This window comes from Blattabacterium cuenoti (assembly GCF_014251555.1).
In the GTDB taxonomy this organism is placed as follows: domain Bacteria; phylum Bacteroidota; class Bacteroidia; order Flavobacteriales; family Blattabacteriaceae; genus Blattabacterium; species Blattabacterium cuenoti_P.
Genome location: NZ_CP059190.1, coordinates 571,308 through 628,978, shown reverse-complemented (window position 1 = coordinate 628,978; position 57,671 = coordinate 571,308). Strand labels below are relative to the sequence as shown.

Sequence of the window (57,671 nt, the reverse complement as noted above, 5' to 3'; positions counted from 1 at the left end):
TACCAAAAAATTAAAAAATTAATCTTTTTAAAAAGAGAAAAATCTTTTCTTTTGATTTTTATAGATGGAAAATATAATTCTTCTCTTTCTCGACTCTGTGGAGTGAAAAATCATGTTATATTATCAAATATAGCTTCACAAAAAGAAAATCAAATTAAAAATTATTATGGAAAATTTTCTTATCAATATAATGTTTTCTATACTTTAAATACTCTTTTTTCAAAAGATGGAGCCTATATTTATATACCTGATAATATAGTTTTAGAAAAACCAGTAGAAATATTACATATTTCTACTGGTTTAGAATCCGGAAAAATTTTTTTGAACACTAGAAATTTAATTATAGTAGGAGAACATTCTTATGTTAAAGTGATTGAACATCATAAATGTTTAAAAAAACATTTAGTTTTTATAAATTCAATCAGTGAAGTTTATGCTTCAAATCATAGTCAAATCGATTATTATAAGATACAAGACAATTTTGGTGAAACATCCATAATAGATAATACATTTTTAAAACAAAAAAAGTATAGCAAATGTTCCGTTTACACTTTTTCTTTTCAAGGAAATTTTATTAGAAACAATTTGAAATTTTATTCCAATGGAGAAAAAACTTATTCTTATTTATATGGAATTTCTCTTTTATCAGAAAAACAACTTGTAGATCATCATACTTTGATAAATCATTTATATTCCAATGCTTCTAGTTATCAATTATACAAGAATATTTTATTTGATAAATCTAAGGGAATTTTTAATGGAAAAATAATTGTTAATGAACGGATTAAAGGAATAAACGCTTTTCAAAAAAATAGCAATATTCTTTTTTCTGATGAAGCGTGTATGTATACTAAACCTCAATTAGAAATTTATTCTGAAGATGTGAAATGTTCACATGGTTGCACGATAGGAAATCTTCAAGAAAAAGAGTTATTTTATCTTCAATCAAGAGGAATTTCTGAAAAAAATGGAAAAATGTTATTATTGTTTTCTTTTCTGGAAGAGATATTAAACCTTATTCATATTTTTGAATTGAAAAAATTTGTCTGTCAAAAAATGAAGAAAAAATTAAATCAACACTTATAATCTAATATGTTTTCAGAAGAAGAAATACAGAAGATAAGAAATCAATTTCCAATTTTAAAAGAAAAAATTTATTCAAATCCTTTGATTTATATAGATAATGCGGCTACTACTCAAAAACCTTTACAGGTTATTCAAGCCTCTCAAAATTATTATTCTATAATGAATGCTAATGTTCATCGTGGATTGCATTATATGAGTCAAAAAGCTACAATAGAAGTAGAAAATACAAGAAAAAAAATTCAGAAATTTATTCATGCAAAATATTCTTCAGAAATTGTTTTTACAAAAGGGGCTACCGAATCCATTAATTTAGTCGCTTCTAGTATCAGTTCTTTGATAGGAAAAGGAGACGAAATTATTATTTCGTGTTCTGAACATCACTCAAATATTGTTCCATGGCAAATTATTTGTGAAAAAAGAGGCGCTGTTTTAAAAATAATCCCCATTTACGAAAATGGTTTTTTAAAATTAAAAGATTTTGAATTTCTAATTTCAAGAAAAACAAAAATAGTATCTGTTAGTCATATATCTAATGTTTTAGGAATAATTAATCCTATTAAATATATTATTGATAAATCTCATGAATATGGTGCATTAGTTTTGATCGATGGAGCTCAAGTTCCTTCTAATTTAGATTTGGATATGCAAGATTTAAATGCGGATTTTTATGTTTTTTCTGCACATAAAATGTATGGACCTACTGGAATTGGAGTATTATATGGTAAAAAAGAAATATTGGAAACTATTTCTCCTTATCAATTTGGAGGAGAGATGATTAAAAATGTTAGTTTTGAAAAAACAACTTATTCAGATTTACCTTTTAAATTCGAAGCAGGAACTCCAAATATAGAAGGAATTATAGTATGGGGTTCCGCTATAGATTTTGTGGAAAAGATTGGAATACAAAATATACAATCTTATAAAGAAAAACTTTTGTCATATGCCATTCAACGTTTAAGTTCCATAGATGGAATTCTATTATATGGAAAAGTCAAAGATTTTTCTCAAAAATCCAGTATTATTTCTTTTAATTTGAATAAATTACATTGTTTTGATGTAGGAAGTGTTTTAGATCGTTTAGGTATTTCTGTTCGTACAGGACATTTGTGTGCACAACCATTAATGAACTTTTTTAAAGTTTCAGGGATGATTCGTGCTAGTTTTTCTGTGTATAATACTTTTAAAGAAATAGATTGTTTATTTGAAGGTCTTTTAAAAGCAAAAAAATTATTATTAAAGTATTAAAAATTTTATGACTTACGCTATTGTAAATATACAAGGAAAGCAATTCAAACTTTTTGAAAATAAATATGTTTATGTTCCTCATATTTCTATGAATTTAGGGGATAGAATATTTTTAAACCAAGTTTTTTTGTTTTCTAAAAAAGGAATTCCTCTTTTAGGAGATCCTTTTTTAGAAAATATAAGTGTTCAAGTAGAAATATTACAACATATAAAAGGCAACAAAATCATTATTTTCAAAAAAAAGAGAAGAAAAGGATATAAAGTAAAAAATGGATTTAGACCTATTTTTTCAAAAATTAAAGTAATTTCTTTTTTAGAAAAAAACAACAATTAAAAATGGCTCATAAAAAAGGTTCAGGAAGTTCTAAAAATGGAAGAGATTCAATCGGAAGAAGATTAGGTGTTAAAATATATGGAAATCAATATGCTAATTCCGGAAACATAATCGTTCGCCAGCGTGGAACTAAACATCATCCTGGAAGAAATGTAGGAATAGGAAAAGATCACACTTTATATGCTATAAAAAGTGGATATGTTTATTTTAAAAAAATGAAAAAAAATAGATCAGTTGTTTCTATTATATCAAGTAAAAAAAATAAGACTGGGTAGTTCAAATAGGATAGAACAACAGTTTCCTAAACTGTAAGTTGTGGGTTCGAATCCCTCCCCGGTTACAAATTACGAAATGGTCCCAGCTGGATTTGAACCAGCGACGCCCTGATTATGAGTCAGGTGCTCTAACCAACTGAGCTATGGGACCTGTGAAAGAAAAGAATGGAATAGTTGCAATTTTACAACATTATTTTTCCTGTTACAAATTTTTTGTAATTTTTTTTCATCTCATCTATAATTTTCATCAAAACTTTTAAGAAATTATGAAAGAAATGAGTTTCATTAGAAATGAAAAATTGTCTTCAATATTTTCTATAGAAATAGCAGAAATTCTTAATGAAGAAATTAGAAATAAAAATAACGAAAATTTTTTAGTCACTTTGATTAAAGTATGTCTAACCCCCGATATGAATTTGATAAAAGTTTATATCAGTATTTATCCTTCTTTGAATAAGAAAATTTTAGAATTTATACGTTCTAAATCTAGATTTTATAGAAAATTACTTTCTAAAAGACTTAGATATCGTGTGAAAAAAATACCGAAATTAGATTTTCGTGTTTCAATAAAAGATTAAGTTTTTGAAAACAGAATTTTATATAGCTGTACGCTATTTTTTTTCTAAAAAAAAAATGAACATTGTAAATGTTATTGTTTTTTTATCTGTTTTATCTCTTAATGTTTCCACTCTTTCTCTATCTATAATTTTATTTGTTTTTTCTGGATTAGAAAACTTGAATGAAAAATACTATCAGATTCATTATCCGGACATCATCCTTTCTTCTAACAAAGGAGATTTATTTGTTGATGACGGAACCATAAAAAAAAAAATAAAATCTATAAAAGGGATCATCGCTTTTTCTAAAACTATGGAAAAAAAAGTTTTTTTGCATTATAACAATCAAAAATATTTTATTTCTTTAAAAGGAGTGGATACAGAATATGAAAAAGTTATGAAAAAATTTAAAAAAATAGATTTAAAAAATACTTTATCTCCTGGTTATTTAAATGTATATCTAGGATGGTCATCTATGGGATTTTATTTTCCAATAATATTTAGAAATCAGATTAAAAATCCTTCTAAAATCCTATTTTTTTCTTACAAAAAGAATCATAATACTTTTATTCCATTTTTTATACAAAGAAAAATTTTTATAAAAGGGATTTTTCAATTCAGTCAAAAAATGGATATAGAATATTTGTTTTGTAATTTATCTGAACTTCAGAATATAATAAAAGAAAAGGGGATTCAAACATTAGAGATAAAAATTCATAAAGAAGCTGACATTCAAAAAATAAAAAAAAATTTGATAGAAAAATTTGGATCCAAATTTAATATAATAACACGAATAGAAAAAGAAAAAGCTTTTTACAAAGTTCTGAACACAGAAAAAATATTTGTCTATTTTTTATTTAGTTTAATGACATTGATCACTGGATTCAATTTATTTAATGCCATTTTTATTTTGCAATTAGATAAAATAAAAGAACTTTTTACATTATGGAACATTGGTTTTTCTTTATGCAAAATCAAAACTATTTTTTTATATATAGGTTTTTTAATTACTATTTTTGGATGTTTGAGTGGATTATTTATGGCATATATAACGTACTTCATCCAAAATCAATATCAAATTATTAAAGTGATAGGAAAAATACCTTTGCCTGTAAAAGTAACAATGGTAGATTCTTGTATAGTTATAAGTATTATTCTTACAATAGGGGCAATTATATCTTTTTTTTCTTCAAGAAGAATAAATGGAATAATTTCAGATTATAAATGATACGTTTTTAAGGGTTCTGATGCTTCTACATTAAAGAAAATTTCTTTTGCTTCTTTTTCAAATGCTTTTATATTAGGAAATCGATTTGAATAGTGTCCTAATAACAATTTTTTGACTTTAGCTTTTTTCGCTATATAAGCAGCCTGATTAGCTGTGGAATGTCCTGTATTGATAGCTCTATTTTCTTCTGTTTTTAAAAAAGTAGATTCGTGGTATAATAAATCTACATATTTTATGTGTTCAATTATAGGAAGATAAAAAGAAGTATCTGAACAAAAAGCGTAAGACAATCTTTTGGGAGGATCAAACGTTAATTTTTCATTTGGGATTATTCTTCCATCATTTGTTTTAAAATCTTTTCCTAGTTTTAGATTTTTGTAATCTACGATTTTGATATCCGGAATTTTATTAATTTCTTCCATGTTTAATTTTCTATTACTAGGTTTTTCTTTAAAGAGAAATCCATTAGCATAAATTCTGTGTTTTAATGGAATAGAAAAAACTTCTATTTTTTCATTCTCCATAATTTTTTCTAATTTTTTAGATGATAATTCTATGTGATCTATACAGTATTTTAGTCTAGTGTAAGACCATTTAAAATGAACATCTATAATTTCTTTTAATCCTTTTGGAGCATAAATGCTGACAGATTTTTCTCTTCCTAATAAATGAAATGTAGATAACAATCCAATTAATCCAAAAAAGTGGTCTCCATGTAAATGAGATATAAATATATGTATTATTCTGTTAAACTTTATTTTTGCTTTTCTTAATTGAAGTTGTGTTCCTTCACCACAATCAATAAGAAAGGAAAAACCTTTCATTTCCAATATTTGAGCGGTGGGATGAAATTGATTTGTTGGTATGGAAGAGTGGCACCCCAAAATAGTTAATGAAGGCTTTTTCATTATTAAAAATTTCTATTATTTATAAATTGAATTAATTTCTTAAAAGCTTTGATTCTATGACTGATTTGATTTTTCTGATCAATATTCATTTCAGATAAAGTATGTTTGTGATCATTTGGAATGAATATAGGATCATACCCAAAACCTTGGGTTTTAATAATTTTTTTTGAAATTGTTCCAGATAATTTTCCTTTAAAAAAATAAATTTCTTTTTCATTGATTTTTAAACAAAAAACACAAAAAAACTCTGCTTTTCTGGAAGAGTCTTTTATCATATTTGATAATAATTTTTTCATATTGTCCATGTTTTTTCTTGTTTTAGAATATCTTGATGAGTAAATACCAGGTTCTCCATTTAAATATTCTACTTTCAATCCAGAATCTTCAGAAAAACAGGGAAAGTTTGTTTTTTCAAAAAAAAATTCTGCTTTTAATAAAGCATTTTCTTCAAAAGAATTTCCCAATTCAGGAATTGAATCCCGAAAATCAATATCTTTCAAAGATAAAAGATTAAATTTTTGAGATTGATTAGATAGAAAAAAATTTCTGATTTCTTGTTCTTTAAAAATGTTGTTCGTGACAAAAAAAATTTTTTTCATATTTTTCTTCTTTTTTTTAAGAGAAAAATACAACCTGTAACTATTATAGTGAAGGCCACCGTCAAAATTAACCAAAAATTTGGGTCTATTTTTTGTGAAAAAAACTCTTCATTTTTCATGAAAAAAAACACGCTAAATATAGCAAAAGAATTATTAAAGATATGTAATAATATACAGTTTATAAGAGAAGATGTGACAAAATAAATGAATCCTATAAAACTTCCAATAATAAGACCACCTACAAATTGCCATGGGTTCATATGAGTTAAGCCAAATAAAAATGAAGAAAATAAAATGGCTTTGATTGGATGAATTTTATTTTTTAACATTCCATTTAAAATGATTCCTCTAAAAAGAACTTCTTCACATATAGGAGCCAATAAGATTGTAGTGGAAAAAAAAGGAATTGGATTTTTAATTTCTTCTTTTAAAAATTCTTCAATTTCTTTATACATATTGCCTAATATAGGACCTTCTTTCGGTACGAATGAAGAAATATATTCGTTGATAATCATCATACAAAACATCATACAAAAAATAATAAAATAAATATACCATGGTGAAAATTTCATAGATAAGTCTATGATAAGATTTTTTTTTTGAGCTTGATGAGAAATGAAAATAAATAAAAATATGAAAGGAAGAGTATATGATATTGAAAATATCATACTTTCAGGTAAATTGATAGAAATTAATAACTTTCTAAAAAGTACATTGAAAAAATTTAAAGCAGTAAATGCAACTATTAATAAAATAGACTCTATGTAATTTATTTTAAAATAATTCTTCATAATCAAAAAGTTCATCTTGTCCTGTTTTCAAAAAAAAATATGTATTTACTGATGAAATATGATCTCTCTTAGATTGAAAATACAATTTTTCATCAATAATTCACAAAATCGTTTAATTTAGTAGTAAAAGTTTATTGATAATTTTCATCATCTTTCCATTTTTTTTGTGCTATTGAAAGATAAAACAATTAAAATAAATATAGAACTCTTTTAATATAAAAATTAGAAAATTATTATGTCATTATTTGATATTAAATCTATATTTCATAGTTATGAATCCTTTAAAGATAGAAGCATTAGCCCTTCAAAAATTTTTAGACATTATAATTTATTGGAAATTATAAAAAAACATAATGATACATGCTCTATTACTCCTATAGGATTTTCTGTAGAAAGAAGAAAAATTTTTAAAATAAAATGGGGAATTGGAAAAATTAAAGTATTTATTTGGTCTCAAATGCATGGAAATGAAACGACGGGAACAAAATCTATGTTTGATATTTTTCATTTTTTTTCAAAACAAGAAAATCATGATTTAGTTCAATTTTTAAAAAAAAATTTAACCATTTTATATATTCCCATGTTGAATCCTGATGGATCTGAAAAATTTCAAAGAAGAAATGCTATAAACATTGATTTAAACCGAGATGCGGTTCGTTTACAATCTCCAGAAATACAAGCTCTTTTTCAGGAAATTTACAAAGAAAAACCTCATATTTTATTTAATTTACATGATCAAAGAAGTATTTATAATGTTGGAAATAAATATTTTAATCCTGCCATTTTATCTTTTTTATCCCCTTCTGTAGATTCTAAAGATATTCATTCTATTCATACTATTCATAAAAAAAGATCTATGGGAATTATACATTTTATTGCGAAAGAGATTCAAAAGATATTACCTGATGTTGGATCAGTGGGTAGATTTTCTGATGAATTTTATCCTACAGCAACTGGAGATAATCTGCAAAAATTAGGTTATCCTTGTGTCCTGTTTGAAGCAGGAAATTATCCTAAAGATAATCATAAGGATAGGATTAGAAAATATAATACTTTATCCATTCTTGCAGGATTCTATTTTATTTCTTCTCACAAAGAAAATCTTGAAAAAGATTATAAATGTTATCTTTCCATTCCAGAAAACAAAAATGTTTTATTAGACAAAATATATCGAAAAGTTAAAATACAAAAAGGCGATAATCAATTTATAATTGATATAGGATTAATGAAATTTGAAAAATTTGATTTTGAAAGAAAAAATCTTTCTTTTGTTTCTAAAATCGTTGACATAGGAGATTTATCCAATTTTTTTGCTTATGAAGAATTTATTATTCCAGGTCAACTTTTTCATGGAAAAAGGTATCCAGAAATTGGAGATGTAGAATCTTTTAAAATTTTTTAATTTTATTTTTTGAAATTAGAAACTGCTAATTTTGTTCTTCCTTTTTTTCTTCTTCTAGATATAATTATACGACCTGCTTTTGTATTCATTCGTTTTATAAATCCATGAACATTTACTTTTTTTCTGTTAGAAGGCTGATAAGTTCTTTTCATATTTTCTAAGATTAGATTTCTTTTTTATATTCAATCTTTTTCGAAAAGTGTGAGAAAAAAACAAAAGAATCAAAAGGCCAATAACAAAACCTACAAAAAAAAAAGTAACACGTTTTGGAAAACTCATATACAAACATAGACAATCAACAATAAATTACATAAAGTTTTTTATTTTCTAATATTTTTTTTATGAAAAATTCATATCCTAGAGATGATATTGTTTTCAATAAAAATCTAATATATATATTATATGCTTGAAAAGCAAAAAACTATTGCAAAAAAAATTTCTTTACAAGGATTCGGTTTATATACTGAAAAAAAAGTGACTATTACTTTTAAACCAGCTCCAGAACATACAGGGTTTATTTTTATTAGAACAGATATCAAAGAAAAGCCTTGCATAAAGGCACATTTTTCTTTCTTGTTAAAAGAAAGAATAGATCAAGGTATTATTTTGGAAAAAAATGGATTAAAAATTTATACGATTGAACATATTCTAGCGGCTCTTACAGGAATGGATTTAGATAATGTTATTATAGAATTAGATAACATAGAAATTCCTATTATGGACGGTTCTTCAAAATTTTTTGTAGACGCAATTGAAAAAGTTGGAGTAATAGAACAAGATGCAAGCAGAAGATATTATTCGATAACAGAAATTATTTCTTATGAAAATACAAAAACAGGAGCAGAGATTATAGCTTTCCCTGCTAAAAAATTTGAAATCATGACCATGATAGATTTTGATTCAAAATTTGGACAAAATGCAGTATTGAAAAATTTGAATCAATTTAAACAAAAAATAGCTAGTTCAAAAAATTTTTGTATTCTTCGTGAAAAAAGAACCAAAAAATCAGAGAATAACTTATTTTCAATCAATCAACTTAAAAAAAAGAAAAAAAAACCTATATCTTATTTTTTCCCTTTTTCCTATCAAGAATCTAATGAAATAGCTAAACATATTCTTTTAGATATTATAGGTTTTTTGACTTTAACAGGAGCTAAATTAAAAGTAAAATTGATTTTTTATAAGCCTGATAATTATATTATTATGCAATTTCTAAAAGAGTTAATTAAAAAAGTTAAAATCTTTAAAAAAAATGATATTCCTCAATTTGATTTAGCAAAGAAACCCATCTTAGATATAAAAAAAATCATGAAAATTTTGCCTCATAAACCTCCATTTCTTATGGTAGATAAAATTATAGATTTAACGGAAGACAGTGTCACAGGAGTTAAAAATGTAACTATAAATGAATCTTTTTTCATAGGTCATTTTCCAAAAGAACCGATCATGCCTGGTGTATTGCAAATAGAAGCTATAGCACAAGTAGGAGGAATACTTGTGTTAAATAAATTGAACAATCCTGAATTGTATTCTACTTATTTTCTAAAAATAGATAAAGTTAAATTTAAACATAAAATAGTACCTGGAGACATAATTATCTTTAAAGTTGATTTATTGGAATCCATGAAAAGAGGAATAGTTCATATGCAAGGAAAAGGTTACGTAAATAATAAACTCGTGGTAGAGGCAGAAGTTATGGCAAAAGTAGTTAAAAGTTATAACGAATCTTGACAAAAATTTTAATTTAAAAAAAATGAATATTAGAAAAGGATTACATATACAATGGAATAAAGAAGTATATAAAATAATTGATTTTCTTCATGTAAAACCAGGAAAAGGATATGCTTTTGTCAGAACTAAATTAAAAAATCTGGTTACAGGTCATATTCTAGAAAATAACTTTTCAGCGAAACATAAACTTAAAGAGGTTAAAGTAAAATCTAATTTTTATTGGTATTTATACAAGGAAAAGGATTTTTTTTATTTCATGAATGAAATAAATTATGATCAAATACAAATAGAAGAAAAACTGATAAAAAATATAGAGTTTTTAAAAGAAGGAATGAGAATTACGATTTTTTTTCATATTAAAAATGAAAAAGAAAAGACTTTTCTCTTTTTAAAGATGCCTTCTACAGTTATTTTAAAAGTGAAACACACAGAAATTGTTAAAAAAGGAGATACCATTAATAACACCAATAAAATTGCTGTTTTAGAAACAGGAACTAGATTATTGGTCCCTTCTTTTATAGATATAGGAGAACTTGTTAAGATCAATACAGAACATAGATCTTATATAGAAAGAATTAAGAAGTAAAAATTTTGCATAAATTAGAAAAGATTATGAGTATTTTGATAGATAAAAACATTAAAGTTCTTGTACAAGGATTAACTGGAAAAGAGGGTTTATTTCATACTGAACAAATGATGAATTATGGTACCCCTATAGTAGGGGGGATTACTCCAGGAAAAGGAGGAAAGGTTTATTTAGGAGTCCCTATTTTTAATACTGTTGAAGAAGCGGTGAAAAATACAGGAGGAAATGTAAGTGTTATTTTTGTCCCTTCTGCTTTTGCTTCAGATGCTATCTTTGAATCAATTTATGCGAATGTTGAAGTGATTGTATGTATTACAGAAGGAATTCCTGTTTTAGATATGATTAAAGTCAAACATTTATTAAAACAAAAAAGGTCTTGTTTAATCGGTCCAAATTGTCCTGGAATTATTTCTCCAGAAGAATCTAAAGTGGGGATTATGCCTAATTCAGTTTTTAGAAAAAAAGGTAAAATAGGAATAATTTCTAGATCCGGAACTCTTACTTATGAAGCGGCAGATCAAATTGTAAAATTTGGTTATGGAATTTCAACAGCTATTGGAATAGGAGGAGATTCTGTTATTGGAATGAGTATCAAAGAAATTATGAAACTATTTTTAGAGGATCAAGAAACTGAATGTATTGTTATGATTGGAGAAATAGGGGGAAGATTGGAAATTGAAGCTGCAGAATGGATAAAAAAATTGAAAAATAAAAAGCCAATAATAGGTTTTATAGCAGGACAAACAGCTCCGAAAGGAAGAACGATGGGACACGCTGGTGCTATTATAGAAAAAAAAATAGAAACAGCACAAGCAAAAATGAATATAATGGAAAAAAATGGAATACATATAGTTAAATCTCCAGCAAATATAGGCATGACTGTATACGAAGTTCTTCATTAATTTTTTAGTTAATGGGGTTGTGTTCATCAGTAAAATTTTCTGAAAAAATTTGAAATGGATAAATTTTTGATAACTGGATTAGGGAATCCTGGATCTTTGTATGAAAAAACAAGACACAATCTTGGATTTTTAATTTTAGATCAAATTGCTAAGAAACATTTTCTTTCTTTTTCAAAGAAAAAATTCGGATTCATTTCAGAATTCAGTTATCAAAAAAAATTACTTTTTCTTTTAAAACCTTCTACTTACGTTAATCATAGTGGTCTAGCTGTTAAATATTGGATGATAAAAGAAAAAATTCTTTTAAGAAATGTTCTTATAATATCTGATGATATTTATCTTAATTTCGGTAGTTTTCGTTTAAGAGAAAAGGGTGGAAGTGGAGGACATAATGGATTAAAAAGCATAGAAAAAGAAATAGGGACATCACATTATTCACGTCTTCGTTTTGGGATTAAAAATCATTTGAAAAAAAAAGTAGATGATTATGTATTAGAAAATTGGAAAAATGAAGAAATAAATTGTTTATTTTCTAAGTTAGATATAGGAAGGAAAATAGTATTTTCATTTGTAACAAATGGACTGCAAAAAACGATGAATTTATTCAATAATAATTCTTAGTTAACCTTGTAGTTTAATAGGATAGAATATAGGACTCCGATTCCTACGGTATGGGTTCGAATCCCTTCAAGGTTATTTGATTTTTTAACCTAATTGTCATTATGCATCATATTCGCAATTTCTGTATTATTGCACATATAGATCACGGGAAAAGTACATTAGCCGATCGTTTATTAGAGTTTACAAAAACTGTTTCGGAAAGAAAACAAAATCAGTTATTAGATGATATGGATTTGGAGAGAGAGCGTGGAATAACTATTAAAAGTCACGCTGTTCAAATGGAATATAAATATAATGATCAAGTATACATTCTGAATCTAATAGATACACCTGGTCATGTAGACTTTTCTTATGAAGTATCACGTTCTATTGCTGCATGTGAAGGAGCTTTACTTGTAGTGGATTGTACTAAAAGCGTACAAGCTCAAACTATATCTAATCTTTCTTTAGCCTTGAAAAAAAATCTTGTCATTATTCCAATTTTGAATAAAATTGATTTGTCTGATTCTATTTCTGAAGAAGTGATGGAAGAAATTATGGAGTTAGTTCAATGTAAAATGGAAGATATTATTCCTGTTAGTGCTAAAAATGGACTAGGAATTAATAATATCTTGGAAAGAATAGTGACATCCATTCCTGCTCCAAAAGGAGATCCTAAAGCTCCTTTACAAGCTAGGATTTTTGATTCTTTATATAATCCATTTACAGGAGTTGAAGCTTTTTTTAGAGTCAAAAATGGTTCTATTCGAAAAGGACAGAAATTACGGTTTGTTTCCACAGGAAAAGTTTATTATGCTTATGAAATAGGGACGCTTAAATTGAAACGTGTTTCTAAAAATAGAATTAATACAGGAGATGTTGGATATGTCGTTTCTGGAATAAAAAATACTTGTGAAGTCAAAGTAGGGGATACAATAACAGATGCTAATAATCCATCTATTAAAGATATAGAAAAATTTGAAGAGGTTAAACCTATGGTTTTCGCAAGTATTTATCCAGTTGATTCCGATAAGTATGAAGAATTACATTCTTCTATAGAAAAATTACATTTAAATGATGCGGCTCTTTCTTTTAGTAGTGAATCATCTCCTGCTTTAGGATTCGGTTTTCACTGCGGTTTTTTAGGATTACTTCATATGGAAGTGGTTAAAGATCGTTTAGAACGAGAATATGGTATTTCTGTAATTCTTACCATTCCTAATGTTTCTTATAAAGTTTATATGAAAAATAATCAAGTTATTTTAGTTAATAATCCTTCAGATTTTCCAGAAATGGAAAACTTTAAAAAAGTAGAAGAACCTTACGTTTTAGTTTCTATCTTTACTAAAGATGTTTATATAGGAAGTATAATATCTTTATGTATTGGAAAACGAGGAATCATGATTGAAAATCAAAATTATTTGACATCTGAAAGAATAAAAATTACATTTGAAATGCCTTTATCTGAAATTGTATTTGATTTTTATGATAAATTGAAAACAGTTTCAAGAGGATATGCTTCTTTTGATTATAATTTTATTGGTTATAGAAATTCAGATTTAAAAAAAATTACTGTATTGATTAATCATAAAAAAATAGAGCCCTTATCTCTTTTGGTTCATAAAAATAAAGCTTTCTCTTTGGCAAAAAAAATATGTCAAGAATTAGCTGTATTAATTCCAAAACATCAATTTTGTATTCCTATTCAAGTTTCTGTATCTGGAAAAATTATAGCAAGAGAAACTATTAAAGCTTTGAGAAAAAATGTAACTGATAAATGTTATGGAGGAGATGTTTCTCGTAAGAGAAAACTCATAGAAAAACAAAAAAAAGGAAAGAAAAAAATGCGACAAATAGGAAAAGTTGAAATTCCATCATCTGCTTTTATGACTTTTTTGAAAGTGAAAAATTAATTTTACAAAAAAAATCAAAAAATTATTTAATATGTCTATTAAAATAGGAATCAATGGTATTGGAAGAATAGGAAAATTAGTTTTATTATCTGCTTTAAATAGAAAAAACATTGAAGTAGTATCTGTAAATGATTTAGTTACTATAGAGTATTTAGCTTATATATTAAAATATGATTCGGTTCATGGTTCTTTTAAAGGGAATCTTCGGATAGAGGATGAAAATTATTTAGTGCTAAATGAAAAACGAATAAAAGTAACTAATCAAAGTGATCCTAATCAACTCAATTGGAGAAATTTAAATGTAGAATATGTTGTTGAATCCACTGGCCTTTTTTTAACAAGAGATTTAGCTAATGCTCATTTGAAATCAGGAGCTAAAAAAGTTATTTTATCAGCTCCTCCTAAAGATGATATTCCTATGTTTGTAATGGGGGTTAATCATACAAAAATGAAACCAAATGAAAACATTGTATCAAATGCTTCCTGCACAACGAATTGTTTATCCCCAATTGTCAAAGTGTTAAATGATAATTTTGGAGTGTTAGAGGGATTAATGACCACTATACATGCTTCCACTGCTACTCAAAAAGTTGTTGATTCTGTTTCTGCTAGAGATTGGAGAGGAGGAAGATCTTCATTAACTAATATTATTCCTGCATCTACGGGGGCCGCTAATGCAGTCGGAAAAATTATACCAAATTTAAATGGAAAATTAACTGGAATGGCTTTTAGGGTTCCTGTTACAGACGTATCTGTCCTGGATTTTACAGTTTGTCTAAAGAATAGAACCAATTATAATCAAGTTAAACACTGTATGAAGAAAGCTTCTGAAACAACATTAAGAGGAATATTAGGATATACAGAAGAAGCTGTTGTTTCATCAGATTTTATAGGAGATGATAGAATTTCTATTTTTGATGCTAATTCTAGCATGATGTTGAGTCCAAATTTTTTAAAAATAGTTTCTTGGTATGATAATGAGGTTGGTTATTCCACAAAATTAGTGGATCTTATTCATTACATGTCTTCCATCTGATCTTATCATTTATGGAATGTGTTTTAAAAATGAAAACTTTTTTTCATATTTATCAACTTGAAAAATAAAATTTTTTATTCCATTACTTATCATCAAAAAAGGAGCTTGTACTACACTGTTATATATGGAAATTTGGTCGAAAACCTTTTGTGTTATAGGAATTTTAGGAGCTTTACATTCAATAAGTATGTGTGGTCTTTCATTCAATTGAACTAGAATATCTATTCTTTTATTTAGTCGATTTATTTGTAAAGGAAATTCGATCCATATATTCGAGTTTTTGTAATTTTTTACTTGTTTTAACAAAAAAATTATATATTGACGTGTAACTTCTTCCTGAGTAAATGAATAAAATTTTTTTCTAATCGAACAAAATATATAGATTTTGTTTTTGATTCGATTTAAATGTAAATGTTTTTTAATAAACAAATTGAAAAAACGCATAACAATTATATTGAACAAAAAAATTAAAATTAGTTCAAAAAATAAATTTCAAGAAAAAAAATGCTAAAAAAAATACAAGACTGTGTTATTATTGGATCTGGACCTGCTGGTTATTCTGCTGCTATTTATGCGTCAAGAGCTGATCTCCATCCGATTTTATTTGTAGGATTTCAGCCAGGTGGACAATTAACTACTACAACTAGCATTGATAATTATCTTGGATTTCCTGCAGGAATAAGTGGAATAGATTTTATGGAAAATTGCAAAAAACAAGCAGAACGTTTTAATACTCTAATCATAGATCAATCCGTAACAAATGTCTTTTTATCCAATCAGAAGGGAGGAATACATCGTATTTTTTTTGAAAAAGAAAAAGAATGTCTCAAGAGCAGAGGGGTCATTATAGCTACAGGTTCTAGTCCTAAATTTTTAGGAATAGATAGGGAAAAGGAATTAATCGGATTAGGAGTTTCTTTTTGTGCTACTTGTGATGGGTTTTTTCACAAAGGAAAAGAAGTTGCTGTGATAGGAGGAGGAGATACTGCTTTAGAAGAAGCAAATTATTTATCAAAAATTTGTAAAAAAGTATATTTGATAGTTAGAAAAAATTATTTGAGAGCATCCAAAATATTACAATCTCATATTTCAAAAAGAAATAATGTAAATGTCTTATTTTGTTCTAATATCACAAAAATTATTGGAAATGATTTTTTGGAAGGAATTAAGATATTTAATCATGAAAATAAAACGATCACTACTCTTTTAATTAGCGGATTGTTCATTGCAATAGGTCATATTCCTAATACAGAAATTTTTAAAAACAAATTAGATTTAGATGATAGAGGATATGTTATTGTTAAAAAAGGAAGCACCATGACTAATAAACCAGGAGTATTTGCTGCAGGAGATGTACAAGATCCAAATTATAGGCAAGCTATTACTTCTGCTGGGACTGGATGCATGGCGGCATTGGATTTGGAAAGATATTTATATCATGAAAAAATGGAATAGTCATTTCTTTGATTTTTTAGTTTCTCACGCAAAAATTTATGGTTTTATTTTTCCTTCTAGTGAAATTTACGGTGGATTAAATGCTGTTTATGATTATGGACCGTATGGAATTGAATTAAAAAATAATATAAAGGAATTTTGGTGGAAATCAATGACTCTTCTTCATGAAAATATAGTGGGAATAGATTCCTCTATATTAATGAGTTCTGATATTTGGAATGCATCAGGACACGTAAATGAGTTTAATGAGTTATTAATTGATAATAAGGATTCCAAAAAAAGATATCGTCCTGATATTTTGATTAAAGAACATGTAGAAAAGAATTTTTCAAATCATCCTAAAAAAAAAGAAGATATATTATTTCGTTTATCTCAATCTTTAAAAAAAAAGGATTTATTAGATCTCAGGATTTTAGTTGACGAATTAAACATTTGTGATCCTATTTCTAAAACAAAAAATTGGACAGAAATTCGTCATTTTAATATGATGTTTAAAATGAAAAATGAAGATAAAAAAGATTTATTTCTTCGTCCAGAAACAGCTCAGGGAATATTTTGCAATTTTCATAATGTAAAAAAATCTAGTCGGATGAAAATTCCATTTGGAATAGCTCAAATAGGAAAATCATTTAGAAATGAAGTCTTTGCAAGAAAATTTTTGTTTAGAATGCGAGAATTCGAGCAAATGGAAATGCAATTTTTTATTCTTCCTGAAGAAGAAAAAAGATGGTACGAATATTGGAAAGATCTCCGTTTAAAATGGCACTTAACTTTGGGAGATCAAAAGAGCTATAAATTACGGAATCATGATCATTTAGCACATTATGCTAGTGCAGGTGCAGATATTGAATATCATTTTCCTTTTGGATTTAAAGAAATAGAAGGGATACATTCTCGAAGAGATTTTGATTTGAAAAAACATGAATTTTTTTCAAAAAAAAAATTAAGAGTCTTCGAATCAAAAAAAAACTATATTCCTTATGTGATAGAAACGTCTCTAGGGTTAGATCGTCTTTTTTTAGCTATATTTTCTTCTTCTCTTAAGAAAGAAGAATTAGAAAATGGAAATAAACGTATAGTCCTTAAATTTCCTTCTTATTTATCACCTGTGAAAGGTGCCATTCTTCCATTAGTTAGAAAAGATGGATTACCAGAGATTGCAAAAAAAATATTTGATAATTTGAAAATGAATCATAAATTGATTTACGATCAAAAAGAATCTATTGGTAAATTATATCGAAGACAAGATGCAATAGGTACCCCTCTATGTTTTACTGTGGATTATAAAACCATAGAAACAGATACAGTTACTATGAGATATAGAGACAGCATGTTACAAAAAAGAATTCATATCAAAAATATATCCAGAATAATCGAAAAAGAAACTGGATTAGAAAAAATTTTCAAAAAACTATCTGATTTTATATAATTCTATTTTTTTTCTCTAATTTCAGCTTTCAATTCTTTTTTTAAGAAAAATTCAATTTCTTTCATGGAATTCTTAATAATTTTGTCAGTCAATGTTTCTTTTTGACTTTCAAAAAAGAAACTAACAGTATAGGATTTTTTTGATTTTGGCAAATTTTCTCCTTCATAAAAATCATATATTTGAATTTTCTTGATCACATGATTTTCTTTTTTTCTTATTAACTGATTGATCTTTTCAAAAGAAATAGTATTATCAATTAATAAAGATAAATCTCTTCTTGAAGTAGGATATTTAGAAAACGGAACATAAGTTATTTTTTTTTCTTGAATAATAGAAATCAAATATTCCCAATCAATTTCTGCATAGACAATCTCTTTTTTTTTCAAAATATTGTTTTTTAATTTTCCTAGTTCAACTAGATTTTTATTGTTATACAACATAGAAATACTATTTTCTAATAAAGGATGTTTAGAAAATATTTGAGTATAATTGTTAATTCCGCTTTTTTGAAAAATTTGTTCAACAATTCCTTTTAAATAAAAAAAAGGTTGAAATTCAACATGTTTTTTTTCTATTTGTTGTAAAATAACAATTCCGAGATATGTTTTTTCTAAAAATTTATCATTCTGCTTATAATATATTTTTCCTATTTCAAAAAATTTGATATTGGAATTATTATAATAATTGATTCTGTTACAATTATATTCTATACAATCTATCATACCGAATAATAAACTGGAACGCATCAATTTATAATTTTGATTAATTGGATTAATAATCCTAATTTCTTCTCTATTAAAAAAAGAATTGAGTAAAGTAGAATATTTATTTTCATTTCTCATAGTGGAAGAAATAATTTCTTGAAATCCATAACAAATTAATTGTTCTAAAAGTATTTTTTGTATTTGATGTTCTGTTTTGTAAAAGAAGTTAGGAAGTGGGGATATTTTGACTCGATCAGATATTTTAATTTTATTGATGCCATAAATACGCAATATTTCTTCGATCAAATCGATTTCTCTTTTAACATCTATTCTGTAAAGTGGAACACACACAAATAAATATTTGTTATTTTCAGAATGAATTACGATTTCTAATAATGATAAAATCTTTTTAATTTTATTTTTGGATATTTCTTTTCCTAGAACATTTCTAATTTTATTATATCTGAGTTTGATTATTGAAGGATAGATCGGACTAGGATAAACATCAGTAATATGAAAATATGTTTTTCTTTTTGTTATGCTTTTTATAAGAAAAGCAGTTCTTTGCAAAGCGTATGCAGTTTGATTAGGATCTATTCCTCTTTCAAAAAGATATTGTGATTCTGTTTTTATTAAGTGTTTTTTTCCAATTATACGGATAACAACAGGACTAAAACAAGCACTTCCAAGAAAAATTCTTTTAGTATCTACATGTAGATTAGACTGAATACTATTAATAATTCCAGCTATAGATAATGGTTTTTTTGCATCACAGATGATTAAATCTTCTTCATCAAGTTTTCGTGTAATGCGATCTGAAGATTGAAAATACGTATTTTTTTCTGCATTTTTTATTATAATTTTTTTTTCTTCTATTTGATCTATGTCAAAAACATGGATTGGTTGCCCTAATTCATACATCACAAAACTTATAACATCCATTATATTGTTGATCGATTTTATACCTATAGATTTTAGTCTAGAAACTAACCAATGGGGTGAAGGTTCTATTCTTATTTCAGAAATTGACATTCCGGAATATCTGATACATTTTATATTTTCTTGTATAAAAACTTGAACATGATTATGATGATTTGTTTCTTCATTTATAATTACAGGTTTGGATAAATGAACCGTGTCTCCCCGAAATTTTAAAAAAGCATACAAATCACGTGCTATTCCATAATGGCTCATAGCATCCGTACGATTGGGAGTTACTTCCACATCCAAAATAGAGTCCTCTACCTCATCCAATATTATTTTTTTTATACTCTTTACTGGTAATCCAATATCAGTCAAAATCACAGATACTTTTTCCGCATTAATATCAATAGATATATATTTTTTCAACCAATTGTATGATATTTTCATATTGTGGACATAATCAATATAGAAATAGATTCTTCTTTTTTTTTCTTTTCATTAGAAAAGGGTCTCAAAATACCTATTTTATTTGAATGATACAGTTCGAAACAAATAAAATTTTCATTTAAAGAAGACAAAATCTCAATTAAAAATTTGGAGTTGAACCCCATTTTTATACTTTCTGTTTTTTTCAAATCATCAAAAATGGGTTTACATTTAATTTTAGACTCAAAATTATCATTGTTAATAGTGTTTTGTTCACAGATTTTCAATTTATTATGATTTAAGTGTAAGTGGATAAAATTCTTTCTATTTTTAGAAAAAAAAGAAATTCTTCTGATGGTATTTAATAATAAAAGTCTATTGATAACAAATGAAACATCACAATTATTATTAGGAATAACAGAATTGTAATCTGGATATTTTTCATTGATTAATCTACATGAAAAAATATGATTTTGAAAATGAAATACTATATTAATCTTATTGTTATATTCAATAACAACATTGGTATTTTTTTCCTTTTTTAAAATTTTTCTAATTATATCAAGAGATTTTTTTGGAATAGTAAATTCAATAGATCTATCAAGTTTCAAATTTTTGATAGTATACTTCACAAGACGAAAAGTATCTGTAGCTATAAAATTTGCTTCATTAGGAGAAAATTGAAAAAAAACTCCATTCAGTATTGTTTGAAATTTTTTATCTCCAACAGCGAATAACGTTTGATTTAATATTTTTGAAAGAATATTTGAAAATAAAGTTATTTTCATAGTAGATGATCTCAATATGGATTTTTTTTTCTTAAAAAAATCAATTGAATCTTTATGAAAAAAGATAGGTATTTTATAAGATCCTTGTTCAGAAAAAATATTAAGTACATTTTTTTTTTTTTATTAAAAAAATAAATTGAATCTTTATGAAAAAAGATAGGTATTTTATAAGATCCTTGTTCAGAAAAAATATTAAGTACATTTTTTTTTTTCTTAAAAAAAAGTGTTTCATTCGGAAATGTGGTCAAAATATCTATCATGAACTTGGTGGATACAACTACTTTTTCTTTTGTATATTTTTTTACATTAACCTTGATAGATGTGTTCACTACATTTTCAGAATCACATAAAGCAATAATTTTTAATTGATTTTCTATGATTTCAAAAATAAAATATCTTGAACTTGAGTTATGAGAATTTACAATTTGATATAAAGTATGTAATTTTTGTAATAGAGAATGACTAGAAACAAAGAAATACATATTTTTTGTGTTTTTACTAAATATATATAATAGCGTGAGGGGGATTTGAACCCCCGACCTCTGGGTTATGAATCCAACGCTCTAACCAACTGAGCTATCACGCCTGATATTATTTTTTAAAATAAAACACATAACACCATAATAAAGTTAATATATTTTTGTTTTATACATTTTTAAAAATAAAAAAATTATGACTTTTGATTTAAGTAATTATAGAAAAAATTATCATCAAAATTCTTTACTAGAATCTGAAGTTCCAAAAGAACCTTTTCAATTGTTTCATGATTGGTTTCAACAAGAGAAACTTTTCCATAAAGAAGAAAATAATGAGGAAATTAATGCCATGTCTATTTCCACTATAGGAGAAGACGGAGGGCCAGAAACCAGAGTTGTTTTGCTTAAAGAATATTCTGAAAAAGGATTTATTTTTTATACAAATTATTATAGTTCTAAAGGAAGATCCATTCAAAATATTCCTAAAGTATGTATTTCTTTTTATTGGAAAAATACAGAAAGACAAATTCTCATTAAAGGAATAACATCTAAGATAAAAAAAGAAAAATCGGATGAATATTTTCACAAAAGACCTAAAGAAAATCAAATAGGATGTTGGGCTTCTAAACAAAGTTCCACTATTTCATCTAAAGAATATTTGTTAAAACAATATAAAAAATGGAATTATTTTTTTAATGATAAAACGATAAACCGTCCTTTTGATTGGGGAGGATATATTATAAAACCTTACAAGATGGAATTTTGGCAGGGACAACCCAATAGACTTCATGACAGATTAGTTTACAGTCTAGAAAAAGAAAAAAAATGGATTTTGTATAGACTATCTCCGTAAATAAACAAGATAAAGTTTGTATGTAGAAAACAAACTTTATCTTCTAAGAAATTTACTTACAATTTTGTTAATTCTGCTCCTATTTTGAATTTAGCCACTTTTTTTCCTGGAATATGTATTTTTTTTCCTGTTCTAGGATTCACTCCGTTTCTAGGATGTCTTTCTACAACAGAAAAGGTTCCGAATCCAACGAGGGTTACCTTATCTCCTTTTTTTAAAGATTCAATTACTGTTTCAATAAATGCATCTGTGACATTTTTAGCTTTTATTTTTGTTATTCCAGTTTTTTCAGCTATTGAATTAACCAATTCTGTTTTATTCATGAATTTATATATAATTAATTTAATTTTAATTAACTATGAAACAATCTTATAATTAATGATAGCAAATATAAAATATTTATGAAGGAAAAATAGCTACAAACTAATAAAAATCTTGTTTTACCGAACAAAAAGATTTTTCCTTATTTTTATTCCATTAATTAAGTTTTTGATATTCATTTTTTTTTTCCCTTCTATTTGTCCTTCTACAATAGATAGAAAACCTTCTTTGACGGATATTTGCATTTCATATGATGATATAATGAATATTAATCCAATAGGAAAAGAATGTTTTTTTAGTATTTTCTTAACGAGAAAAATTTTGAATCTCACAAATTTTTTTTTATTAAAAAATAATAAAGTCCATGCTGCAGGATGAGGGCTTAATCCTCTTATTTTATTATAAATGGATTCAATAGAAGGATCATTCCATTGAATTCTACAATCTTTAGTAGATATTTTTGGGGCATACTTGAAAGAAGTAATATTTTTTTTTTGATCAGTAGGTTTTATTTTATTTTTCATAATTCCTTCTAAAGTTTTTATGATCATAGATCCACTCATTTTTTTTAGTTTATTTTCTAACTCTCCTGCAGTTTCCTCTTTTCCTATTTCTATTTCTTTTTGGAAAAGAATTTTTCCAGAATCTATTTTTTCTTCTATGAAAAAAGTAGTTAATCCAGTTTTATTTTCTCCATTGATAATGACCCAATTGATAGGAGCTGGTCCTCTATATTGTGGAAGAAGAGATGCATGTAAATTAAAAGATCCCATTTTAGGTAAATTCCATACTTTTTTAGGTAAAATTTTGAAAGAAACAACAATTTGTATATCTGCATTCCATGCTTTTATATTTTTTAAAAAGGAATCATCAAGAAGATTTACAGGTTGTAAAAAAGGAATATTATTCTCCAACGCATATTTTTTTACAGGAGAAAATTTCCCTTTCCCTTTTTTGGGAAAGGGATTGTCAGGGCTTGTAATTATACCTACAATATTATATTGTTTCATATCTAATTCTTTTAGAGAGAAGAGTGAAAAATGTGTTGAACCTATGAATACAATTTTGGGAAACTTTTTCATGTAATTTATTTGTAATTTAAATTCACTAATTTTATCTTGTAATTTTATGAAAAAGTTCATTGATTTTTGAAAATCAAATATATAAAAATATCATTTTTTTGATTTTTTTAATATTAAATATAGAAAATATCAATATATGTATTGGACTTTAGAATTAGCTTCTCATTTAGAAGATGCACCATGGCCTGCAACAAAGGAAGAATTGATTGATTTTGCTATTCGTACTGGAGCCCCTTTGGAAGTAGTTGAAAATCTTCAACAATTAGAAAATGGAGAAGGGGAGGTTTTTGAATCTATAGAAGATATCTGGGCAGATTATCCACGTGACGATGAAGATTTTTATTGGAACAGAGATGAATATGAACTTTAAATTATTTTTGATTTGAATGAGTTTTATCAGAAGGATATTAAATAAATTATTAGTTAATAAAAATGAAAGGGATCTTAAAGAAGTGAGAAATTTTTTGATTCGAATCAAAGAAGAGGAGAAGAAGATCTCTTTATTATCTAATGATGAATTGAGAAATAAAACTCATAACTTTAAAAAAGTTATAAAAGAGTCTACAAAAAAATTTGACGAAGAGGAAAAAAAGTTGTTAAAAACAATACAAGAAAAATTTTGTTCTATTAATGTTTTGCAAAAAATATACTTTAGTGTAGAAGAAATTAAAGAAAAACGTTATAGGACAGAACAAAAAGAATTGATAAATCTTTTACCTCAAGCTTTTGCTTTAATTAGGGAAACGGCTAAACGTTTAAAAGAAAAAGAGAATCTTGTAGTAGAATCTACCTCTTTTGACCAAGAATTATCAAAAACAAAGTCTTATGTTTTTTTGGATGAAAATAAAGCAATTTGGAAAAATAAGTGGGATGCATATGGGAAATCAATAGTTTGGGATATGGTCCATTATGATGTTCAATTGATGGGAGGAGTCGTATTACATCAAGGTAAAATAGCTGAAATGGCAACAGGAGAGGGAAAAACTTTTGTAGCTACTTTATCTGCTTATTTAAATGCTTTATCTGGAAGAGGTGTGCATATTGTTACAGTCAATAATTATTTATCTAGAAGAGATATGGGGTGGATGGCTCCTTTAATGGAATTTCATGGGTTAAAAGTTGATTGCATTGATAATTATTCATCTTCTGATGTACAAAAACGTAAAATAGCATATCAGGCAGATATTACTTATGGAACAAATAATGAATTTGGTTTTGATTATTTGAGAGATAATATGGCTTCTTCTCAAGAAGAATTAGTTCAAAGAGAATTAAATTATGCCATTATTGATGAAATTGATTCTGTATTGATAGATGAAGCACGTACTCCTTTGATTATATCTGGACCTGTAGATCCTAAAAAAGACAATAAAGAGGAGTTTGAATTATTTAAAGGAAAAGTAGAAGATCTTGTTAATAAACAAAATAGAATAGTTAATAATTTTTTGCAGGAAGCAAAAAATTTGATAAAAAATGGAGATAAAAAATTAGGCGGATTTAAATTATTTCAGGCTCATCGTGGATTACCAAAGAAAAAGTCATTAATTAAATTTTTAAGTGAAGAAAATATCCGTTTGATTTTACAAAGAACTGAAAGTCAGTATTTACAAGACTATGGAAGAGAAATGTATAAAGTAGACAAAGATCTTTATTTTGTGATTGATGAAAAAAATAACACAGTCGAATTAACAGATAAAGGAATTGAATTTTTGTCTAGAAATGTGGAAGATATAGGTTTTTTTGTATTACCAGATGTGAATGTAGAACTTACTGATTTAGAGAAAAAGAAACTTTCTAAAGAAAATGAAATCAAAGAAAAAGAAAAACTTTTGAAAAATTTTTCTATTAAATCACAAAGAATACATACTATCAATCAACTTCTTAAAGCTTTTACTTTATTTGAAAGAGATGTGGATTATGTTGTTTTAGGAGGGAAAGTCAAAATAGTAGATGAACAAACTGGTCGTATTATGGAAGGAAGACGTTATTCTGATGGTTTGCATCAAGCTATAGAAGCGAAAGAGAATGTACAAGTAGAATCTTCCAGTCAAACTTTTGCAACAATTACTTTGCAAAATTATTTTAGAATGTATAGAAAAATATCTGGTATGACGGGAACAGCAGAAACGGAATCCGGAGAATTTTGGCATATTTACAAACTGGATGTGGTCGTAATTCCTACACACAAAATTGTACAAAGAAAAGATTTGCAGGATCTTGTTTTCAAAACGAAACGAGAAAAATATAATGCGATCATAGAAAAAATTATTCATTTATCTAGACAGAAGAAACGTCCAGTTCTTGTTGGAACAACCTCTGTTGAAATTTCAGAATTTTTAAGTAGAGCTTTAAAATTCAGAAAAATACAGCATAATGTTTTAAATGCAAAATTGCATGAAAAAGAAGCAGAAATTATAGCAAAAGCAGGATTTCCTGGATCTGTTACTATAGCGACTAATATGGCTGGTCGTGGAACAGATATTAAACTATCAAAAGAGGTCATTAAAAATGGAGGATTAGCAGTTTTAGGTACAGAAAGGCATGATTCTAGAAGAGTAGACAATCAGTTAAGAGGTAGATCTGGACGTCAGGGAGATCCAGGAAGTTCTCAATTTTATGTTTCATTAGAAGATAATTTAATTCGTTTATTTATTGATTCAGAAAGACTTTCAAAACTTATGGATAGGTTTGGTCATAAAGAAGGTGATATTATCCAACATCCTTTGTTAACAAAATCTATTGAAAAAGCACAAAAAAAAATAGAAGATAATAATTTTAGTATGCGAAAGCGTTTGTTGGACTATGATGATGTGATTAATAAACAAAGAGAATTTATTTATAAAAAGCGCAAAAATGCATTATGTGGGAACGAATTGAGTTTAGATATTTCTAATATGGTTTATGTTTTACTAGATGTGATGATCTCAGTCAATAAATCTCTAAACGATTTTAAAAATTTAGAATATGAATTTATTCAAATTTTTAATTTGAAATTTCCGTTTCAGGAGAGAGAATTTTTATCTTATAAAGAACGTGATTGTGTGAATCAACTTCATGATATCATTCTCAACTTTTATGAGAAAAAAAAGAAAAAAATGATTGATCTAGATATCATGCCAATTATATCTAATATCGTTGTCAAAAATCAGGAATTTTATCAAATACAAGTTATTTTCACTGATGGCCTGCAAAATATAGTTTCTGTATCAGATTTGAAGGAATTTTATAATTTCCAAGGAAGATCTTTATTATCAATATTTGAAAAAAAGACTATATTATGTTTTATGGATGAAAAATGGAAGGAACATTTGCGTGAGATGGATAGTTTGCGACATTCTGTGCAAAATGCAGTTTTTGAACAAAAAGATCCTCTGATTGTTTATAAACAAAATGCTTTTAATTTATTTCAAGAAAGAGTTTATGATATTAACAAAAAAATTGTTTCTTTTTTGCTTAAATCTACCATAATGATTGGTGACATTTTATGTATTCCAAAAAATAATATAAAAATGGATTTTTTAATGAAAGGAAAAAGTGGAAAAAAATTGGGAAGAAATAATAGAATTAATATTCGTCATTTAATTACAGGAGAAACGAAGAATATTAAATTTAAACAAGCAGAGTTTTTTTTAGAACAGGGAGAATGGATAATAGAAGATGATTCTTTTTAGAACAATACGATTGTATTAATCAAAAATAAAACATATATTTTTTATCATAATTTCATTTATTTTTTCTTGTTATCTTGGAATGAGTTTATGGTCAACAAGGAAAAGTTATGATTGTATAGATTATGTCCCATATAATACATTTGGTGTAGTTTTAGGAACTTCTAAATATTTGCATGGAGGAGGAGTCAATGCTTATTTCAAGTATAGAATTGATGCGGCTTTTTCTCTTTTTCATCATAAAAAAATACGTTATATCATTGTAAGTGGAGATAATAGAGAAAAAAATTACAATGAGCCCAAAATGATGAAAAAGGAATTAATAAGAAAAGGTATTCCTTCTCATTTTATATATGAAGATTTTCATGGAATTAATACTTTTCATTCTGTTTTAAGGGTTTATAAAATTTTTAATCAAAAAAGGTTTACAATTATATCTCAAAAATTTCACAATGAAAGAGCTATTTTTATTGGAAATTGTTTAGGATTAGATGTTGTTGGTTTTAATGCTCAAAGTCTTTCATTTGACAGTAAAATACAAATTAGAGAAATTTTTGCTAGAATTAAAGTTTTATGGGATATTTTTTTGATCTTTAAAAAATCAGGATATAAAAAATCAGGATAGATAAGATAAGTACTTTTTCAAAATTTCTGCATTTTTATATTTATGAGTATCTATCTCTAGCAAACAAGGACTATCTGATTTTTTCCAAAAAGAAGACAAACTATTTTTAAAAGTGTGTTGATTAGACACCTTTTCGTATTTCCAATTATACATTTCACATATTTTTTCTGCAGAAAAAATATGTTTTGTTTCAAAAAAATTTTCAATTTTTTTAGGGAATTTAATTTTTGAAATAAATCTAAAAATATTTCCACCTCTATTGTTAATGAGTATAATACGAAAACTTTTTGGAACATAATTATTCCATAATGCATTACTATCATAAAAAAAACTTATGTCTCCAATGATTAATGTGACAACTTTTTTGCTGCTTACTGCAGAACCTATAGCGGTTGAAACACATCCGTCTATTCCTGAGGTTCCACGATTACAATAAGATTGAACAGAACATTTTTTTTGATTTAAAAGTTCATAATATCTAATAATCATACTATTTCCTAATTGTAGAATTGAATTATTAGGAATAGCTTTAAATACAAAAAAAAGAACTTTTAAATCAGAAAAACTTTTTTCTTTTTTTAAAAAGAATTTATGTTTTTTGATTCTTTTTTTTCTTAATTTTTCCCACTTATATCTGTAATCTGAAGTAGATAGATTAGAATTTTTAAAAATTTTAAAAAATAATTCTGAAGTTATAGGCCAATAAGTAGTTAATTTATAATAAGTATCTGGGTAATTATCATAATTTTCTCCTATATGCCAATGATATATTGGAGGATATTTTCTCAAAAAAAACTTTATTTTTTTGGATATTATATTTATTCCAGTAGTTAATAGAATATGAGGTTTTAAACTTATCCACTCTTTAACATTCATATTAAAAATAAGTTGATCTATATTTGAGAAGAATAATTTACCGTATACATGAGATGTTGTTTCTGTCAAAATAACAATAGATGGATCTAAGCTTAATTCTCTCAAAATCTTTTCCATATTTTTTTCTGGATAATGTAGTCCTAATAAAATCATTTTTCTTTTATATTTTTTCCATATATATTGTTCTTTTTTATAAGATTTAGATGTTTCAATACAACAATTCCTTACAGGAATAGTTTTTATAATTTTAGGTTTGACCTGTAATTGATTTGTTGTTTTATAAAGTGGTTCTGAAAAAGGAATGTTAATATGTATAGGTTTATTTTTTAAAATGCATTTGTTTATAGATTCATTCATTAATTTTTCATTGTACCATATGCCTGATTGAGATTCATCTTCTGTTAGTTGAACAGATGTTTCTACATGTTTTTGAAAAATATTTTCCTGGTGAATTGATTGGCCTTCAAAAATATCTATAATTTCTTTCGGACGATCTGCAGTAACCAAAATTAGTGGAATTTTCTGATAAAAAGCTTCTGTGACTGCAGGATAATAGTTGACAACAGCAGATCCAGAAGTACAACTAATAACTACAGGTTTTCTGATTTGTTGTGCTATTCCTAAAGCAAAAAAACCTGCACAACGTTCATCTACAATGCTGTAAGTTTGAAAATCTTTATATTGTGTAAAATGGATGATAATAGGAGCATTTCGAGATCCTGGAGATATGATGATATTGAATATGGATTTTTTTTTTAAGATCTCACCTAAACTTTGCACAACTTTTTTATTTGAATACATTAAGATGATTTAAATTAATCCTCCATTTACATTGAATACAGAACCAGTAATATAATTAGATAAATCTGAAGCAAGAAATAAAGTGCAATTAGCTATATCTTGAGGAGTTCCTGGTCTTTTTAATGGGATATTCTTTATCCAATTTTCTTTTATTTTAGATCGAAAATGAGAATTCATTTTTGTAGTAATATATCCAGGAGCTATAGCATTACAACGAATATTTTTTTTTCCTAATTCTCTAGCTATCGATTTAGTGAATCCAATAATTCCTGCTTTAGATGCTGCATAATTGGATTGTCCAATATTTCCTGTTAATCCTATAACAGAACTCATATTAATAATACTTCCTTTTTTTTGTTTCATCATAGGATAAATGGCATATTTAGTTAAATTAAAAACAGAATAAAGATTGGTTTTTATCACATAATCCCAATCTTCTTTCGATATTTTAAGTAAAAAATTATCTTTGATGACTCCTGCATTATTTACTAATATATCTATGTTTCCGTATTTTTTTATTACTTTTTTTACTAAATCTTCTGAAGAATTCAAATCTGAAAGATCAATTTGATATGCTTCTACCGAATTTTTGAGTTCTAAAACCAATTTATTTGCTTCTTTTATTGAGGAAAAAAATGTAAAAATAACATTAGCTCCATGTTTTGCAAAAGTTTTTACAATAGATTTTCCTATATCTCCTGAACCTCCTGTAACTATAGCTATTTTTCCATTTAATAATTTCATACAATAATATGGTTATTTTTTTTGATTTTATTTATTAATTGAAAGATCAAATTTAATTGTTCTTCTATGCTTAGAAATGTATTATCTATTTCTATGGAATCTATGGATTTTTTGAGTGGAGAAATTTTTCTGGAAGTATCCATAATATCTCTATGAATAATATTTTTTTTGACTTCTTCATAAGAAACTTCTTCTCCTCTTTTTTTAAGATCTTGATATCTTCTGTAAGAACGAACTTCTATAGATCCTTTCATAAATATTTTTAATTCTGATTTAGGAAAAACAGAATGACCAATATCTCTTCCATCCATAACAATTCCTTTTTTTTCTCCAAAATTTTTCTGTATAAGAGTTAATTTTTCACGAATTTCGGGAATCTGAGCTATTAAGCTAACTTTTTTTGTAATTTTTAATGATCTGATCTCAGATTGTATGTTTTCTTCATTTAAAAAAATGTCTGTTCCATTGAGTTTTTTGTTCCATCTTAATTTAAAATTAATATCTCTTAAAACAGGCATAAAATTTTGTATATTCCACAAATCACTATTAAAAATTTTTTTTCTAATAGCTAATAAAGTTATGCCTCTATACATGGCTCCGGTGTCTATGTATTTATATTTCAATTTTTTAGAAATTTCTTTTGCCAAAGTACTTTTTCCAGATGAAGAATATCCATCTATAGCTATAATGATCTTATGATTCATATTTATATGACAGTAATTTATAGTAAAGTTTGACAGCTAAAAAATCTGTAGAAGATTCTTTTTCATTAGGTAAAAGTTCAACAATATCAAAGCCTATGATTTCTTTTTTTTCAAAAACTTTTTTAAAAAATTTCAAAGTTGTATACCAATCCAATCCGCCTGGTTCTGGAGTCCCAGTAGAAGGAGCTATACTAGGGTCAAAAACATCGATATCTATACTAATAAATACATATTTTGACATTTTTTGAATGGCTTTTTGCATCCATAAATCGTTTTTATAAATTTCATGCATATAAAAGACGTTTCCTTTTTGAAGAAATTTTTTTTCAAGTATATCCATGCTACGGATCCCTATTTGTATTAAAGGATATTTTTTAGAAGCTTCATGCATAGAACAAGCATGATTATACGGATTCCCTTTGTAAGCAGGACGTAAATCTATGTGTGCATCCATGTGAAGAATACTTAAATTTGGATATTTTTCTCCAAAAGCTCTAATGCTTCCTATTGATATAGAATGATCTCCTCCTATAAGAGTTACAAATTTTTCTTTAAGAAGGTATTTTTTTGTCACATTGTACACTTTTTGAACCATTTCTTTAGAGGAAATTGAATTGTTTGCAATAGGAGGAACAAGAAAAATTCCTCTTCTATATACTTCTGAATCAGTTTCAATATCATACAATTCTATATGTTCAGCTGCAGATAAAAAAGCTTTAGGTCCTTTTCTCGAACCTTTTTTCCATGTTTGAGTGGAATCATATGGAACAGGAATCAGTACCGTTTTAGATTTTTCAATAGTCGCATATTTTTTAGATATTCCTGCAAAAGTTTTTTTTTCATAAGAAATTTTCAATAACCTAATATTTTTAATATTTCTTCAGGACTCTGTGATTGACGAAATATTTTATATACCAAATTGTTTTTTTCATCATGATTTATTAATACATGAATAGGTTGTGGAATTAAACAATGATGGACGCCACCATATCCACTAATTGTATCTTGATAAGCTCCAGTATTGAAAAAACCGATATAAAGTGGAGCTTTTTCACGAAAACAAGGTAGATATATAGCGTTCATATGTTGTTCTGAGTTATAATAATCATCACTATCACATGTTAATCCTCCCAAAAAAACTCTTTCGTAACAATCATTCCAACGATTAATAGCCATCATAATAAATCTTCGACTGATCGCCCAAGTATCAGGAAGTGTAGTCATAAAAGAACTATCTATCATATTCCATTTTTCTCTGTCATTTTGACGTTTTTGACTAAGAATCTTATATAAAATTCCTCCACTTTCTCCTACCGTATAAGCGCCAAATTCCGTATATATATGTGGTTCTGAAACATTTTCTTCTTGACAAAATTTCTTTATTTGATAAACAATTTCATTAGCCATATATTCATAATCATAATTGAAAGACATAGATGTTTTAATCGGAAAACCACCTCCTATATTCAGGATATCTAATTCCGGTGCTATTTTTTTCAAACTAGCATAAATATGTAAACATTTAAAGAGTTCATTCCAATAATAAGCAGTATCTTTTATTCCTGTATTAATGAAAAAATGCAACATTTTTAATTCCACTTTAGGATTGTTTTTTATTTTGTTTAAATAAAAAACAATAATATCCTTATATCCTATTCCTAATCGAGATGTATAAAATTCAAATTTTGGTTCTTCTTCAGAAGCAATACGTATACCTAATTTAAAAGGATAATTGATAACTAAATTTAGTTTTTCTAATTCATTTGAATTATCTAATATAGGAATTGTATTATAAAAACCGTTATTTATCAATTCAGATATATTTTTAATATAATTTTTTGTTTTAAATCCATTGCATATTACTTCAATGTTTTTATTAGTTTTTCCTTTATAATAAAGATTTTTGACAATTTCTATATCATAAGCATATGAAGTTTCAATGCTAATATGATTTTTCAAAGCTTCTTCTAATATAAAAGAAAAATGAGAACTTTTCGTGCAATAACAGTAGGTATATTTGTTATTATATTGATTTGAACGAATAGCTTTTTCAAACCATCTTCTAGCTTTTTTTATGTTTTGAGATATTTTTGGTAAATATGTAAATTTTAATGGAGTTCCATATTTTTTGATCAGATCCATTAATGGAATTCCATGAAATTCTAGAAGATTATTTTTAATAGAAAATTCCTCAGTAGGAAAATCAAAAGTTTGATCGATAAGATCAGCATAACGAATTTTCATTTTAAAGTTAAATTTGATTTTCTTTGTTTTTTTTATACATCAAGAATTTTTTTAAAAAAACGTCTATTTTCCCATCCATGACGGATTGAATTTGTGTGGTTTCATAACCTGTTCTTAAATCTTTTACTAATTTGTAAGGATGCATAATATAATTACGAATTTGAGAACCCCATTCTATCTTTTTTTTTTCCGATTCTATTTTCTCTTTTTTTTCATTTTTTTTAATCATTTCTATCTCAAATAACCTAGATTTCAAAAGTTGTAAAGCTTTTTGTCTGTTTTGTATTTGAGAACGGGTTTCTGTATTTTCTATTGTAATTCCTGTTGGATGATGACGTAACCTAACTCCTGTTTCTACTTTATTTACATTTTGTCCTCCTGCTCCACTAGAACGAAAAGTCTCCCATTGAATATCAGAAATTTTAATATCTATATCTATATTGTCATCTATCATAGGGTAAACATAAACGGAAGAAAAAGAAGTATGACGTTTTGAATTGCTATCAAATGGGGATAGACGTATTAATCTATGGACTCCATTTTCTCCTTTTAAATATCCAAAAGCATAAATTCCATCGATTTCTAGAGTAACAGATTTGATTCCAGTAATGTCTCCAGATATGGAATTGATTTTCTTAACGGAATAATTGTGTCTTTCAGCCCACATAAAATACATTCTCATTAACATGGAAGTCCAATCACAACTTTCAGTTCCTCCTGCTCCAGAAGAAATTTGCAAAATAGCATTGAATGAATCTTCTTTTTCTGATAGAAGATTCTTAAATTCTATATTTGAAAGCAATTTTTTAGTTTTATGCAATTGAATTTCAAATTCCTTTTCTAAATTTTCTTCTTTAGAAAGAGAAAATATGATCTCTAATTCTTCTAAAGCATTTTTCAATTCCGTGAAATCATTGATGCATGTTTTTAGATAATGTATAGATTTTATAGAATCTTTGTATTTTTTATAATTCTTCCAAAAACTAGGATTTGATATTTTTTTTTGCTCTTTTTCAAAAAATGCTTTGATTTGATCAATTTTTAGAATATCATGAATTTTATGAATTCTTTCTGAAATAGATTCAACCTCTTCTTTTTTTATCATAGTACGAAAATAAATATTTTTCAAAAACTATGCTGATCATAAATTTTTTTTATATTACAATTCAGAATATAAGCAAACTGGAACAAAAAATTCATTATGAATTCTAATAAGTTTACTATAAAATCTCAAGAAGTAATACAGGAAGCACAACGGATTGCACGAAAGAATCATCAACAGTCTATTGAAAATGCACATATTTTGAAATCCATTTTCAAGATTGAGGAAAACATAATCCCTTTTCTTTTGAAAAAATTAAAAATAAATCATCAATTAATAATAACAGGATTAGACCGTATTATTTCTTCTTACCCAAAAATAATAAGTGGATCTTTCACTCAACATTTGAGTTCACATGTAACAAAAATGTTAAATATAGCGGAAAATTATGCCAAAACATTAAAAGATAAATTCATTTCTATAGAACATATTTTCTACGGAATTTTTATGAGTTTAGATCAAACCTCTCAAATTATTAAAGATCAAGGAGTAACAGAAGAAAAAATTAAAGAAATAATTGAAAGTATTAGAAAAAAAAGCGGAAATGTGATTTCTACTACACCTGAAAATACCTATAATGCTTTGGAAAAATACGCAAAAAATCTTAATGAATGGGCTTATAAAGGGAAATTAGATCCCGTTATTGGACGTGATGAAGAAATACGCAGAGTTTTGCAAATATTGTCTAGAAGAACAAAAAATAATCCAATTTTGATTGGTGAGCCAGGAGTGGGAAAGACAGCTATTGCTGAAGGATTAGCTCATCGTATCATTAGTGGAGACATTCCGGATAACTTAAGAAATAAACAAGTTTTTTCTTTAGATATGGCTTCTTTAATTGCAGGAGCAAAATATAAAGGAGAGTTTGAAGAACGGCTCAAAGCTGTCGTCAAAGAAGTCACATCTTCAGATGGAGAAATTATTTTGTTTATTGATGAGATCCATACCTTGGTTGGTGCAGGAGGAGGAGAGGGTTCTATGGATGCAGCAAATATTTTAAAACCAGCATTAGCAAGAGGAGAGCTTAGGGCTATAGGAGCTACAACTTTAAATGAATATCAAAAATATTTTAGAGTAGATAAAGCTTTAGAAAGAAGATTTCAACAAGTCTACGTTGATGAACCTTCTGTTACTGACGCTGTATCTATATTGCGTGGAATTAAAGAAAAATATGAAAGCCATCATAAAGTAAGAATTAAAGATGAGTCTATTATAGCAGCTGTAGAGTTGTCAAAACGTTATATTAATGAACGTTTTTTGCCTGACAAAGCTATAGATCTTGTAGACGAAGCTGCTTCAAAGTTAAGAATGGAAATTAATTCAAAACCAGAAGAATTAGATGCATTGCACAGAAAAATCATGCATATGGAAATACAAATGGAAGCTTTGAAAAGAGAAAATGATGAAAAACAGTTGATTCCTTTAAAAAAGGAACTGTCTAAATTAAATGAAAAAAAAATGCAACTACAAGCTCAATGGCAAAGTGAAAAAGATTTAGTTGAAGGAATACAAAAAGCTAAAGATAAAATAGAAAATTATAGATTTGAAGCAGAACAAGCCGAAAGATCAGGAGATTACGGTAAAGTGGCAGAATTAAGATATGGAAAGATAAAAGAAGAAGAAAATAAAGTAAAAGCATTTGAAGATGAATTCAAAAAACAGAAAGATAAAGGGAAAAAAATGATACAAGAAGAAGTCTCCAGAGAAGAGATAGCTCAAATAATATCCAAATGGACTGGGATTCCAGTTACTAAAATGTTGCAAAGTGAAAGAGAAAAATTATTATTTTTGGAGAAAGAATTACACAGAAGAGTGATCGGACAAAATGAGGCAATTCAATCTGTAGCAGATGCGATACGACGTTCTAGAGCTGGATTACAAGATGAAAAAAGACCTATAGGATCTTTTCTTTTTATGGGTAGTACAGGAGTAGGAAAAACAGAACTTGCTAAAACATTGGCAGAGTATCTGTTTGATGATGAAAACAATATGGTTCGTATAGATATGAGCGAATATCAAGAACGTCATTCTGTCAGCAGACTGATAGGAGCTCCACCTGGATATATAGGTTATGATGAAAGTGGACAATTAACAGAAGCTATACGAAGACGTCCTTATAGTGTTATTTTATTAGACGAAATAGAAAAAGCACATTCAGATGTTTTTAATATTCTCTTACAGGTTTTGGATGATGGAAGATTGACAGATAATAAAGGAAGAACAGTTAATTTCACAAATACCATTATCATTATGACTTCCAATATAGGAGCGGATATCATTCAGGAAAATTTAGATCAAGAAATATCTTCTAATCGAATGGAAGCTACAAAAAAAGCTTTGATAGATTTGTTAAAAAATATTGTAAAACCTGAATTTATTAATCGTATTGATGAAATTATTTTGTTTAAACCTCTTTCTAGAAAAGAAATTAAAGGGATTGTTAAATTGCAAATGAAAAAATTAGGTGATTTATTATTAAATAAAAAGAATATTCGTATAGAATCTACTCATGAAGCTATAGAATATTTATCAGAAAAAGGATACGATCCTCATTTTGGAGCTAGACCTTTAAAAAGAGTTATACAACATGACATTTTAAATAATCTTTCCAAAGAAATTATTGGAGGAAATATACAGAAAAATCATAAAATATTGATAGACTTTTTCAAAGAACAAGGAATTGTATTTCGTCAGTCAGAAAAATTAGAAAATGTGAATATTCAATAATGAAGAATAGTGATTCATAAATCTGGTTTTGTTAATATTATAGGATTTCCTAATACCGGAAAGTCTACCTTAATGAATTCTTTAGTAGGAGAAAGGCTTTCCATAATAACATATAAACCACAAACTACTCGTCATAGAATATTGGGAATTATTAATGAATCTAATTTTCAGATTATATTTTCTGATACTCCAGGAATAATTAATCCTCTTTACCCTATGCAAAAAATTATGATGCAATATGTGGAAAAATCATTGGAAGATGCAGATATTATTTTGTTAATAACAGAAATTGGGAAACTAGAATATCTTCCAATATTCAATGAACTTAAAAAAAAAAATGTACCCATTATTATATTAATTAATAAAATAGATAAAATAGGAATAAAATGTAGAGAGAATATATTATATCATGGAATTGATTATTGGCATAAATTATTTCCTAATTCAGAAATATTACCAATATCTGCATTAAAAAAAACGAATCAAGATCTTTTAATGAACAAAATTATAGCCTTATTATCTGAACATCCTCCTTATTATCCCAAAGAATTTTTAAGTAACAGATCTAAACGTTTTTTTGTAAATGAAATAATTAGAGAGAAAATATTTTTTCTATACAAAAAAGAAATCCCTTACTCCGTAGAAATAAATACAGTGCTTTTTAAAAAAGAAAAAACTTTCATAGATATATTATCTTATATCTATGTAGAACGAAGCTCTCAAAAAGGAATTTTAATCGGAAATAGAGGAGAAACTCTTAAAAAATTGAAATTTTTTTCTATAAGAAGCATAGAGTCTTTTTTGAGAAAAAAAATCAAATTAAAGCTTCATGTGAAAATTTGTCCAAATTGGCGATATGACTATAAAAAATTGAAATTTTTTGGATACTGAATTTATTTAATTTTTATGATGAAAAATTCTTTTTTTCCAAATTGGAGTAAAATGTACTTTTCTCCTATAATATTATTTTTTTGTAGCAATATATTTTCTTTTGTTAAAATTTTATTTAAATAAATTGAATTTGCTTTTAGAGCTCGACTAGCTTCACTTTTAGAATAAAAAAAGCCACTTTTCTTTAAAAGATCTAATAAAAAAATTCCTTTTTCAAATTCTTCACAAGAGAGTTCCATATGTGGAATGTGATTGTATATAGAAATGAGTGTTTCTTCATTTAAAAATTGTAAAGTTTCATTATTTTTATCAAATAATATATGTGTGATTTTTATGATTTTTTCGGAAATTTCATTCCCATGAACCCATTTAGTGATTTCATGAGCTAATTTTTTTTGTAAAAATCTTTTATTTGGATTTTTTCTGTGTTGACCAATTAATTGATCGATTTCCTTCTTAGAAAAAAAAGTATATATTTTTATATATTTTTCAATTTCAAAATCAGAAATGTTGATCCAAAACTGATAGAATTTGTATGGAGAAGTTTTTTTTTTATCTAACCATATATTTTCTCCTTTTTCACTTTTTCCAAATTTTATTCCATTCGCTTTTGTTATTAAAGGAAAAGTAACTCCATATGCTTTTTTACCTGTTTTTTTTCTGATCAGTTCTATGCCTGTTGTGATATTTCCCCATTGATCAGATCCACCTATTTGTAACAGACAATTTTTCATTTGATTTAAATATAAAAAATCGTATCCCTGTATCAGGGAATAAGAAAATTCAGTGAAGGAAATTCCGTTTTTTTCATCATTAATTCTTTTCTTCACAGAATCTTTAGAGATCATATAGTTTACAGTAAAATATTTTCCAATATCACGAATAAATTCTAAAAAAGAAACATTTTGAATCCAATCTAAATTATTTAATAATTCTGTTTTTTCTGAGTGAAACTTCAAAAGTTTTAAGATTTGATTTCTTATAGATTCTGTATTTTTTCGTAAAATTTCTTGACTAAGAAAAATCCTGTTATCTTTTCTTCCAGAAGGATCTCCTATAAAACCAGTTGCTCCTCCAATCAATACTAAGGATTTATGTCCCATTTTTTGAAAATGAATGAGAATAATAAGAGGAAGCAAACTACCTAAGTGAAGAGAATCAGATGTAGGGTCAAAGCCGATGTACATCGTGGTAGGTTTTTTTAATTGATTTTCTATGCCAGAAACTTTATTTTTTATTAAACCTCTCCATGAGAGTTCATCAATAATATTTTGTTGCATGTATTAAAAGTGATATTTAATGAGAAAAAAGATTATAGGATACAATTTTTTCACTTTCTTTTTTAGTTTAATACACGTCATTTTCAGTGCCTTTTTTTTTAGAATAGATTTTCTTGTCATATTAAGAATATATATTTTTTTGTTGCCTTTCAGCAGTTTTTTGTTTTTTCTTTGTTTGCTTGCAAGTATAAAAAAATATAAACTAACTGTTTATGTATTATGTAGTATAATTAAGTTATTTTTTGGTGTTTTTGTTTTTGTCTACTTAATGATTGAATATGATTATTTTTCTAATTCATTAAGAGCTTTTGCTAATTTTATTTTTTCATATTTTATGATTCTCTTTTTTAGAATTGTGTTTTTATTGATATAAATTGATATAAAAAAATTTATTTTTGTGGATTAGTTTTTATAAACTTTTCTTTTATAATGACTTCTACGGATTTATTCTCTATTTTAGAATTCAGCCAAGAAATAATATCTAAATATAGAAAGGTTCTCTTTTCATAAGGATGATCATAATATTTAATTAATTTATCTCTTAATTTTTTAAACTGACCTTTGATTTGATGTGGATATACATTTCCCAGATTTTTAAAAAAATAAATTATTTTTTTTTGCACGATATACCAATCATCCATTTGAATAAAAAATCTGTATGCGGACTGAATCTTTTGATCCATATTTTCATCTAATCCACTCTCATAACAAGCAATTAAATGTAGAAGCCTGGCAATACATTGTAAATCTTGTCGTAAATTTTTTTTTTTATTTTCCATGATTTTTGATAAATATAGAATGGCTTTTTCATGATCTCCACTTCCGAAATACAAACAAGCAATTTTGTAATAAAGAACCATAATATAATGAGAGTCTAAACGATTAGAGATTTTTTTGAAATCCATAAATAATGATGGAATAACTTTTTTCACCCCTTCTGAAAAACTTCCTTCCATATAATGTTTGTTAATACGATTAGTATATGTATACATAAAAATTAATATTCTGGTATTTCCATTGATAAGTATTTCTCCATTTTTGACTTCCTTTTCAAATTTTTTTAATACATTAGTAAACTTTGAGTAATGATTCAAATAAAACAAAGTATCTAATAAATAATGATATCCTTTCAAGTAACTGACAGGAGCTATTTTTTTTTCTTTTGTATGATTTTGAAACAATTCCACCCATTTATAAGATGATCTATAGCACATAATGAAATCCTGTCGGATATAATGATACCATACTTGAGCCTGATATAGAAACAATTTTTCGTAAAAACTAAGTTTATCAATATCAAATTTCGGAAGATTTGTACGAAAATATGTTTCTATAAATATTTTGTCCTTTTCATTTCTTACATATCCTACTTTTAAATATAAACCATACAATTCCAGAGAAAGACTAGATAAAGCATTATTACATTGTATTCTTTCAATTAATTCTTTAGATTCTGCTGATAGTTCTCCGGATCTAGAATAAAGACTTCTAGTTATATGCTGAGATTCTATCATTTTTTCAAACTCTACTAATTCTAAAAGAATAGTATTATGTTCATAACATCTAGCAATGACTTTCGCTTTTCCTAATAATTTCAAGCTTTGTATATATAAACCTTTATTATATAAAATTTTAGCAAAATCTAAATATTCACGTATTTGTATATCATGATTTTCTTCAGTGTGTTGCAACTTAAGACTAATTAAAATTTGTTTATATAAATTAGCTTTTACATTAGAAAGTTGCATTTTGCTTATAGGTGCATTTTTTAATATTTTTTTTTCATCATAAGAATTTATTTTGCTCATGATTTCAAAAAGTTTCATAAACTTGGCACATTTATTCCTTTTTATGCGACTAGCATAAAGTTTAAAATTTCTTTTTTCTGATTTTGATAAAGTTTGAATTAATAAAAGAAGATGATCTGATTTATTGTAGTTAGACATTGTAATTGTATAATAATATTTAGTTTGATAAATAGAAAAATATAAAATAATTTTATTAATTGGATATTGTAAGTATTAAAGTAATTCATTTCTATTTTTTTCTTGGAAAAAATAGTTTTGATATTATCAAATAATACCAATGGTATGGAAAAGAAAAGAATACAAATTTTTGACACAACTTTGCGAGATGGAGAGCAGGTTCCTGGATGCAAATTAAATACCAAAGAAAAAATAAAAATAGCTAAAAGATTAGAAGCTTTAGGAGTGGATGTTATTGAAGCTGGATTTCCCACTTCTAGTCCAGGAGATTATCAATCTGTTCAAGAAATCTGTAGATCAGTTTCAAAAACTGCAGTTTGTGCATTATCTAGAGCAGTAGAAAAAGATATAGAGATAGCAGGACAAGCGTTACAATATGCTAAAAGACCAAGAATTCATACAGGAATAGGAACTTCAAATTGTCATATACGTTATAAATTCAATAGCACCCCGGATAAAATTATAGAAAGAGCTATTCATGCAGTAAAATATGCAAAAAGGTTTGTAGAAGATGTTGAATTTTATGCGGAAGATGCGGGCCGTACAGAAAATGAATTCTTGGCAAAAGTCTGTGAAAATGTGATCAAATATGGAGCTACGGTTATTAATATCCCTGATACTACAGGTTTTTGTCTTCCAGAAGAATATGGAGATAAAATACGCTTTTTAAAAGAAAATGTTAAAGGAATTCATAAAATCAAGTTATCTACTCATTGTCACAATGATTTAGGATTGGCTACGGCTAATTCTTTATCTGGAATTATGAATGGAGCAGAACAAGTGGAATGTACTATTAATGGAATTGGAGAAAGAGCTGGAAATACTTCTTTGGAAGAAATAGTTATGATTATTAAACAAAATTCTCATTTGAATTTGTTTACTAATATAAATACAAAACTTATTTCTTCCACAAGTCATCTGGTGTCTGAATGTACAGGAATGAGAGTTCAAGCGAATAAAGCAATTGTGGGAATCAATGCATTTTCTCATTCATCAGGAATTCATCAAGATGGAGTCATAAAAAAAAGGGAAACTTATGAAAGTATTAATCCAGAAGATGTTGGAATAGATCAATCTTCAATAGTTCTAACAGCTAGAAGTGGAAGAGCAGCTTTGGCTTATCGTTGTAAAAAATTGGGTCATTTTTTGAATAAAAATTCTTTAGATTTAGTTTATTCTATTTTTTTAAAATATGCAGATGAAAAAAAAGAAATTACTGATAGGGAATTAAAAACTATATTGAAAAAAGCTAATTTGAATGCAAATAATAAAATATTGCATACTCCTAATAACAGAAGAATAAATGTTGTGTAAAAATGTCAAAATCATTATTTGATAAAATTTGGGAATCTCATATAGTTAAAGAATTAGAAGACGGTATATATGTTATTTATATTGATAGACATTATATACATGAAGTAACGAGCCCTCAAGCTTTTCTAGAATTAGAAAAAAGAAATTTTTCTGTTTTTAGACCTAAACAAATTATAGCAACTGCGGATCATAACGTTCCTACAATAAATCAACATTTACCTGTTTTAGATTCTTTGTCTAGAAAACAAATAAATTTGTTAACAGATAATTGCCAAAAATTTGGAATCACGTTATATCAACTAGGTCATAAAAATAATGGAATTGTTCATGTGATTGGTCCTGAATTAGGTTATACTTTACCTGGTATGACAATAGTTTGTGGAGACAGTCACACTTCTACACATGGTGCTTTTGGATGTATAGCTTTTGGAATTGGAACTAGTCAAGTAACCATGGTTATGGCTAGTCAATGTTTATTATTATCCAAACCTAAACAAATGAGAATTCAATTAAATGGAAATTTAAAGAGAGGAGTCACGCCAAAAGATGTTATCTTGTATCTTATTTCAAAATTGGGAGTAGATGCGGGAATCGGCCATTTTATAGAATACACTGGATCTGCTATTCAAAAAATGAGCATGGAAGGAAGAATGACTATTTGTAATATGAGTATTGAAATGGGAGCAAAAGGTGGATTAATTGCTCCAGATCAAATTACTTTTGATTACATTAAAGAATGTAAAGGTTTCAAAGAATCAAAAGGGAAGAAAATAATAGAATATTGGAGATCTCTAATAACAGATAAAAAAACAACATTTGATAAAGAGTATGTTTTCAATGTTGAAGAAATTGAGCCTATGATAACTTATGGAACAAATCCTGGTATGGCAATAAAAATTTCTGAGTCAATTCCAAAATTGGATACAGATCACAAATCTTTAAATTATATGGGGTTCTCTCCAGGAGAATCTTTAATAGGAAAAAGAATTGATTATATTTTTATAGGAAGTTGCACTAATTCTAGAATAGAAGATTTAAGATTAGTCGCTTCTATAGTAAAAGGAAAAAAGAAAGCTAGTCATGTTCGTGTAATGATAGTTCCTGGATCAAATCAGGTAGTCAAACAAGCTAAAGAAGAAGGATTAGATAGAATTTTTAAAAATTGTGGATTCGAATTTCGTCAACCAGGATGTTCTGCTTGTTTGGGGATGAATGAGGATAAAATTCCCTCAGGAGAATATTGTGTTTCTACATCTAATAGAAATTTTGAAGGAAGACAAGGCCCAGGAGCTAGGACTTTATTAGCAAGTCCTTTAACAGCTGCTGTTATAGCTATTGAAGGAAAAATTGTAGATGTAAATAAATATATTCATGAAAAAATTTACGATGTTAATTAGCCAAGCAATTCCATTACCTATAGAGGATATAGACACTGATCAGATTATTCCAGCTCGTTTTTTAAAAGAAATTAAACGTGAAGAATGTGGAAAAAATCTTTTTATAGATTGGCGTTATAGAAAAGATGAATCTTTAAATGAAGATTTTATATTAAATAATTCTAATTTTAGTGGAGAAATTCTTTTATCAGGAAGAAATTTTGGTTGTGGTTCTAGTAGAGAACATGCTGCATGGGCTATTTACGATTATGGATTTAGAGTTGTAATATCTAGTTTTTTTGCTGATATTTTTAGAGAAAATGCATTGAATAATGGGTTACTGACAATCGAACTCTCTGAATCTTTTCTTCAAAAATTGTTTTACATAATTGGGAAAAATCCGAAAGTTAAAATAAAAGTTGATTTAATCAATCAAAAGGTTACAATAATGGAAACAGGAGAATTTGATAAATTTTATATGCATCCATACAAAAAAAATTGTTTTTTGAATGGTTATGATGATATAGATTTTTTAGTTTCCATCAAAAAAAATGTAGAAAATTTTGAAAAAAATAGAAAAAACGTTCTATGAAAAAAAATATTTCTGTAATAGAAGGAGATGGAATAGGTCCTGAAATCATGAAACAAACAATAAAAGTTTTAAACTCTATAGCGAAAAAATATAATCATGATTTTCATTATCAGAAAACTCTAGCTGGATCTATGGCCATAGAAAAATTTGGAGATCCAATGCCAGAAGAAACTATAAATACTTGTTTAAAATCAGATGCTGTTTTATTTGGGTGTATAGGAGACGCTAAATATGATCATAATCTAAGAGGAAAAAGACCTGAGGATGGATTATTAAAATTAAGAAAAAGAATGAATTTATATTGCAATATTCGTCCTATAATGGTTTATTCAGAAGTCAATAAATCACCTATAAAAAAGGAATTATTGGATGGGGTTGATTTTATAATATACCGTGAATTGACAGGAGGAATTTATTTTGGAGAAAAAGGTCGTTCTAAAAATGGAGAAGAAGCTTATGATTATTGTTTTTATTCCAAAAAAGAAATTGAAAGAATTGGAGAAATGGCTTTTAAAGCGGCTCTTTACCGAAAAAAGAAAGTAACACTGGTGGATAAAGCAAATGTATTAGAAACTTCTAGATTATGGAGAGAAGTCATTCAAGAAATAGCATTGGATTATCCAGGAGTCAATCTGGATTTTTTGTACATAGATAATGCAGCTATGCAAATCATTATGAATCCCAAAAGATTTGATGTTATTCTAACAGATAACATGTTTGGAGATATTCTTTCAGATGAGTCTAGTGTGATTACAAGTTCTTTAGGTTTATTACCTTCAGCTTCTATAGGAAATCATAAATCTATGTTTGAACCTATACATGGATCTTACCCACAAGCGAAGGGAAAAAATATAGCGAATCCTTTGGGATGTATTCTTTCAGGGTCTATGATGTTAGAATATTTTGGAATGCATAAAGAAAAAAATCTTTTAGAAAAAGCCGTGAGAAAGTCTATTGAAGTGAAAGTCTGTACCCCAGATATTATCGAATCAGAGTTTTCTTCAACTACTGAAGAAGTAGGCAATTATATAGAAAGATATATTCAAAATCAATAAATTTTTTCTATAATTGGTATTTTTGGATCTAATATTTCTGAGATCCTTTTAATAAGAAATGGAAGAAAATTTTTTCTGTAATCTTCATACGTAATATTTCTTTTTTTTTGATGAAAAAAATTTATAGGAATTGGCAAGATTTCTCCGTTTTTTTCAGGAGAAAGAATTTCTACTATGGTGGGTGACTTTTTTTCAAAAAAGATAGGAGATTTAAACCACAAATAAACATAAATAAGTAATTGCATAGTATTTGCATAATTTGGATCTTGAAAAATATTTTTGATATTTTTTAGAGAAACATTCATTTCTTTAATTTTGGAAAATCCTATCTTGTAATCAAGAATACGAGGTATCCCATCGTATTCATCGATACGATCTATGATTCCATGTAAATTCACTTTTTTTGATCCTACATTTAATATTGTAGAAACTTTACATTCTATTTCTTTCACAAAAATTTTGTGTCCATTTTGAATGCATTTTTCATCCCATGAAATAAAATTTTCTATATAAGTTTTTATTATACAATAAAACAACATATTTTTTCCTTCAATAGTTTTTTGTTTTCCTAAAAGAACTTTTTTAACAATAGATTCAGAAATTTTTTTCATATCATGAATACGATTAATAGTTATAAAATTTTCTATTATAGGAGAATATAAAATTTTTAATATCTGGTGAATGACTTGTCCTACTTTCTTCTTAAAGGAAGTTTCTTCTGGATCATCTAAACGAAGTATTTTTTTATAGTAGAATAAAAGAGGATTGTAATTATATAAATGAATAGAAGAAGGAGATAGCCCTTGAGCAATTAATTCATGCAAACGATGAATGATAGATTTTGTTTTTTCAATTACAATGGGAACTTTGAGTAAGTTGATAGAAATAAATGGATTGTTTATTTTTTCTGTTGATATTTTATAATTCATCTCCATTTGATGGATAAAACGACTTTTTTCTCCAGAGTTAATTTCATCTGGTTGATTTTTATATATTAAATATGTTTCTGTAGAAGATTGAAAAATTCTTATAAAATGATGAAAATAAATATCATTATTAAAATCTTTCATTTTTAATCTTTGACGCAGATCAAAAGGAATAAAAGAATAGTTTTTTTCATGATTTTTTGGAGGGATTATTCCTTCATTAAAAGAGGTTATGATCACCACATCGAAATTTTTAAAGAAAAGATCCATAAAACCTGTTATATATAATCCTCTTTTGTTTTTACGTATGTATCGTATACTTTTTGTATTCACAAATTGTTCATATATCTTAAATATGTCATTGATTCCGATCAATAAATTTTTCTTCTTTCTAACTATTGTTCTTAGTTTGTTTATATAAACTTCTAACTTAAAAAGAAATCTTAATTCTATAAAATGTTTATTCCTATTTGCAAAAAGCAGTTTTTTTAATTTTCTAATAAAACTAATAAGACTTAGAAGAATAATTTTTGTGTTATGAGTTGAAATTTGAAAAATAATCCATAAATCATTTTTTAGTAAATATTTTTTTATGAAATCTTCGGAAATCAAATCTGAATCATTTTCATTTTTCAATTTTTTTAATAAAGAATTTTTTTTTATAAAAAACTTCTGAATATATCCATCAGATAGAACTCTAATGACATCTTTCTTAGTAAATTTTTTGAATTTATCTTTTCTTAATAATAACTGAAATATGGAATAAAAAGTATAATAAATAGGAATATTTTTGAAGTAATAATCTATGTTTATAGACATGTTGATTCCTAATTTTTTTATAGAATGTAATAACGGAATTAATAAGCAGTTATCCCCTGGTATTATGAGTATATTGCAGGGTTTTTTTCCTTTTTTAATCAATTTGTATACTATATTTTCTACAGTCTTTACTTGTTCTATTTCTTTTGAAACTTCAATCACTTTTAAATTATTAAATTTTTTATGTGTTTTAGAAGTTGTATTTTGATTATGAATTTTAGATTCAAAAATATTTTTTTTGATTTTCTTTTCATATAAGTGATAGACTGAGCCATGACTATATTGAATGATTTTTTGAACAAAAATTTTTTCACATTTATTCAATATAAAATCTATAAACAACAAAATTTTTGTACTTGAATTTTCAGATAAAAAAAAATCAAAACGAGAAAGAGCTATTTTGAAAAGCATCCCTTGATAAGTGATTCCTTTTTTTAAAAGTTGAGATTGCAGAATATAATAATATTCATGAATTTTTTCCCAAAAAAGAAATTTTTCTTGTTCTAAAATATTCAAATTCCACTTTTTTATTTTTTCTGTAGAAATAATAGAAGAAAAAAAGCCTTCCACATCAATCATATTGATGTCTATATTTTGAAAATCGTTTAATATTTTAGGTCCCCAATTAAAAAAACTATTGAAATTTTTCTCTAAAAAATCATCTTTTAATAGAGAAAAGAAATAGAGAAGAATAGAATGATTATCTAAAATTTGTAATCCAGAAATTTTTTCGAAAAATTTTTCGATTGTAAAAAATTCAGTCTCTGGGCTAAATTTTGATTTATATTTATTTTTTATATATTCTATGATAGAATATCCTTTTGATATTAATATGTATTTCTGATTCAAATCCGTTTTTTGTGACAATAATAGGTCTTGAATAATTTGATCAATTTTTTTTTTCACAAGAAAAAAATTTTTTAATATTTACTTCATCTTTTCTAATTTGTTCTTTTAATTCTTGAAGTGTGTTAAACTTTTTTTCTTCGCGAACCATATGAATTATTAAAATCTCTATTTTTTTACCATAAATATTTTCGAAAAAATCAAAAATATGTACTTCTATATTGATTTTTTGATTTTTTTGATTAACAGTAGGATTAACTCCTATATTTAACATTCCTTGGTAAATATTATCCAGATAATTAATTTTTACAGCATAAACTCCGTTTTTTGGTATTAATTTTTTTGAATTTACTTGTAGATTTGCAGTTGGAAAATCAATAGTTCTACCTATTCCTTTCCCTTTCATAACATTACCGGATAATGGATAAAAATATCCTAGGGCTTTGTTAGCCCATTGTATATTTCCTAATAAAAGAGATTCGCGAATATCAGTAGAACTAATTATTTTTTTGTTTAATTTGCAAGGTTCAACTTTATCAAGTTGAAATCCGTAAATATGAGAGAATTTTTTTAATTCTTCGTAAGAACCATCTCTGTTTTTTCCAAGATGAGAATCATATCCAGTAATAATTTGTTTGATTCTAAATTTAGAATGTAAGATTTTTTCGAAAAAGTTTTTTGTGCTTAATTTTGAGAAAATTGTGGTAAAAGGATGAATAATCAAATGTTTTACTCCTATTTTTTTCAAGTTATATATTCTTTCAGAAAGAGTGTTTAAATAGAAGAATCTTTTACCAGGATTCAATATTTCTTTTGGATGTGGATAAAAAGTAAGCAAAACGGGACAATACTTTTTTTCAGCTCTAAAAATTAGATTTTGAATCATTTTTTTATGTCCCATATGAACCCCATCAAAAACTCCAAGAGTCAATATACATGGAGAAAGAGAAGAAAATTCATCAATAAATGAATAAATTTTCAAAATTTTTATCTTTTTTCTCTTACATTTACAAATACAAAGATACTGAATTTATATTTTTATGATTTTTTAATCAAAAGGGATTGCATAATGCATAAAAAAAAGCTAAAGGGAATAATTACTCAAATTATAGGACCTGTAATTGATGTTTCTTTTCAAGAGAGTGAAACACTTCCTAAAATTTATGATGCGTTGGAAGTCAATTTATCCAAAAAAAACAAAATAGTTTTAGAAGTTCAACAACATATTGGAGATAAAAATGTTCGCTGCATTTCTATGGAAGTAACGGATGGATTGCAAAGAGGTCAAGAGGTTGATGGATTAGGGAAACCAATTAGCGTTCCTGTAGGTCAATCCATCAATGGTAGAGTTTTTAATGTTTTGGGAGATTGCATAGATGGATTAGGAGATGTAGATAGGTCTATAACTAGACCTATTCACAGTGAACCTCCAGCATTTAAAGACTTATCAACAGAAACAGAAATATTGTATACAGGAATTAAAGTCATAGATTTAATAGAACCTTATCCGAAAGGAGGGAAGATTGGTTTATTTGGTGGAGCAGGAGTAGGAAAAACTGTGTTAATACAAGAATTAATCAACAATGTAGCGAAAGGACATGGAGGAAGATCTGTTTTTGCAGGAGTAGGAGAAAGATCTAGGGAAGGAAATGATTTATTAAGAGAAATGTTAGAATCTGGAATTATAAAATATGGAGATTCTTTTATGAAATCCATGAAAAAAGGATATTGGGATCTTTCCAAAGTAGATAAAGAAGAACTTAAGGAATCTAAAGCTGCTTTTGTGTTTGGTCAAATGAATGAGCCTCCCGGAGCTAGAGCTAGAGTAGCTTTATCTGGATTAACATTAGCTGAATATTATAGAGATCAATATGTAGAAGGAAAAGGAGGACAAGATGTTTTGTTTTTTATAGACAATATATTTAGATTTACTCAAGCAGGATCAGAAGTTTCTGCCTTATTAGGAAGGATCCCTTCATCTGTAGGATATCAGCCAACTTTATCATCAGAAATGGGTTCTATGCAGGAAAGAATAACTTCAACGAAAAAAGGATCTATCACTTCAGTGCAAGCTGTTTATGTTCCTGCTGATGATTTAACAGATCCTGCTCCTGCTATTACATTTTCTCATTTGGATGCAACAACAGTTCTTTCCAGAAAAATAGCATCTTTAGGAATTTATCCTGCAGTAGATCCTTTGGATTCTACTTCTCGCATTTTGTCTCCGGATATAATAGACAAAGATCATTATAATTGTGCACAACGCGTTAAAGAAATTTTACAAAAATATAATTCTTTACAAGATATTATAGCTATTCTAGGAATAGAAGAATTAAGTGAAGAAGATAAATTAATAGTTTCCAGAGCTAGGCGTATTCAACGTTTTTTATCTCAACCATTTCATGTTGCAAAACAGTTTACAGGAATTGAAGGAGAATTCGTAAAAATTGAGGATACAATCAAAGGATTTAATATGATAATAGATGGGGAGTTGGATCACATTCCAGAAATAGCCTTTAATCTAAAAGGAACTATTGAACAAGTGATAGAAACTGTAAAAAAAATATAAATTATGAAAATCAAAATTATTGATTGTGATAATATATTGTATCAAGGAAATATAGTTTCCATTACAGCTCCTGGATTTTGTGGATCTTTTCAAGTATTAGAAAACCATGCTTATTTTATATCCATATTAAAAAATGGGATCATAAAATTAGAAGATGGAAAAAATAGAAAAAAAATAAAAATAAAAAGCGGCATTTTGCAAATAAAAAATAATTCAATCATTGTTATTTTATAACGATTTGGAAGTTCTGTAAGAACTAAGTTTCATATATTCTTTTCTATTTTTAAATATTTTTATAGCGCTAAAAATAGCTTCTTCAAAAGAATTTTCATTAGCAATTCCTTTTTTAGCTATATCATAGGCAACCCCGTGATCTGGAGAAGTTCGTATGTGAGAAAGACCTGCTGTAAAATTCACTCCGTGATTAAAAGTTAATGTTTTAAAAGGAATTAAACCTTGATCATGATACATGGCTAAAACAGCATCAAAATTACGATAGACTTGATTTCCAAAAAAACTGTCTGAAGAATAAGGTCCAAAAACCGTCCATCCTTGTTTTTGAAATAAACAATCAATAGCAGGTTTGATTTTTGTTTTTTCTTCATCTCCTATTAATCCATTATCACTTGAGTGAGGATTACATCCTAAAACAGCGATTTTTGGTTTTTCTATAGAAAAATCAATAATAAGGGATTGATGTAGAATTTTTATCGATTTTATTATTTTTTTTATGTTTAATTCCGAAGTGACTTTTTTTAAAGGCAAATGATTAGTTACTAAAGCTATTTTTAAAATATCATGAATCATTATCATTAGTGATTCTCCTTCCAAAACATTTTGTAAATATTCAGTATGTCCAAAAAATGAGAAACCTTTCAAATTCATATATTTTTTGTTGACTGGAGCTGTCACAAGTACGTCAATTTTTCCTTCTTTTAAAGCTTTTACAGCTTTTTTTAAAGATAAAATAGGATATTTACCTGAATCTGGATTATTGATTTTTATAGATTCAAATTTGATATCTTCTTTCCATATATTGAGTACATTGATTTTGTAATCAATGATTTCTTTAAAATTTTTTACTTCTCGGATATGATTGATCTCAAGATTTAAGATTTTCTTATAATAAGAACATAATTTAGTAGATCCAAATAATATTGGAGTAAAAAAATCTAAAAGTCTTTTTTTCCGACATACTTTTAAAAAAATTTCTATTCCTATTCCGTTAATATCACCTGTGGTAAATCCCACTCTAATTTTTTTTTTTCTATAATTCATTTAATATTTAATTTGATTAAAATTATCAATAATTATTATGTTTACTGGCATTGTAGAATGTACAACAAAAGTATATCAATTCAATCGTGATAAAAATAATCTTTGTATTACTTTCATTAATCCATTTTCAGATGAAATTAAAATAAATCAAAGCATTTGTCATAATGGAATATGTTTTACCATTATAGATATTAATGAAAAAACTTATTCAGTCATAGCTTCTGAAGAAACTTTGTTCTGCACTAACTTAAATTTTTTAAAAATTAAAGATGAAGTTAATTTAGAAAGAGGATTAATGATGTTTGAAAGATTAAATGGACACGTAGTACAAGGACATGTAGATACAACTGCTGAAATTATTCAAATAGAAAATAGAAATAATGGAAGTTGGCTATTTTTTTTTCGGGCTAAAAAAAAATTAAATCACACAGTTGTAGAAAAAGGATCTATTGCTATCAATGGAATAAGTCTTACTATTATAACATGTAATCACTATATATTTAGCGTTTCCATTATTCCTTATACTTATAAGAAAACAAATCTTCACCTTATGAAAGTAGGAGATGTTGTTAATGTGGAATTTGATATTTTGGGTAAATATGTTAGTAAATATCTTAGGAATTATGATGATATGTTTATTTCAAAATAGGTTCTCCAGATGAAATATTTTTGTCTGTATATTTTCTGTACATATCAAAATGGTTAATAAATTTTTGAGCAAGTATTTTGACTTGATTTTGATACATATTTTCATTTTTCCATGAATTTTTTGGATTTAATATATGAGAAGATATCCCTGGACAATATTTTGGGATCTTAAAATTAAAAATTGGATATTTTTCGTAAGGAACCTCTGATAAAAAACCATCTAAAACGCTTTTCACAATTTTTCGAGTATCATTTAATTTGATACGATATCCAGATGAATATCCTCCTGATATTAATCCTGTATTAACCATCCAAACATTTATTTCAGTATTATCTAATTTTTTCATTAGCATATTTGTGTATTGAACAGGATGCAAAGGCATGAATGGAGCACCAAAACAAGAAGAAAATGTAGCTTTTGGTTTAACTATATTTAATTCGGTTCCAGCTACTTTAGAAGTATATCCTAATAAAAAATAATAAGAAGATTGTGCTCTATTTAATTTAGCTATGGGAGGTAAAACCCCAAAAGCATCATATGTAAGAAAAAAAATGTTTTTGATATTAGAAGACAATAATTCTTTTTCAATATTATTTACAAAATAAATAGGATAGCTAATTCTCATATTTTGAGTAATAGAATCATCTAAAAAATCAACTTCTTTGGTTTTATTTTTTAAAATGACATTTTCTAACATAGCTCCTTTTTTTATAGCATGATAAATCATAGGTTCTTTTTCACTAGAAATACCTAATATTTTTGCATAACATCCTCCTTCGAAATTAAAAATGATGTTATCACAAGTCCATCCATGTTCATCATCTCCCACCAAATTTCTGTTAAGATCATTGGATATAGTCGTTTTTCCTGTTCCAGATAAGCCAAAAAAAAGGGCTGTATCTTTTTTGTGTTTTCCTACATTTGCAGCACAATGCATGGGAAATACATTTTTATATACAGGAAGTATGAAATTTAGGACAGAAAAAATAGATTTTTTTATTTCTCCTGTATATCCTGATCCTCCAATCAAAACTATTTTTTTAGAAAAATTTAATATAGAAAAATTTTTTCTTCGTGTTCCATCTTTCATGGGTTCAGCTTGAAATCCAGGCGCACAAAATAATAACCAATCTGGTAAAATTTGACCAATTTTTGGAAACCTTAGAAAAAGATTATGAATAAATAAATCGGACCATGGATATTCACTAATAGAACGAACATTAAACTGATAACGTTTATCAGAACAAAGATATCCATCTCTAATGTATAATGTTTTTCCAGATAAGTATCTAAGTACTTTTCGATATAAATGATCAAATTTTTCCGAATCAAAAGATAGATTGAATTTATCATCCCACCAAACTTTTTTTTCTGTAACACTGTCCTTTACAATAAATCTATCTTCAGGAGATCTTCCAGTGAATGAGCCAGTATTTATTGCTAAAACTCCTGATTTAGTTTCTACACCCATTCCTTTTTGAATTATTATGTTTTGTAATTCATAAGGATTTAACTGACAATTGTCATAAGAATTAAATATTCCGTAATTTTCTAGAGAAAAAGGCATTCTTCTGTTATTTTTGTATATTTCTGCATTAAGCAAATTTATATATGATTTACAAAAGTTTACTAATTTTGTACAAGAAAAAAAAAATTATGATCCTATGTCTGACATTGCATCCAGAGTCAATGCTCTTATTGTAGATAAATTAAGTGTAGATGAAAGTGAAATTGTTCCTACTGCTAGTTTCACTAATGATTTAGGAGCAGATTCCTTAGATATAGTAGAACTTATTATGGAATTTGAAAAAGAATTTAATATTAGTATATCTGATGAAAAAGCAGAAAAAATAACAACAGTAGGCGAAGCCATACAGGCTATAGAAGATCTTTTAATTGAGAAGAAAAATATTGATAAAAAATCTGATTAGCATTTTATGTATGGAGAAATTAAAAAAAGTAGTAGTTACTGGTATTGGTTCTATTAATCCGATAGGAAATAATGTAGAAGAATATTGGATTTCTCTTATTAACGGAAAAAGTGGATGTGCTCCTATCACTTATTTCAATACAAAAAAATACAAGACTAAATTTGCTTGTGAATTAAAAAATTATGATCCAAGTCTTTTTTTCAATAAAAAAGAAAGACGAAAATTAGATCCCTGTGCACAATATGGAATTGTTGCTTCTGAAGAAGCCATAAAAAATAGTGGCATTAATTTTTTCAAAGAAAAAAGAGAAAGAGTTGGAGTGATTTGGGCTTCAGGAATTGGAGGCCTTCTCAATTTAGAAGAATCTATTTCTGATTATGTAAATGGAGGAAGATATCCTAGATTTAGCCCATTTTTTATTCCTAAAATGCTCATAGATATCACTGCTGGTTTTATTTCTATGAATTATGGTCTTCATGGTCCAAATTACGCGACTGTATCTGCTTGTGCATCTTCTTCTAATGCAATTGCAGATGCTTATCATTTAATCTGTTTAGGAAAAGCAGATATAATGATTGCAGGTGGATCGGAAGCAGCTATTACCCAAAGTGGAGTAGGGGGGTTTAATGCCCTACATGCCTTGTCTACTAGAAATGAAGATTATCAAACAGCATCACGTCCTTTTGATGAAGATAGAGATGGTTTTGTATTAGGAGAGGGGGGCGGATGTCTTATACTTGAAGAATATAAACATGCTCAAGAAAGAGGAGCTAATATATATGCTGAAATAGGAGGAGTGGGAATGTCTGGAGATGCTTATCATATTACGGCACCTCATCCAGAAGGAAAAGGAATCGTTTTGGCTATGAAAACGGCTATTCAAGATGCAGGCATTAAATGTGAAGATGTTGATCATATTAATTCTCATGGAACTTCTACTCAATTGGGAGATCTTGCAGAAGTAAAAGCTATTCAAGAAGTCTTTAAAAAAAACATATATAATATAGATATTAATTCTACAAAATCTATGACAGGACATTTATTAGGTGCTGCAGGAGCAATAGAAGCAATAGCTTCTATACTTCCTTTAACAAAAGGAGTAATACCTCCAACTATAAATTTGTTTCATCTAGATAGGAATATAGATCAAAAAATTAATTTTATTCCAAATCAAGCTATAAAAAAAGAAGTAAAAATTAGTATATGTAATACTTTTGGTTTTGGAGGACACAATGTTTGTATTTTATTCAAAAAAATAAATGTTATCTAATACTATTTTTGAAAATTTTGAAAAAGATGAAGATTCTATTTTAGTCGGAAAATTAATAAAAATATTAGGATTTTGTCCAAAAAATACGAAATTTTTAAAGGAAGTATTCATTTATAGTTTTTCTACAAAAAGAAAAAATTCGAATCAAAATTATTCTGTTAATTTTCAAAGACTCGAATTTTTAGGAGATGCTGTGTTAAATTCTATTATATCACATTTTTTATGTGAAAAACTTCCTGATAAAAAAGAAGGAGAATTAACTCAAATACGATCTAAAATAGTATGCAGAAGAAATTTAAATGAAATTTCAAAAAAATTAACTCTTACAGATATTTTTTTTAATAAATCTGTTATATCTGATAACATATTGGGAAATACTCTTGAAGCTTTAATAGGATTTATTTATTTGGAAATAGGATATCAAGGTTGTAAAGATTTCGTACATCAAAAGATATTGCATGCTCATGTAAATATTTCTAAGTTACAAAATGAAATTTTTAGTTACAAAGTATGGATGATAGAATGGTCTCAAAAAAATAAATTTATAATAAATTTTAAAACTTTTAGAGAAAGAGAAAATAAAAACGTAATTACTTATTTATCTGAATTGACCGTATTAGAATGTGAAATTCAAACTGAAGGAAGAGGTCCTTCAAAAAAAAAATCTGAGGAGATGGCTGCAAAAGAAGCTTATTTTCTTGTTCTAAAACAATGTAGAAAAAATACTTAATAGTATGATTTATGCTGCTTAATAATAAAGAAAGAAAATATCCTCATATAAAAGAGGGGAAAGGACACCCTTTGATCTTGCTTCATGGTTTGATGGGAGGATTAAGCAATTTTAAAGCTCTTTTAGATTTTTTTCCAAAAAAAGGTTACAAAGTAATTATTCCTTCATTACCTCTTTATAAGATGCCATTATTTCTTACAAATATTTCTAGTTTATCTAAATATATTATCCAATTTTTAATGGAAATAGGAATTAAAAAAGCTACTTTAGTAGGAAATTCACTTGGAGGACATATTGCTTTAATTATAGCAAAAAAAAGAATAGATTTAGTCCATTCTGTAGTTCTTACGGGAAGTTCAGGATTGTTTGAAAAAGCTTTTGGAGATGCTTTTCCTAAAAGAGAAGATTATGAATATATCAGAAAAAAATCACAAGAAGTATTTTATGATCCTAAAATAGCTACTAAAGAATTAGTTGATGAAGTATTTCATATTGTCAATGATAAAAAAAAGGGAATTAAAACTTTATATATTGCTAAAAGTGCTATGAAATATAATATGTCTAAAGATTTATCTGTTATTCAACAACCTATTTGTTTGATTTGGGGAAAACAAGATCATGTTACTCCACCAGGAGTAGCGAAAGAATTTCATAGATTGTTACCTGATTCTGAATTACATTGGATAGATAAATGTGGACATGTTCCTATGATGGAACATCCTAAAAAATTTATAGAAATATTAGAAAAATGGCTTTCTAAATTTGATTTTAATCATGAAAATTTTTTCTGTAAAATTTAAAGGAAGTTCAAAAAAAGTAAACATGTTGATTCATGATTTTCCTGAATGTGCTTTTGTAGGACGTTCTAATGTTGGAAAATCTAGTTTAATAAATTGCATATCTGGAAGAAAAAAAATAGCTAAAGTTTCTTCTTATCCTGGAAGAACTCAATGTATCAATCATTTTTTAATCAATGATCAATGGTATTTGATCGATTTGCCGGGATATGGATTTTTTT

55 protein-coding genes and 4 tRNA genes (1 of these 59 only partly in view) are annotated in these 57,671 nt (G+C 26.6%); 35 read left to right on the top strand and 24 right to left on the bottom strand.

All coding sequences use genetic code 11. The features are described from left to right. The 5 genes from sufD to H0H68_RS03085 form a co-directional block, all read left to right on the top strand. On the top strand, positions 1 to 1,086 hold the 3' portion of the coding sequence (gene sufD / locus H0H68_RS03105; RefSeq protein WP_185853329.1) for a Fe-S cluster assembly protein SufD. Its footprint begins 225 nt before the window's first position; 1,086 of the gene's 1,311 nt are visible here — the last part of the coding sequence; its start codon lies off the left edge, out of view; it ends in the stop codon at positions 1,084 to 1,086. 6 nt (positions 1,087 to 1,092) lie between these two features. Beyond that, positions 1,093 to 2,331, top strand: a complete 1,239-nt coding sequence (locus H0H68_RS03100) for an aminotransferase class V-fold PLP-dependent enzyme (RefSeq protein WP_185853328.1) — start codon at positions 1,093 to 1,095, stop codon at positions 2,329 to 2,331. 7 nt (positions 2,332 to 2,338) lie between these two features. Then, positions 2,339 to 2,665: a 50S ribosomal protein L21 gene (rplU, locus tag H0H68_RS03095; RefSeq protein ID WP_185853327.1), complete on the top strand. Its 327-nt coding sequence runs from the start codon at positions 2,339 to 2,341 to the stop codon at positions 2,663 to 2,665. Between the two features lie 2 nt (positions 2,666 to 2,667). After that, a complete protein-coding gene (gene rpmA / locus H0H68_RS03090; protein ID WP_185853326.1) occupies positions 2,668 to 2,940 on the top strand; it encodes a 50S ribosomal protein L27 in 273 nt (90 codons plus the stop codon). Beyond that, positions 2,931 to 3,005 (top strand) — tRNA-Arg (locus tag H0H68_RS03085). The genes rpmA and H0H68_RS03085 overlap by 10 nt, the downstream gene beginning before the upstream one ends. 12 nt (positions 3,006 to 3,017) lie before the next feature. Here the strand turns inward: H0H68_RS03085 and H0H68_RS03080 are convergent. Beyond that, positions 3,018 to 3,091 (bottom strand) — tRNA-Ile (locus H0H68_RS03080). 115 nt (positions 3,092 to 3,206) lie between these two features. Between H0H68_RS03080 and H0H68_RS03075 the strand changes: the two genes are divergently transcribed. Beyond that, on the top strand, positions 3,207 to 3,518 hold the full coding sequence (locus tag H0H68_RS03075) for a ribosome-binding factor A (RefSeq protein WP_185853325.1): 312 nt from the start codon (positions 3,207 to 3,209) through the stop codon (positions 3,516 to 3,518). A 55-nt stretch (positions 3,519 to 3,573) separates the two neighbouring features. Beyond that, the gene (locus tag H0H68_RS03070) at positions 3,574 to 4,725 is read left to right on the top strand and encodes an ABC transporter permease (RefSeq protein ID WP_238783947.1); all 1,152 of its coding nucleotides are present in this window, start codon (positions 3,574 to 3,576) and stop codon (positions 4,723 to 4,725) included. Here the strand turns inward: H0H68_RS03070 and H0H68_RS03065 are convergent. The 3 genes from H0H68_RS03065 to H0H68_RS03055 are packed head-to-tail and all read right to left on the bottom strand — an operon-like array spanning position 4,716 to position 7,023. Next, a complete protein-coding gene (locus H0H68_RS03065; protein WP_185853323.1) occupies positions 4,716 to 5,633 on the bottom strand; it encodes a ribonuclease Z in 918 nt (305 codons plus the stop codon). The two genes, H0H68_RS03070 and H0H68_RS03065, sit on opposite strands and share 10 nt — an antisense overlap. 2 nt (positions 5,634 to 5,635) lie before the next feature. Then, positions 5,636 to 6,232 (bottom strand): RdgB/HAM1 family non-canonical purine NTP pyrophosphatase, encoded by a 597-nt coding sequence (rdgB, locus tag H0H68_RS03060; RefSeq protein ID WP_185853322.1) that lies wholly within the window; start codon positions 6,230 to 6,232, stop codon positions 5,636 to 5,638. Beyond that, on the bottom strand, positions 6,229 to 7,023 hold the full coding sequence (locus H0H68_RS03055; RefSeq protein ID WP_185853321.1) for a type II CAAX endopeptidase family protein: 795 nt from the start codon (positions 7,021 to 7,023) through the stop codon (positions 6,229 to 6,231). The genes rdgB and H0H68_RS03055 overlap by 4 nt, the downstream gene beginning before the upstream one ends. A 235-nt stretch (positions 7,024 to 7,258) precedes the next feature. Here H0H68_RS03055 and H0H68_RS03050 point away from each other — a divergent pair, with 235 nt between their 5' ends. Next, positions 7,259 to 8,425 (top strand): M14 family zinc carboxypeptidase, encoded by a 1,167-nt coding sequence (locus H0H68_RS03050; RefSeq protein ID WP_185853320.1) that lies wholly within the window; start codon positions 7,259 to 7,261, stop codon positions 8,423 to 8,425. A gap of 2 nt (positions 8,426 to 8,427) precedes the next feature. Here the strand turns inward: H0H68_RS03050 and rpmH are convergent, their stop codons facing one another. After that, a complete protein-coding gene (gene rpmH / locus H0H68_RS03045; protein ID WP_185853319.1) occupies positions 8,428 to 8,577 on the bottom strand; it encodes a 50S ribosomal protein L34 in 150 nt (49 codons plus the stop codon). 250 nt (positions 8,578 to 8,827) lie between these two features. On the opposite strand from rpmH, the gene fabZ reads away from it, so the two are divergent. The 7 genes from fabZ to gap all read left to right on the top strand — a co-directional run bounded on the left by fabZ (position 8,828) and on the right by gap (position 15,193). After that, complete coding sequence (gene fabZ, locus H0H68_RS03040; protein WP_185853318.1) at positions 8,828 to 10,156, top strand: 3-hydroxyacyl-ACP dehydratase FabZ; 1,329 nt, start codon at positions 8,828 to 8,830, stop codon at positions 10,154 to 10,156. 22 nt (positions 10,157 to 10,178) lie between these two features. Next, positions 10,179 to 10,742 (top strand): elongation factor P, encoded by a 564-nt coding sequence (locus H0H68_RS03035; RefSeq protein ID WP_185853317.1) that lies wholly within the window; start codon positions 10,179 to 10,181, stop codon positions 10,740 to 10,742. A gap of 26 nt (positions 10,743 to 10,768) precedes the next feature. After that, positions 10,769 to 11,644, top strand: a complete 876-nt coding sequence (gene sucD / locus H0H68_RS03030) for a succinate--CoA ligase subunit alpha (protein ID WP_185853316.1) — start codon at positions 10,769 to 10,771, stop codon at positions 11,642 to 11,644. Between the two features lie 54 nt (positions 11,645 to 11,698). Further along, positions 11,699 to 12,265, top strand: a complete 567-nt coding sequence (gene pth / locus H0H68_RS03025) for an aminoacyl-tRNA hydrolase (protein ID WP_185853315.1) — start codon at positions 11,699 to 11,701, stop codon at positions 12,263 to 12,265. Between the two features lie 2 nt (positions 12,266 to 12,267). Further along, a tRNA-Arg gene (locus tag H0H68_RS03020) sits at positions 12,268 to 12,340 on the top strand. A gap of 26 nt (positions 12,341 to 12,366) precedes the next feature. Next, a complete protein-coding gene (lepA, locus tag H0H68_RS03015) occupies positions 12,367 to 14,157 on the top strand; it encodes a translation elongation factor 4 (protein WP_185853314.1) in 1,791 nt (596 codons plus the stop codon). 31 nt (positions 14,158 to 14,188) lie between these two features. After that, the gene (gene gap / locus H0H68_RS03010) at positions 14,189 to 15,193 is read left to right on the top strand and encodes a type I glyceraldehyde-3-phosphate dehydrogenase (RefSeq protein ID WP_185853313.1); all 1,005 of its coding nucleotides are present in this window, start codon (positions 14,189 to 14,191) and stop codon (positions 15,191 to 15,193) included. 9 nt (positions 15,194 to 15,202) lie between these two features. Here gap and H0H68_RS03005 read toward each other — a convergent pair whose 3' ends face one another. Further along, a complete protein-coding gene (locus tag H0H68_RS03005) occupies positions 15,203 to 15,637 on the bottom strand; it encodes a type I restriction enzyme HsdR N-terminal domain-containing protein (RefSeq protein ID WP_185853312.1) in 435 nt (144 codons plus the stop codon). A gap of 60 nt (positions 15,638 to 15,697) precedes the next feature. Here H0H68_RS03005 and trxB point away from each other — a divergent pair, with 60 nt between their 5' ends. Beyond that, positions 15,698 to 16,648, top strand: coding sequence for a thioredoxin-disulfide reductase (trxB, locus tag H0H68_RS03000; RefSeq protein ID WP_185853311.1), 951 nt, complete (start codon positions 15,698 to 15,700; stop codon positions 16,646 to 16,648). Then, positions 16,632 to 18,077: a glycine--tRNA ligase gene (locus H0H68_RS02995; RefSeq protein ID WP_185853310.1), complete on the top strand. Its 1,446-nt coding sequence runs from the start codon at positions 16,632 to 16,634 to the stop codon at positions 18,075 to 18,077. The genes trxB and H0H68_RS02995 overlap by 17 nt, the downstream gene beginning before the upstream one ends. Positions 18,078 to 18,079: 2 nt before the next feature. Here H0H68_RS02995 and pheT read toward each other — a convergent pair whose 3' ends face one another. The 4 genes from pheT to H0H68_RS02980 form a co-directional block, all read right to left on the bottom strand. Next, entirely contained in the window at positions 18,080 to 20,152 is a 2,073-nt protein-coding gene (pheT, locus tag H0H68_RS02990; RefSeq protein WP_185853309.1) for a phenylalanine--tRNA ligase subunit beta, read from the bottom strand. Beyond that, positions 20,149 to 20,985 carry a DNA polymerase III subunit beta gene (gene dnaN, locus H0H68_RS02985; protein WP_238783989.1) on the bottom strand — a complete coding sequence of 279 codons (837 nt, stop codon included), beginning with the start codon at positions 20,983 to 20,985 and terminating at the stop codon, positions 20,149 to 20,151. Before dnaN ends, pheT begins: the two co-directional genes overlap by 4 nt. Then, a complete protein-coding gene (locus H0H68_RS03200; protein WP_238783946.1) occupies positions 20,931 to 21,401 on the bottom strand; it encodes a hypothetical protein in 471 nt (156 codons plus the stop codon). The genes dnaN and H0H68_RS03200 overlap by 55 nt, the downstream gene beginning before the upstream one ends. A gap of 30 nt (positions 21,402 to 21,431) precedes the next feature. Next, positions 21,432 to 21,505, bottom strand: a tRNA-Met gene (locus tag H0H68_RS02980). A gap of 86 nt (positions 21,506 to 21,591) precedes the next feature. Between H0H68_RS02980 and pdxH the strand changes: the two genes are divergently transcribed. Then, positions 21,592 to 22,248, top strand: a complete 657-nt coding sequence (pdxH, locus tag H0H68_RS02975) for a pyridoxamine 5'-phosphate oxidase (protein ID WP_185853308.1) — start codon at positions 21,592 to 21,594, stop codon at positions 22,246 to 22,248. A gap of 56 nt (positions 22,249 to 22,304) precedes the next feature. Here pdxH and H0H68_RS02970 read toward each other — a convergent pair whose 3' ends face one another. Next, positions 22,305 to 22,571, bottom strand: a complete 267-nt coding sequence (locus tag H0H68_RS02970; RefSeq protein WP_012840599.1) for an HU family DNA-binding protein — start codon at positions 22,569 to 22,571, stop codon at positions 22,305 to 22,307. 117 nt (positions 22,572 to 22,688) lie between these two features. Next, positions 22,689 to 23,711 carry a methionyl-tRNA formyltransferase gene (fmt, locus tag H0H68_RS02965; RefSeq protein WP_238783945.1) on the bottom strand — a complete coding sequence of 341 codons (1,023 nt, stop codon included), beginning with the start codon at positions 23,709 to 23,711 and terminating at the stop codon, positions 22,689 to 22,691. Between the two features lie 76 nt (positions 23,712 to 23,787). Here fmt and H0H68_RS02960 point away from each other — a divergent pair, with 76 nt between their 5' ends. The 3 genes from H0H68_RS02960 (at position 23,788) to H0H68_RS02950 (ending at position 27,944) form a co-directional block, all read left to right on the top strand. Then, positions 23,788 to 24,021 (top strand): DUF2795 domain-containing protein, encoded by a 234-nt coding sequence (locus tag H0H68_RS02960; protein ID WP_012821710.1) that lies wholly within the window; start codon positions 23,788 to 23,790, stop codon positions 24,019 to 24,021. A gap of 16 nt (positions 24,022 to 24,037) precedes the next feature. After that, positions 24,038 to 27,322, top strand: coding sequence for a preprotein translocase subunit SecA (gene secA, locus H0H68_RS02955; RefSeq protein ID WP_185853307.1), 3,285 nt, complete (start codon positions 24,038 to 24,040; stop codon positions 27,320 to 27,322). A gap of 79 nt (positions 27,323 to 27,401) precedes the next feature. Continuing rightward, a complete protein-coding gene (locus H0H68_RS02950; protein ID WP_185853306.1) occupies positions 27,402 to 27,944 on the top strand; it encodes a SanA/YdcF family protein in 543 nt (180 codons plus the stop codon). Here the strand turns inward: H0H68_RS02950 and menD are convergent. The 6 genes from menD to prfB are packed head-to-tail and all read right to left on the bottom strand — an operon-like array spanning position 27,936 to position 34,418. Then, positions 27,936 to 29,621, bottom strand: a complete 1,686-nt coding sequence (menD, locus tag H0H68_RS02945; RefSeq protein WP_185853305.1) for a 2-succinyl-5-enolpyruvyl-6-hydroxy-3-cyclohexene-1-carboxylic-acid synthase — start codon at positions 29,619 to 29,621, stop codon at positions 27,936 to 27,938. The two genes, H0H68_RS02950 and menD, sit on opposite strands and share 9 nt — an antisense overlap. Positions 29,622 to 29,630: 9 nt before the next feature. Beyond that, on the bottom strand, positions 29,631 to 30,365 hold the full coding sequence (gene fabG / locus H0H68_RS02940; RefSeq protein ID WP_185853304.1) for a 3-oxoacyl-[acyl-carrier-protein] reductase: 735 nt from the start codon (positions 30,363 to 30,365) through the stop codon (positions 29,631 to 29,633). Further along, the gene (cmk, locus tag H0H68_RS02935; protein ID WP_185853303.1) at positions 30,362 to 31,069 is read right to left on the bottom strand and encodes a (d)CMP kinase; all 708 of its coding nucleotides are present in this window, start codon (positions 31,067 to 31,069) and stop codon (positions 30,362 to 30,364) included. Before cmk ends, fabG begins: the two co-directional genes overlap by 4 nt. Continuing rightward, on the bottom strand, positions 31,059 to 31,925 hold the full coding sequence (gene speB / locus H0H68_RS02930; RefSeq protein WP_185853302.1) for an agmatinase: 867 nt from the start codon (positions 31,923 to 31,925) through the stop codon (positions 31,059 to 31,061). Before speB ends, cmk begins: the two co-directional genes overlap by 11 nt. Further along, complete coding sequence (locus H0H68_RS02925; RefSeq protein ID WP_185853301.1) at positions 31,922 to 33,313, bottom strand: type III PLP-dependent enzyme domain-containing protein; 1,392 nt, start codon at positions 33,311 to 33,313, stop codon at positions 31,922 to 31,924. Before H0H68_RS02925 ends, speB begins: the two co-directional genes overlap by 4 nt. A 7-nt stretch (positions 33,314 to 33,320) precedes the next feature. Beyond that, complete coding sequence (gene prfB / locus H0H68_RS02920; RefSeq protein ID WP_185853300.1) at positions 33,321 to 34,418, bottom strand: peptide chain release factor 2; 1,098 nt, start codon at positions 34,416 to 34,418, stop codon at positions 33,321 to 33,323. Between the two features lie 96 nt (positions 34,419 to 34,514). On the opposite strand from prfB, the gene clpB reads away from it, so the two are divergent. Beyond that, positions 34,515 to 37,142 carry an ATP-dependent chaperone ClpB gene (clpB, locus tag H0H68_RS02915; RefSeq protein WP_185853299.1) on the top strand — a complete coding sequence of 876 codons (2,628 nt, stop codon included), beginning with the start codon at positions 34,515 to 34,517 and terminating at the stop codon, positions 37,140 to 37,142. 12 nt (positions 37,143 to 37,154) lie between these two features. Continuing rightward, entirely contained in the window at positions 37,155 to 38,033 is an 879-nt protein-coding gene (gene era / locus H0H68_RS02910; RefSeq protein WP_185853649.1) for a GTPase Era, read from the top strand. 2 nt (positions 38,034 to 38,035) lie between these two features. Here era and tyrS read toward each other — a convergent pair whose 3' ends face one another. Continuing rightward, positions 38,036 to 39,313 (bottom strand): tyrosine--tRNA ligase, encoded by a 1,278-nt coding sequence (tyrS, locus tag H0H68_RS02905; RefSeq protein WP_185853298.1) that lies wholly within the window; start codon positions 39,311 to 39,313, stop codon positions 38,036 to 38,038. A 389-nt stretch (positions 39,314 to 39,702) separates the two neighbouring features. Next, complete coding sequence (locus H0H68_RS02900) at positions 39,703 to 41,259, bottom strand: hypothetical protein (protein ID WP_185853297.1); 1,557 nt, start codon at positions 41,257 to 41,259, stop codon at positions 39,703 to 39,705. 144 nt (positions 41,260 to 41,403) lie between these two features. On the opposite strand from H0H68_RS02900, the gene H0H68_RS02895 reads away from it, so the two are divergent. The 4 genes from H0H68_RS02895 to leuB are packed head-to-tail and all read left to right on the top strand — an operon-like array spanning position 41,404 to position 45,635. Further along, positions 41,404 to 42,612: a 2-isopropylmalate synthase gene (locus H0H68_RS02895; RefSeq protein ID WP_185853648.1), complete on the top strand. Its 1,209-nt coding sequence runs from the start codon at positions 41,404 to 41,406 to the stop codon at positions 42,610 to 42,612. A 2-nt stretch (positions 42,613 to 42,614) separates the two neighbouring features. Further along, positions 42,615 to 44,009 carry a 3-isopropylmalate dehydratase large subunit gene (gene leuC, locus H0H68_RS02890; RefSeq protein ID WP_185853296.1) on the top strand — a complete coding sequence of 465 codons (1,395 nt, stop codon included), beginning with the start codon at positions 42,615 to 42,617 and terminating at the stop codon, positions 44,007 to 44,009. Beyond that, a complete protein-coding gene (gene leuD / locus H0H68_RS02885) occupies positions 43,984 to 44,580 on the top strand; it encodes a 3-isopropylmalate dehydratase small subunit (RefSeq protein ID WP_185853295.1) in 597 nt (198 codons plus the stop codon). Before leuC ends, leuD begins: the two co-directional genes overlap by 26 nt. Further along, entirely contained in the window at positions 44,577 to 45,635 is a 1,059-nt protein-coding gene (gene leuB, locus H0H68_RS02880) for a 3-isopropylmalate dehydrogenase (protein WP_185853294.1), read from the top strand. Before leuD ends, leuB begins: the two co-directional genes overlap by 4 nt. Here the strand turns inward: leuB and H0H68_RS02875 are convergent. Both H0H68_RS02875 and H0H68_RS02870 read right to left on the bottom strand, forming a co-directional pair. After that, positions 45,629 to 48,286, bottom strand: coding sequence for a PD-(D/E)XK nuclease family protein (locus H0H68_RS02875; protein WP_185853293.1), 2,658 nt, complete (start codon positions 48,284 to 48,286; stop codon positions 45,629 to 45,631). The genes leuB and H0H68_RS02875 overlap by 7 nt on opposite strands. Continuing rightward, on the bottom strand, positions 48,270 to 49,208 hold the full coding sequence (locus H0H68_RS02870; RefSeq protein ID WP_185853292.1) for a bifunctional riboflavin kinase/FAD synthetase: 939 nt from the start codon (positions 49,206 to 49,208) through the stop codon (positions 48,270 to 48,272). The genes H0H68_RS02875 and H0H68_RS02870 overlap by 17 nt, the downstream gene beginning before the upstream one ends. 87 nt (positions 49,209 to 49,295) lie before the next feature. Between H0H68_RS02870 and atpD the strand changes: the two genes are divergently transcribed. Both atpD and H0H68_RS02860 read left to right on the top strand, forming a co-directional pair. Next, the gene (gene atpD, locus H0H68_RS02865; protein ID WP_185853291.1) at positions 49,296 to 50,795 is read left to right on the top strand and encodes a F0F1 ATP synthase subunit beta; all 1,500 of its coding nucleotides are present in this window, start codon (positions 49,296 to 49,298) and stop codon (positions 50,793 to 50,795) included. Between the two features lie 3 nt (positions 50,796 to 50,798). Continuing rightward, on the top strand, positions 50,799 to 51,029 hold the full coding sequence (locus H0H68_RS02860; protein WP_185853290.1) for a FoF1 ATP synthase subunit delta/epsilon: 231 nt from the start codon (positions 50,799 to 50,801) through the stop codon (positions 51,027 to 51,029). Here H0H68_RS02860 and pdxA read toward each other — a convergent pair. Next, positions 51,024 to 52,073, bottom strand: coding sequence for a 4-hydroxythreonine-4-phosphate dehydrogenase PdxA (gene pdxA / locus H0H68_RS02855; protein ID WP_185853289.1), 1,050 nt, complete (start codon positions 52,071 to 52,073; stop codon positions 51,024 to 51,026). The two genes, H0H68_RS02860 and pdxA, sit on opposite strands and share 6 nt — an antisense overlap. 37 nt (positions 52,074 to 52,110) lie before the next feature. Between pdxA and H0H68_RS02850 the strand changes: the two genes are divergently transcribed. After that, positions 52,111 to 52,722 carry a riboflavin synthase gene (locus H0H68_RS02850; protein WP_185853288.1) on the top strand — a complete coding sequence of 204 codons (612 nt, stop codon included), beginning with the start codon at positions 52,111 to 52,113 and terminating at the stop codon, positions 52,720 to 52,722. Here the strand turns inward: H0H68_RS02850 and H0H68_RS02845 are convergent. Next, complete coding sequence (locus H0H68_RS02845) at positions 52,709 to 54,289, bottom strand: phosphoenolpyruvate carboxykinase (ATP) (RefSeq protein ID WP_185853287.1); 1,581 nt, start codon at positions 54,287 to 54,289, stop codon at positions 52,709 to 52,711. The two genes, H0H68_RS02850 and H0H68_RS02845, sit on opposite strands and share 14 nt — an antisense overlap. Before the next feature lie 97 nt (positions 54,290 to 54,386). Between H0H68_RS02845 and H0H68_RS02840 the strand changes: the two genes are divergently transcribed. The 5 genes from H0H68_RS02840 to H0H68_RS02820 all read left to right on the top strand — a co-directional run. Further along, complete coding sequence (locus H0H68_RS02840; protein ID WP_185853286.1) at positions 54,387 to 54,653, top strand: acyl carrier protein; 267 nt, start codon at positions 54,387 to 54,389, stop codon at positions 54,651 to 54,653. A gap of 10 nt (positions 54,654 to 54,663) precedes the next feature. Then, complete coding sequence (fabF, locus tag H0H68_RS02835) at positions 54,664 to 55,923, top strand: beta-ketoacyl-ACP synthase II (RefSeq protein ID WP_185853285.1); 1,260 nt, start codon at positions 54,664 to 54,666, stop codon at positions 55,921 to 55,923. Then, a complete protein-coding gene (locus tag H0H68_RS02830; RefSeq protein ID WP_185853284.1) occupies positions 55,913 to 56,653 on the top strand; it encodes a ribonuclease III family protein in 741 nt (246 codons plus the stop codon). The genes fabF and H0H68_RS02830 overlap by 11 nt, the downstream gene beginning before the upstream one ends. An 11-nt stretch (positions 56,654 to 56,664) precedes the next feature. Next, on the top strand, positions 56,665 to 57,453 hold the full coding sequence (locus H0H68_RS02825) for an alpha/beta fold hydrolase (RefSeq protein ID WP_185853283.1): 789 nt from the start codon (positions 56,665 to 56,667) through the stop codon (positions 57,451 to 57,453). Next, positions 57,428 to 57,671: GTP-binding protein (locus tag H0H68_RS02820; protein WP_185853282.1), on the top strand; the 244-nt coding region annotated here is incomplete at its 3' end. The genes H0H68_RS02825 and H0H68_RS02820, both read left to right, overlap by 26 nt.

Coding starts and splice junctions, on each gene's coding strand:
- cmk (WP_185853303.1), bottom strand. CDS start 31,069: ATGAATCATAAGATCATTATAGCTATAGATGGATATTCTTCATCTGGA.
- fmt (WP_238783945.1), bottom strand. CDS start 23,711: ATGAACTTTTTCATAAAATTACAAGATAAAATTAGTGAATTTAAATTA.
- fabF (WP_185853285.1), top strand. CDS start 54,664: ATGGAGAAATTAAAAAAAGTAGTAGTTACTGGTATTGGTTCTATTAAT.
- H0H68_RS03050 (WP_185853320.1), top strand. CDS start 7,259: ATGTCATTATTTGATATTAAATCTATATTTCATAGTTATGAATCCTTT.
- fabZ (WP_185853318.1), top strand. CDS start 8,828: ATGCTTGAAAAGCAAAAAACTATTGCAAAAAAAATTTCTTTACAAGGA.
- gap (WP_185853313.1), top strand. CDS start 14,189: ATGTCTATTAAAATAGGAATCAATGGTATTGGAAGAATAGGAAAATTA.
- atpD (WP_185853291.1), top strand. CDS start 49,296: ATGCATAAAAAAAAGCTAAAGGGAATAATTACTCAAATTATAGGACCT.
- menD (WP_185853305.1), bottom strand. CDS start 29,621: ATGTATTCAAATAAAAAAGTTGTGCAAAGTTTAGGTGAGATCTTAAAA.
- H0H68_RS02850 (WP_185853288.1), top strand. CDS start 52,111: ATGTTTACTGGCATTGTAGAATGTACAACAAAAGTATATCAATTCAAT.
- rpmA (WP_185853326.1), top strand. CDS start 2,668: ATGGCTCATAAAAAAGGTTCAGGAAGTTCTAAAAATGGAAGAGATTCA.
- H0H68_RS02830 (WP_185853284.1), top strand. CDS start 55,913: ATGTTATCTAATACTATTTTTGAAAATTTTGAAAAAGATGAAGATTCT.
- rplU (WP_185853327.1), top strand. CDS start 2,339: ATGACTTACGCTATTGTAAATATACAAGGAAAGCAATTCAAACTTTTT.
- leuB (WP_185853294.1), top strand. CDS start 44,577: ATGAAAAAAAATATTTCTGTAATAGAAGGAGATGGAATAGGTCCTGAA.
- leuD (WP_185853295.1), top strand. CDS start 43,984: ATGAAAAAATTTACGATGTTAATTAGCCAAGCAATTCCATTACCTATA.
- pth (WP_185853315.1), top strand. CDS start 11,699: ATGGATAAATTTTTGATAACTGGATTAGGGAATCCTGGATCTTTGTAT.
- pdxH (WP_185853308.1), top strand. CDS start 21,592: ATGACTTTTGATTTAAGTAATTATAGAAAAAATTATCATCAAAATTCT.
- H0H68_RS03070 (WP_238783947.1), top strand. CDS start 3,574: ATGAACATTGTAAATGTTATTGTTTTTTTATCTGTTTTATCTCTTAAT.
- H0H68_RS03065 (WP_185853323.1), bottom strand. CDS start 5,633: ATGAAAAAGCCTTCATTAACTATTTTGGGGTGCCACTCTTCCATACCA.
- tyrS (WP_185853298.1), bottom strand. CDS start 39,313: ATGCAACAAAATATTATTGATGAACTCTCATGGAGAGGTTTAATAAAA.
- lepA (WP_185853314.1), top strand. CDS start 12,367: ATGCATCATATTCGCAATTTCTGTATTATTGCACATATAGATCACGGG.
- H0H68_RS03075 (WP_185853325.1), top strand. CDS start 3,207: ATGAAAGAAATGAGTTTCATTAGAAATGAAAAATTGTCTTCAATATTT.
- rdgB (WP_185853322.1), bottom strand. CDS start 6,232: ATGAAAAAAATTTTTTTTGTCACGAACAACATTTTTAAAGAACAAGAA.
- leuC (WP_185853296.1), top strand. CDS start 42,615: ATGTCAAAATCATTATTTGATAAAATTTGGGAATCTCATATAGTTAAA.
- H0H68_RS02960 (WP_012821710.1), top strand. CDS start 23,788: ATGTATTGGACTTTAGAATTAGCTTCTCATTTAGAAGATGCACCATGG.
- H0H68_RS03035 (WP_185853317.1), top strand. CDS start 10,179: ATGAATATTAGAAAAGGATTACATATACAATGGAATAAAGAAGTATAT.
- H0H68_RS02970 (WP_012840599.1), bottom strand. CDS start 22,571: ATGAATAAAACAGAATTGGTTAATTCAATAGCTGAAAAAACTGGAATA.
- trxB (WP_185853311.1), top strand. CDS start 15,698: ATGCTAAAAAAAATACAAGACTGTGTTATTATTGGATCTGGACCTGCT.
- H0H68_RS02900 (WP_185853297.1), bottom strand. CDS start 41,259: ATGTCTAACTACAATAAATCAGATCATCTTCTTTTATTAATTCAAACT.
- H0H68_RS02995 (WP_185853310.1), top strand. CDS start 16,632: ATGAAAAAATGGAATAGTCATTTCTTTGATTTTTTAGTTTCTCACGCA.
- fabG (WP_185853304.1), bottom strand. CDS start 30,365: ATGAAATTATTAAATGGAAAAATAGCTATAGTTACAGGAGGTTCAGGA.
- H0H68_RS02860 (WP_185853290.1), top strand. CDS start 50,799: ATGAAAATCAAAATTATTGATTGTGATAATATATTGTATCAAGGAAAT.
- H0H68_RS02825 (WP_185853283.1), top strand. CDS start 56,665: ATGCTGCTTAATAATAAAGAAAGAAAATATCCTCATATAAAAGAGGGG.
- sucD (WP_185853316.1), top strand. CDS start 10,769: ATGAGTATTTTGATAGATAAAAACATTAAAGTTCTTGTACAAGGATTA.
- H0H68_RS03100 (WP_185853328.1), top strand. CDS start 1,093: ATGTTTTCAGAAGAAGAAATACAGAAGATAAGAAATCAATTTCCAATT.
- H0H68_RS02895 (WP_185853648.1), top strand. CDS start 41,404: ATGGAAAAGAAAAGAATACAAATTTTTGACACAACTTTGCGAGATGGA.
- H0H68_RS02925 (WP_185853301.1), bottom strand. CDS start 33,313: ATGAAAATTCGTTATGCTGATCTTATCGATCAAACTTTTGATTTTCCT.
- prfB (WP_185853300.1), bottom strand. CDS start 34,418: ATGATAAAAAAAGAAGAGGTTGAATCTATTTCAGAAAGAATTCATAAA.
- H0H68_RS03005 (WP_185853312.1), bottom strand. CDS start 15,637: ATGCGTTTTTTCAATTTGTTTATTAAAAAACATTTACATTTAAATCGA.
- H0H68_RS02840 (WP_185853286.1), top strand. CDS start 54,387: ATGTCTGACATTGCATCCAGAGTCAATGCTCTTATTGTAGATAAATTA.
- secA (WP_185853307.1), top strand. CDS start 24,038: ATGAGTTTTATCAGAAGGATATTAAATAAATTATTAGTTAATAAAAAT.
- H0H68_RS02845 (WP_185853287.1), bottom strand. CDS start 54,289: ATGCCTTTTTCTCTAGAAAATTACGGAATATTTAATTCTTATGACAAT.
- H0H68_RS03200 (WP_238783946.1), bottom strand. CDS start 21,401: ATGTATTTCTTTGTTTCTAGTCATTCTCTATTACAAAAATTACATACT.
- H0H68_RS02950 (WP_185853306.1), top strand. CDS start 27,402: ATGAGTTTATGGTCAACAAGGAAAAGTTATGATTGTATAGATTATGTC.
- pheT (WP_185853309.1), bottom strand. CDS start 20,152: ATGAAAATATCATACAATTGGTTGAAAAAATATATATCTATTGATATT.
- pdxA (WP_185853289.1), bottom strand. CDS start 52,073: ATGAATTATAGAAAAAAAAAAATTAGAGTGGGATTTACCACAGGTGAT.
- H0H68_RS03055 (WP_185853321.1), bottom strand. CDS start 7,023: ATGAAGAATTATTTTAAAATAAATTACATAGAGTCTATTTTATTAATA.
- clpB (WP_185853299.1), top strand. CDS start 34,515: ATGAATTCTAATAAGTTTACTATAAAATCTCAAGAAGTAATACAGGAA.
- rpmH (WP_185853319.1), bottom strand. CDS start 8,577: ATGAAAAGAACTTATCAGCCTTCTAACAGAAAAAAAGTAAATGTTCAT.